Below are 57,671 nucleotides of genomic sequence, written 5' to 3'. Positions count from 1 at the left end.
CTTTGATAAATTGCTTTCTACTTAATAACATAATAACTAATGTCTCCTTTGACTTAATAGTCTGAGTTCTTTTTCAATTTGCTCAGTCCTTCTGAACAACTGTACGTATCTTACCATGTCTTAGAGCCTAGTAAAGCGTATTACACGTTTTGTTACTTCCTTTTAGTTAGTTCGTATTATTTGACAGGCTTTCTTACGGTAACATGTCAAAGATTCCATACATTTCACCTTTTTGACACAAAAAAGCCCTCAAAATCAATAGAATCAATGATTTTGAAGGTCTCTTTTTAAGGGACTTATAGTCTAAATAATAATTATTCTAAATAATCAATTGCTTGCGTTCATTATAAAACTGTTTATAAGCCATATAACTTGCAATGAAACTGGCTATACTCGTTACGCCAATTAGCATAAACATGACGACGATTTGATATCTGATGGCTTCTGTCGGATCCACTCCTGCAAAAATCAACCCGGACATCATGCCTGGTAAACTAACTAAGCCAACCGTTTTGGTTTGATCGATGGAAGGACTCATCCCTGTTTTTACACTAGATCGAATAATACTCATAGACGCCTGCTTCTCATTAGCTCCTAAAGCCAGTTTCTCTAAAACGTGTTGCCTTTGGTCTTTGAATTTATTATTCAACGCCTGGTAGGTTAAGCCCAATGCAACCATCGCATTGCTGGCAATCATTCCTGTTATCGGTACAATTTGAGAAGGTGTCCATTCAATGACCCCAGTTAGAACAAGAAGTCCCAATGTGATGGCTGTCCCAAACCCAATAGACGATAAGGAAATAATCAACGAGTTTGGAATGCCGTCACTTCGCTTATGGGCATTGTAGCTGGCATTATATACAATAAACAAAACCATAGCTAACGTGACCAATACATTATCGAGTTGGATGACATAACTCAGCACATAACCAATAATAAAGAGCTGCACAACCGCTCTTAAGCCTGAAATAAATATATCGTTTCCCAAACCCAATTTTTCTTTATAATCAATAAAAATAGCAATAAACAGCAAAGATGTTGATAATAATAAGGATAGGTTACTAATGTCGAGTGAGTTAGTCATTTAGAGTCCTCCAATCTACCTTCTATAATTGTCAATACACGGTCAGCCATTTTAAATTCTCTCTCATCATGTGTCACGGCTAAGACGGTCACTGATTCTTTTGTATTCATTTCATCGATAATGGAATAAATGATTTCTTTGTTTTCCGCATCCAATGAACTTGTCACTTCATCTAAAAGTAAAACATCCGGTTGATAAAGCAAATTTCTCACTAGAGCCACTCGCTGCTTTTCCCCTCCGGATAAGTCAATGATGGGTTTATTTAAATACTCAGCACTCATCTTTACTCTATCAAGCATCTGTACGGCTTTGCCTTCATCAAAAGCTTCCTCTCGTATATTATAGGGGAAAGAAAGATTATCTCTAACTGTTTCATCAAATAATGTGGCATTTTGGAAGAAATAAGACACCTTTTTTCTGTAAGCAATAGGGTCTAATTGAGCGATATCTTCCCCTTTAAAATAAATTTGCCCATCTATGGGGTTAATAATACTGGCAATGAGTTTTAATAACGTGCTTTTCCCTCCCCCTGAAGGGCCGGTCACAATAACCCTCTCCCCTTCTTTGATTGAAAAAGAGATATCTTTAAGGATCTGTTGCTGTTCCGTTTTAAATCCTATATTGTCTAATCTAATTAAATCCGTCATACACGTTTCTCCTTATTTTTATTTCTTAGCTTGTTAGCTATCTATCCAGGTTTTCTCTGCCTCTGTTATTCGTTCTGCTTGGACTTCCTGGGACAAGTAGGTAAAGCCTTCTCCCGTTACTTCCTGAACTTGGGACACTGTCATGAAGGCATTTGGGTCTATAGCTTCAACTATTCGTTTGATTGGTAGCACTTCTCGTCTACTGATGATGATGTATAAGATATCCTTTTTCTCTTTGGTGTAATAACCTCGCCCATCTAAAATAGTGATGCCTCTTCCTATCTGCTTTTCAATGGCATCCGCAATGTCCATATAGTGATTAGAAACGATAAAAAAGGATTTTCTTGGATTGAGACCCGATAGAAAGAAATCGATCATCTTATTGGAAATGTATAAGTTAATTAATGTCAAAAAGGCATTTTCAGCACCTATAATAAAGGCACTTGGAACAAGAATACAGATATCAATCAATAACAAGCCGGCGGGTATATTTAGGCCTATATACTTTTGCATTAATTTAGCTATAATATCACTACCTGCAGTTGTGCCGTGTCCCAACATAATAATGCCTATCCCGGCTCCCATAAAAATTCCAGAGCCTATGGGTGCGAGCACTTTGGATTCCGGAATAAATTCCCACCCTTGTATGACTATAAGGAATACAGATATAAAAGCGTTAGCTATCAGTGTATAGTATAAGGTTCGTTTATCTAAAAATTTGTAGCCAATGGCTAGGATCACAATATTTAAAATAAAGATCGTATAGGACGGCGGGATACTAGCGATATAAAATAGAATCAGCGAAAAACCAGTCAGTCCACCCTCTCCAAGGTCGTTGGGTACAGTAAACATATTGACGCTTATGGCATATAAAATGGACCCAAGACAGATCAAGCCAATATTTCGAATACGGTGTCTAGTCATGGTTTGTTTAAACATTGTCTTGCTCCTTTTTGTAAACGACTTTCCCACCTGCTACCGTCGCTAACACATCAATATCTTTTATGCGTTGTGGTGAGCACGTAAATATATCTTCATCTAAAACAATAAAGTCAGCAAAATAACCAGCTTTTAATCTTCCTTTTTCATTTTCATCAAAACTGGCATAGGCACTTTCATAGGTATAGGCATCAATAGCAGAGGCTACATCCATTGCCTCTTCAGGTAAATAAGGCGTCTCATGCGGGGTAGTCAAACGATTACGAGTGATGGCACATTGAATGTTCTCAAACGGATTAAAGGACACAATTGGTGCATCGCTACTAAAGGACTGATGGATGCCTTTATCTTTCATCGTTTTAAACAAATAAGACGTACGTGCGCGTTCTTCCCCAATACGTTCAACAATGATAGGTAGATCATCATCAATGAATATCGGTTGAACATAAGTCAGATACCCTTTATCAGCCACACGATTAATTAAATCCATTCCTGTAATTTGCATATGATTCACACCTAAACGCAAGGTGTTTTCTCTGTCACCAAGAGCCGCGTCATAGGCGTTCAAGATTGTTTCAATCCCTTTATCCCCTATACCGTGAATGATGACTTGATAGTCATATTCCACAGCCATAGCCACTTCTTTATTTAATGTCTCTTGAGATTTCGTTAATATGCCTGTGTTTTCGGGATCATCCGAATAACCACTTCTCATTGCCGCTGTTCGCGATCCCAATGTTCCATCAATAAACAATTTGACTGGTCCTATCTTATTCCACTTGCTTCCTTGTTGAAAACGATAATGGCTAGACAAGAAGTCCGGCATGTATTTACCATTATTAAACCAAATCTGCTGGTAAAAACGAATGGTCAATTGGTTTTCTGCGTCCAACGCTTCATACAAAGCTAACGTCTCCATTATGGATTCATCCTTTGCATCGTTTGTATGCATGGAGGTGATTCCCATACTGTTAGCTAACTTCATTGTTCGTATGAGACTGTCTTTTTTCTCGTCAGCTGTCTTTACGGGAAGTTGAGAACGAACAAGATCGACAGCTCCTTCTTTTAAAACACCTGTCAGTTGATTAGCTTCATCTTTTTCTATTTCTCCCCCAACCTCTAATTCCGTTTCATTTGATATATTAAAGTATGCCAAGGCAGCTGTATTTAAACTTGCTACATGACGATCCACTCGTACCATGACAATTGGTACCTCTGTGGATATTTTATCTAAATCGTGCTTCGTCGGAATACGCTTCTCATCTGTAAATTGAGTATGATTCCAACCCTCTGTATACAATATATCGTCTTCAGTTAATGTCTTTTCTTCTATATAAGAAATCCCTCGTTGAATCAATTCTTTCATTGACGTGACATCGGTTATAGGAAGCATGTCTAAGTATTCAGCAGTCATTAAAAAGTGAAGATGTGAATCATTAAAGCCTGGGATAACTGTCTTCCCTTTTAAGTCGATTATCTCTGACCCTTTAAAAACGCGTCTGCACTCCTCTTCAGTACCTACTTTTATGATTCGGTCGTCTTTTACTACCATGCTCGTCGCAAAGGTATCTTTATCCACATACAATTTGCCATTTATATATAGTGTCATCGTCTCATCCTTCTCTTTTTATCTCATCGTCTATGTTTCCTTTTTTCATTATACCTGAAGTGTCTCTTTATGGTAAGTTGTTCTGATAGTCCTTCATTGGATAAGAATCGTTGAACTAAAAAAGTGCCCTAACCTATTCGGTCGGACACTGTTTTTTTATAACCAACTACCTGAGAACTGATGGATAGCATGAGTGTGGCGAGTCGCATTGACTTCCCTTGTCCAATAATCTTTAGGAGAGAAATATTCTTTTGGAAAAATCGTGCATCCCTTCACTTCTTGGAGACTATTATCGGGTTTAAGTCCATTTTCTATCATAATTTCCGTTATACGAATCACATTTGTCTTATCGTCTCTTGATCCATCCGGTAATATAAACTCTCTTCCGTCATAATCATTGTAAAGCTCTTCTATAAAAGGATGATGGGGTTGGGCTCCAATAATTCCTGTTGATATCTCAGTATCGATTTCAAAACTGAAAAAGGCAGGGAATTTTCGGAACTTATCAATAGGCTTAATGAGCTCAGCATCCGTATCGCAATACACGCCTCCATATTCTTTTAAAGCATATAAGCGAGCGACATCTGATACAAAAGCCCAGTCTTCATTTTCAAATGCTTGCTGGGCGTAAACGCCATGGTCTTTCGGATTAAAATTCGATTCATCCCATCTCATAATAGTCCAATCTGGACAATATTTTTGCCAACTTTCTAAACAGCGATTTTCCAATGGTCCCAGTTCATTCCCACCAAACCAAGCGTAGTGAATTATTTTAGGTATCATATCCTTCTTCCTTTCTAAATAATGACTATTTAAAGAGTATTCAATGAGTACTTTCTTATATAGTGTAACAAATCTATAGACAGAAAATCGATTAGAAGCCTTTTTGGACTTTTTAAACGAAAGAAAAAGCACCCCGATAACGGGATGCTTTCTTTACTTATCAGCAACTAATGACTGTTTACTATGACGATGCAATTCATGCGATTTATCATCGGCTAGTGGTGCGATTTTCTTGTTATAGACATATCTCAAGGCTATTAGCGCAAGGACAACTGTCACACTTTCAGATATTAGTTTTGACCACCATACCGCATTCACATCTCCTGTTAATGACAGCAAGTAAGCGACTGGAACCAATACGACCAGTTGGCGGACAACTTGAATCCACAAACTAAACATGGCGTTTCCTAAAGCTTGAAACAGTGATGCTAGCATAATACTAATACCAGCAAATACGAAACTGATACTAATAATGCGTAGAGCTGCTCGACCGATGTCTAGCATGTCTCCGGTAGCATTAAATAAGCTCAAGAGTTGATCTGGGAAGAGCTGAAAAACAATGGTTCCAATAAACATAATGGTTGCACCGTAACGGATACTTGTTTTAATTGCTTGAGTCACTCGTTCTTTATTTTTAGCCCCATAGTTATAAGACACAATGGGTATCATCCCATTATTTAGACCAAATACAGGCATAAAGGCAAAACCTTGTAGACGAGTATAGACGCCATAAACAGCAATGGCAGTGGATGAGAATTGTAGTAAAATATTATTGAAAATGATGGTGACCAATGATGTAATCGAGGTCATCGCCATTGAGGGAACACCAACAGAGTAAATACGTTTAATCATCTGAAGGTCGGGTCTAAACCCTCTATACTGCATGTCGACATCTGTATTTGCCTTTGCATTAATGTACCAAGCCATAATAGCAGAAATAATTTGAGAGATGACCGTCGCAATTGCGGCACCTAAAACACCAAGAGCCGGTATACCGAACCAACCAAAAATCAAAATAGGATCCAGTATAATATTTAATACGGCTCCAGTCCCTTGTGTAATCATGGTATGAAAGGTCCGGCCGGTTGACTGTAAAATACGTTCATACATGATTTGCATAAATTTCCCTATAGATACGGTGGTAATAACAGTGGTGTACTGTACGCCATATTGAATAATCGCTTGATTATCTGTTTGTAATTCGAAATATGGTCGAATGAACAAAAGTCCAACGATTAAAAAGATACAATAATGGACCAAAGCTAAAAATACGCCATGATTAGCAGCTGAACTGGCTAAATCCCGTCTTCCTTCTCCCAATCGTCTGGACAGCTCAGCGTTCATGCCTACTGCTGCTCCGATTTGTATAGCAATCATCAACATCTGAATGGGGAAAGCTAGAGATAAAGCAGCGAGAGCATCTTCACTAATACGGGCTACAAACATACTGTCTACGGCACTATAGAGTGATTGGACAAACATTGATAGCATCATAGGAAGTGATAAAGTCAATACAAGCTTATTAACCGGCATTGTTCCCATTTTTTCTGAATTCATTCTTTTCATATTTTTCACCTAATATTATTTTTTGATGTTCTAAAATAGTCTATATGAAATCACTCAAATAGACAAGGAGCGACTCTCATTTCTTAACTCGTTTAGACATTTGATTCAACTTCTTCTTTTTATATTCATGTCTATTTGCTACAATACGGTTATGAATGAAAGGATGGACCTAAATGAAATTTATTAGAAAATTATTGGTTCTATGCCTAACCTTATTACTTGGTTTTTGGTTGGGTACAACGAGGCTACTCGATGGAACGACTCTCGGGTCATGGATGAACACCATTGTTAGTTATTTACCTGATACCGAGCAACTTAACCACATCAGTATGAACGTTGGTGAGTCACCTTTGTTTAATGGCTCCATGCAGTTAGATTCAGAGCGATTATCTCCTCAAATTCTTTCTCCTGATTCTTTTAGAACCCAAGAAACCGAAGTAAACTATGATCTTGTTGAACAAACGATTATTGATCGCGTCAACGAGTTAAGACTCGATTTGTCACTCTCTCCTCTTCAATCAAATGACATGTTAAAGGCTGGAGCGATTATTCGTGCGCAAGAAACGGAAGAAGTCTTTTCTCACACACGCCCAGACGGTACAGAGCCCTTTACCGTATTGGAAGAAGAAGGTATTCATTATCCCTATCAAATGGTTGGAGAAAACTTAGGGATGGCGACTTATTATATGGAAGAAGTTGAAATGGCTGAGCTTATTTTTAATGGCTGGGTAGAAAGTGAAGGCCATTATGAAAACATGGTTCGCCCTGAATATGAAGAAATCGGTGTCGGCGTTCACTATGACGGGGAGTTTTTATATGCCACTCAATTGTTTGGCACACCATTATAGTCTCGTGTAACAAGTCATGAATAGAAGTGACAAAAAAGCAGGCACTACCCGTTAAGGGTAAATGCCTGCTTTAGTCGTTTAGTATTTAAAGTATTACATCATACCGCCCATTGCGTTAGGATCCATTCCTCCGCCAGCGTTGTTTTCTTCTGGGTGTTCAGCTACAGCAGCTTCTGTTGTTAATAACAAAGCAGCTACAGATGCAGCGTTTTGAAGTGCAGAACGGGTAACTTTAGTTGGATCAATAATACCTGCTTCAACCATGTTAACCATTTCGCCAGTTGCAGCATTAAAGCCTGTTCCATACTCAACATGCTTCAAACGTTCCACTACAATGCTACCTTCTAGGCCAGCATTACTTGCGATTTGACGAACAGGTTCTTCCAATGCACGAAGGACGATTCGGATTCCAGTTGCTACGTCGCCTTCAGCTTCCATTTCTTCCAATTTGCTTAGGATGTTAATATAAGCCGTACCACCACCAGCGATGACACCTTCTTCAACAGCTGCACGAGCAGCGTTTAATGCATCTTCGATACGTAGTTTACGCTCTTTAATTTCAGTTTCAGTAGCCGCACCAACTTTAATCACAGCTACTCCGCCAGCTAGTTTAGCGATACGTTCCAATAGTTTTTCACGGTCAAATTCAGAACTTGTTTCTTCAGCTTGTGCACGTAACATCGCCACACGTTGGTCAATTTGAGCTTTATCGCCTGCTCCTTCAACAACTGTTGTGTTATCTTTAGAAACAACTACTTTACCAGCCGTTCCTAATTGATCAATGGTGACATCTTTCAATTCAAGTCCTAAATCGCTGGAAATAACTGTTCCGTTTGTCAAGATAGCAATATCTTCCAATATTCCTCTTCGACGGTCACCAAAGCCTGGTGCTTTTACAGCGACAACGTTTAGTGTACCACGGATTTTATTTAATACTAATGTAGGTAAAGCTTCACCTTCAATGTCATCTGCAATAATTAATAGCGGACGGCTTTGTTGCATAATGTTTTCAAGTACTGGTAAAATTTCTTGAACAGAAGAAATTTTCTTGTCAGTAATCAAGATATATGGATTGTCCAAGTTAGCTTCCATTTTCTCATTGTCAGTGACCATGTACTGTGATAAGTAACCACGATCAAATTGCATGCCTTCAACAACATCCAATTCTGTTTCAATTCCTTGAGATTCTTCAATGGTAATGACGCCGTCACTTCCAACACGTTCCATTGCATCTGCAACTAATTGACCGACCTCTTCATCTCCTGAAGAAATAGATGCTATTTGGGCAATGCTTTCTTTGCCTTCAACGTTGATTGAAATATCACGCAACGCTTCAACAGCTCTCTTAGTAGCCAATTCGATTCCACGACGAAGTCCCACTGGGTTAGCACCAGCTGTCACGTTTTTCATACCTTCATTAACGATTGCTTGAGCCAGAACTGTAGCTGTCGTTGTTCCGTCACCAGCAATATCGTTCGTTTTGCTTGCCACTTCTACAACCAATTGAGCTCCCATGTTTTCGAATTTGTCTTCTAATTCGATTTCTTTCGCAATGGTTACTCCATCGTTAGTGATTTGAGGTGCACCAAAAGATTTGTCTAAAATAACGTTTCTTCCTTTTGGTCCTAATGTCACTTTAACTGTATCTGCTAATTTATTTACCCCACGAAGCATTGCTGCACGCGCGTCTTCTGAAAATTTAATATCTTTAGCCATATGTTGTCCTCTCCTTACTGTTTTCAAATCATATTATTTCTGTGTATCGTATTTTCTTAAGGTGATTAATTCATAATAGCAACAATATCTGTGTCTTTAACCACTAAATACTCTTTACCATCATATTTCAATTCTGAACCAGCATACTTTTCAAACACAACAGTGTCCCCAACAGATACTTCCATTGCTGCGCGCTGTCCGTTATCTAACACTCTTCCTTCACCTACTGCAACAACAGTAGCCGTTTGAGGTTTTTCTTTGGCTGAATCTGGAAGAACCAATCCACTAGCTGTTTTTTCTTCTTCCTTCTTTACTTCAAGAAGTACTCGATTTCCTAAAGGCTTTAACATAAAGTAATCCCTCCACATAATATAAGTTAGTTGTTCACTCATTTTATAGTGAGTGCTGTGTGTTAGCACTCTCGACCTACGAGTGCTAACTCCACTTATTAGTATAACAAATCTACCGGTTCTTGCAAGCCCAAACTTTGAAATGGAGAAATTTTATCCAAAGTGGTAACTGTTTAGTATTTATGGTAAATTACTATTATTATGTAAGTGTATAAATCGATTAAAGGATGACGATAATGAATGTAAGTGAAATGAATAAAAAAGCCGGCATACGAATGATTTTGTTATATCTTGTCGTTCAGCTGTTGTCAGGAATCATTCCTGCCTTCTTCCCAGAAGGTACAGGACCAGGAGTTTATTTAGCTGTTCCTATGATTATGTTTACTTTAGGTGCTGCTGGGATGATTATTTTGGAGCGAAGATACCGCATGGTACACACCTTTGAAGAACCTTTTTCACCGAATGCGAGAGACATCATACTTTGGGGGATTGTTGGCGTGTTTGTCGCTTTATTTGTACAAAATATAGCGGGTATTATCGAAGCTACCTTCTTGGGATCCAATTTAAGTTCCGTAAACACAACACAAATCATGGAGATCGTTGTTCGCTACCCTGCCTTCTTACTCTTAGCTGGTATAGCTGGTCCAATTATGGAAGAATTTGTCTTTAGGAAAGTGATGTTTGGCTTACTATTGGATAAAATTGGTGGCGTAGGAGCCGCTGTTATCAGTTCCTTGTTTTTTGCTTTTGTCCACTTAGACGGTTTGCTTCTTGTGTACTCATCAATGGGCTTCGTTTTTTCTTGGCTTTATTACAAGACAAAAAACATATGGACACCTATCATTGCTCATTGTATGATGAATGTACTAGCAGTGCTTCTTAATCTCTTTGTTATGTGATGTCAAAATGATTCATTCAATCTCTCTTTTGTTATAGAAAGGATTCAATATGACTGAAAAACAAATTAAATTTCAAATTGGTTTTAAATATGTATTCTTCTTACTCTTCCTATATTTCACGATAAATTCTGTCGGAAGTGAAGGGTGGACCTTGTTTTCTTTATTATTCGCTGTATTTGCAACAAAAGATTTCGTACAAGGGACACGTTTAGCAGAGGCCTATTACCGAATTAAACAAAAACAGAAAAAATAATAGTTGAGAGTCAACTTCTTACCAATTAAAAAAGCGGAAACCTCCTCTTAACTGAGTAAGGTTTCCGCTTTTTTATTAATCATTGTAAAATAAGTCGTTCAAAGGGTCATCTTCCGTTGCACTTTCTTTTTCATTTTCAAAGTCCTGATAATAATTAATAAAATAAATGAGTGTTTGAAGTTCATTCGTTAAGTCAACATTATGAACTCTAATGTGACTTGGAACAGTCACACGAATGGGAGTGAAGTTCATAATACCTTTTACGCCACCTTCAACCAGTCGATCTGTCATCTCTTGAGCAATTTCAGAAGGGACGGTTAAAATAGCTACGTCAATTTGTTGCATCTTAAGCTGTTCAACCATATCGTCTACATGATAAATAGGAACACTTTGATGGATAGTCCCTATCAACTTTTCGTTGACATCAAATCCCGCACTAATACGAATGTTATTATTTCTACGAAAGTTATAATTTAGTAAAGCCTGACCTAAGTTACCGACTCCAATCAAAGCCACATTAGTCAATCGATCTTGATTCAGTTTTTTACTGAAAAAATTCATGAGGGATTCAACATCGTAACCATACCCTCTTTTACCGAGAGCGCCAAAGTATGAAAAGTCACGACGAATCGTAGCACTATCGACTTTAACTGCTTCACTTAATTTTGCCGATGATACTCTCTCTCTGCCCGCTTCATATAAAAAGCGTAGGTAGCGATAGTACAAAGGCAATCTTCTTGCTGTTGCTTTAGGTATTTTCTTTTCTGCCATGGTCATTCTCCTTGTTTAATTTATACGGTATCAGAGCAAATTGTTAAGATTTACATTGATTCAATTTACGGCAATTTAAAGAGGTGCCATTCTTGCTTGTGCATTCACAAACTATTGAGTTTGTAACAACTATCATTATACCACTCTTGGGTTTCATTTAAAGCATTATACGTGAATTAAACTTGTTTTTTCATAACTGTATAGCCTTTTTCTTTGTTTGCTCGTGAACGACCACTTTATAAATGCACATACTTTTTACATTTTGTTACCAAATCTAATCCATTCGTTTCATCCTTATTTAGTGTTCAACAAATTAATGGAAGGCTGGTTGTTATCTCAATTCTTTGTGCTAAACTATTAGAGAGAACGGCTATAGGCCTTAGAAAAAGAGGAAAGAATATGATTGTATTACAAACTCAAAAAATATCTCGCTATTTCGGAGCTGAAAAACTATTTGATGACGTGACAATTGAAATAAAGGAACGGTCACGTATTGGATTGGTTGGCCGAAACGGAGCGGGAAAAACCACTTTACTGGATATAATTTCTGGAAAATCTGAACCCGACTCGGGGGTGATTCATAAAAAGAAAGACAGCACTATCGGCTACCTCAATCAACATACGGGTCTAGAATCGTCCCTGACTATTTGGGAAGAAATGTATAAGTTAGCTGAGCCTGTACTAGCTATGGAAAGGGAAATGACGGATATAGAAGCTCAACTGGGCGAGATGGATATTGCTAAAGATGACGCTCTTTATAGAGACCTTCTTACTCGCTATGATGCCTTACAACATACCTTTCAAGAGAATAATGGCTACGGCATTGAAAGTGAAATAAAATCGGTTCTCCATGGGTTTCGTTTTTATGAGGAAGATTACGACAGACCCATTTCTCAATTGTCAGGCGGTCAAAAGACACGCTTGGCTCTTGCTCGCTTACTACTGGAGAAGAAAGACTTGCTTATACTCGATGAGCCTACTAACCACTTAGATATTGATACCTTGTCTTGGCTAGAATCATACTTGCAAAACTATTCGAAAGCTTTGTTAATTGTGTCCCACGACCGGTACTTTTTAGATAAAGTGGTTCAGGACATATATGAAATAAGTAGAGGGACGGTGACACGCTTCCCTGGTAATTATTCAAACTATTTGGATTTGAAAGCCGAAAAACTTAAACAAGAATGGAAAGTATTCGAAAAACAGCAGAAGAAAGTGGCGAAGTTGGAAGACTTCGTTGATCGCAATATTGTTCGAGCCTCCACTACTAAGCGTGCTCAAGCTAGACGAAAACAACTTGAAAAGATGGACCCTTTAACAAAACCTCAAGGCGATGAAAAAAGTGCTCATTTTCAATTTCAAATTGAACGCGAATCTGGACAAGTCGTGCTGCAGACGGAAGACTTATCTATTGGATACGGCGATACCATACTTTCTAATGATATAGAATTAGATGTGAGAAAAAGAGAAGCCATTGCTATCGTCGGTCCCAACGGAGTCGGTAAAACAACTCTATTAAAAACGATTATAGGCATGATTCCTCCTGTCAAAGGAACCGTTAAAGCAGGCACAAAAGTTGATTTCGGTTACTACGACCAAGAACAAACACTATTAAATGGGAATAAATCAGTTTTAAATGAAGTCTGGGATGACCACCCAACGATGCCAGAACAAGCCGTTCGCACCTTACTTGGCTCTTTTCTATTCAGTGGAGATGATGTAGAAAAAGCGATCAGTTCTTTAAGCGGTGGTGAAAAAGCTCGTGTGGCTTTAGCTAAACTGTCACTTGAGAAAAATAACTGTCTTTTATTAGATGAACCGACAAACCACTTGGACATCGATTCCAAAGAAGTACTGGAAAATGCTCTCATTGATTATGAAGGCACCCTTTTGTTCGTGTCTCACGACCGGTATTTCATTAATCGATTGGCAACTAAAGTGATTGAAATTAACGAGTTTGGCGCAATTGTTTATCTTGGAGATTATGACTATTACATCCAAAAGAAAGCTGAACTCGAAGAATTGGATTTGTTAGAAACTAGTGATTCAACGACGAATAGCTCCGAGTCTGAAGAAACATCCTCAGCGAAACACTCCTTCATGGAACAAAAAGAATACCAAAAAAATAAAAGAAAAGTCATGCGGGCGATTGAAACGATTGAAGAAGATCTAGAAGAATTGGATGGAGAGATTCAATCTATACAAATTGAGCTGAGTTTGCCGGAGACGTTTGAAGACTTTAGCCACTACGATAAGTTAGTGAAGAAAAATGAAGTGCTGACTAAAAAGCAAGACAAGTTGATGTCAGACTGGGAACACTACCAAGAAGAACTTGAAGACATGATTCAGGAATTTGAACAAGGCTAACAGCCGTGCACACCACTGCTCACTACCATCCTTAATTAACGACTAAAAGACAAGCCATGATATCGGCTTGTCTTTTAGTGTAGTCATGTTAGTTAAGAGACCGCAAGCCCCGGGGTACCATTTAAAGCCATTGTTGCAAAATCTTGATTGTCTAACTTAACAAATGCTGCTGCCCCAATCATTGCAGCATTATCTCCGCAAAGTGATAAAGGTGGAATCAGTAAGTCAAGATCCGGCAACTCTTCAGCTACTTTAGTCGTCAAGGCTTCTCTTAATCCTTTATTGGCCGCCACTCCGCCAGCTAATACAAGTTGCTTAACCCCTTTTTCTTTCACAGCTCGTATGGTTTTTGTAACCAACACATCAACCACGGCTGTTTGAAAACTTGTTGCTAAATTTAACTCATTGATATCTTCGCCCTTTTGTTTTGCATTGTGAACAGTGTTAATAAACGAACTCTTTAGACCACTAAAACTAAAATCGTAATGATCCTCGTTTATCATAGCCCGCGGGAAATGATACGTGTCTTCCCCTTTATGAGCCATTTCGTCGATATGTTTGCCTCCTGGATAAGGTACACCCAGCACACGGCCAATTTTATCATACGCTTCACCAGCTGCATCATCGCGTGTTTCTCCAATGATTTCAAAGGTTTCTTCAGACTCCATATAAATGAGTTCCGTATGCCCGCCGCTAACCACTAAGGCTAGTAAGGGGAAGGCCATCTTATTTACTAGCTGATTGGCAAATATATGGCCAGTTATATGGTTTACAGATATGAGTGGTAAGCCATGAGCAAAAGCAACGGCCTTAGCTGCGTTTACACCAATAAGTAAGGCGCCTACTAAACCAGGACCTTCTGTAACCGCAACAGCATCTAAATCATCATAAGTGACATTGGCTTCTTGCATAGCTTCTTCAATAATTAAAGTAATTTGTTCGACATGGTGTCGACTGGCTATTTCAGGAACAACGCCTCCAAATCGTTGGTGACTTTTAATCTGTGACGCCACTATATTCGATAAGATAGTGTCCCCATTTTCAATAACGGCTGCACTGGTCTCATCACAGCTCGTTTCTATCGCCAAGATTCGCTTGTTCTTCATTTTCTTCCTTCTTTCTAAGTTCACACTTCATCATGATGGCATCTTCTTTAGGGAAGGTATAATACCCCCCCCGAATGCCGATGATGTCAAATCCATTTTTTTCATAAAATCGTCTAGCTGGTGTATTCGATTGTCGTACTTCTAAAAATAAAACATCAGCCTGGTTTATTCTGCATGCTTCTTTAAATGCCTCCAATAATTGACGAGCAATGGAATGCTTTTGATTTTCTCTTCTGACAGCAATTGTATAGATCTCTGCTTCATCAAGGACAACTTTCCCTCCGATGTAACCGACAATCTCATGGTCTTGTTCCGCAACATAAAACAGCATATCCGGATCGACTAATAAGTCCTCATACTGTTGAAAGGTCCAAGGAGAGCCATACTGAAAAGACTTTTCAGCTATGGTGTAAAACTGTTTTGCTTGATTTTCAGTTGTAACATAAGGGCGAATCTGTCCTTCAAACATATCACTCACTCAAATCCGTTCTATCGTCTACCTCTTTTAACTGTGGTGATTTGAGGTCAAGGCGCATTTCCAATGCATCTTCGTGGTCATTCGCATAATAAGCAGTCTTGATTCTTCCTTCTTTAAAGCCGATTGTCTTATATAAACTCTGAGCAGTGTTATTTGACACTCTGACTTCCAGTGTCAATTCTTTCATCTGTTCTGCTTTTGCCATTTGAATCACTTCTTTCAGCATATAAGAAGCAATTCCTTTATTTTGGTAATCTGGTACTGTGGCAATGTTAGTAATATGAGCTTCTTCGCCTACAAACCATGCACCTACAAATGCGACTGGCCTGGCACTATCATAAACAATGATATAAAAAGCATTTTTGTTGAAGCGTATTTCATGTAAGATAGCTGATCGATTCCAAGGAGTCTGACCATCATAGCATAAGCGTTCTATGGTCAAAATACCATCCACATCTTCTTCTTCTGCAATTTTGCTTTTTAAAAACCATTCGTCTGACAAACTGTAAAAGGGCTGGCTTAAATGAACCCGAACGTGCAAAGGGACCCAGACTTTTGTTGTCGTTTTAGTGACTCTATCAGTAAACCAGTCTTTAATATTTTTCAATCCACCCGCCCCCTTGTTGTCTGTTCGGATGAGCCTCCATCCATTTTTGCTCTGCTTCAGCCAATTTGATGTATTCCGGTTCAAATAAATGTCTGTCATCTGGTTCTTCATTCATGCCGAGCATCACCAATGTACTTGCTCTAGGTAGGTGACGGTCCAGAGGCAACTGAATGAGTCGATCTTTTCCAATTTTTTTAATAGTTTCACTATGAAGCAATCTGTCTTCACCAATAAATTGAATAGGTGCTTGTAAGTCATTTAAATAATCAACAACTGTTTCAATTGGTAAATGAGTATCTTCCTCTACTTGTACCAGAACACCTTCCTCGTAACGGTATAGCCCTGTAAAAACGTTACTTCTTCTAGCATCGAACAAAGGAACAATGTAAGAGCCAGGCAGTCGTTCTCCATTGGCAGCAAGTACTTTTAAACTTGAGATCCCAACTAAATCAATATTTAAACTAAAAGCGAGTGTTTTCGCTACAGTTACTCCAATTCGTACACCCGTATAAGATCCCGGACCTTTAGCCACTACAATCCTACTTAATTCATTGGGAGTCCAATTCACTTCTTTAAACAACGTTTCTATAGCAGGCATTAATTGAATACTGTGATTCCGCTTGATGTTGATCGTCTTTTCAGCTATCAAACTGTTATTTTCGACTAACGCAACGGTCATCGTTTGATTAGATGTATCGATACCCAATATTTTCATATTTAAACTCCTCTATGGTTCACTCGTTACAATAATTTTAGCATACTTTCATGGCTTGAGAAACTAAACCACTACTCTAAAAGCGTATCTTTTGATTTTAACTCACACTAAACTTAATATTAAGCATAGAGTACGAATCTTATCCTATCCAAATCACATACTTTGTAAATAAATGGACATGGATAGGTACATTTATAATAGGAAAGCAGGATGATGAATATGACTAGCATACTGATTACAGGAGCGACAGGAACCATAGGTACAAACTTAACCCGACATTTAAAAGACCGATATGATTTAGTTCTTGCAGATATTGACTTTTCCTCTTTTCCCGAAGAGTTAATGGATCGTGTCACATTGGTTGAGAAAGACTTAACTAAACTAGAATCTTGGGAAGGCCTTCTTGACGGTGTGGACTATGTCATTCAATTGGCTGGTAACCCTGATGCAGAAGCCGATTTCTATGAAGAACTGGTTGCTATGAATTACTTCTTGCCACAAAACCTTTATAAATATACCACAGAATCAACGACTCTGAAGCGCATCATTTTTGCTAGCTCCATTCACGCAAGCGATGCTTATCCAAAAAATGTGCAAGTTAAAACAACAGATCAAAACCGACCTGCAGACTTATATGGTGTGTCAAAAGTCTATTTAGAAGCTCTAGCTAGTTACTATGCTTTCACAAAGGGTGTCGAATCCATTGGTATCCGTATAGGTGATTACAAAGCAGATGATTCAGAATTGGATCCTGACAGTGACTCTTATGGCATGTCCATGTATTTCTCAGCAAGAGACATGAACCATTTGATCGACTGTTGTTTAGAGGCTGAACTGGAAGAACCTTATTTGTTAGTTAACGGTCTCTCCAATAACACGTTCCCTCGATTAGACATTGACTCTGCTCGTGTGAAACTGGGTTATCAACCTCAAGACAATGCCTTTGAAAAGCTCGGCAAGTTATAAAAATTAAACATAATTAAAACTCCCTATACAGTGATGAGAGAAACTTATTGTCTCTCATATGCTGTGTAGGGAGTTTTTTGGGATCAGTCAATCCACTATCTATAAATAATCCTTATATCAGCTACATGATTTCCTTTGCTAGCTGCTCTCTCTTTCAACCAGCTTAGTGGATACTATAACTGTTTTCGAACCTTCTCGATTTTCTTCAATTCGTTCATTTAACAAACGTATGCCAGTCTTTCCCATTTCCTCAGTATAGACTTTAACAGTTGTCAGGGCTGGTGTGATATATTTCGCCATTAAACTATCGTTAAACCCTATGATACTCATATCTTCGGGTACTTTAATGCCTCTTTCGTAGAGTGCTTTCAAGCAACCAATAGCAATCGCATCATTAGCGGCTATAAATACTGTCGGACGACGATCTTTCTCAATCGTATCTAAGGCTTTCAGCATATTCTTTTTACCATCTTCTACTCTGAAAGCTCCAGTAAAGAAATAGCTTGGCTGATATAAGTTTTTTTGTCTGAGAAAATCTTTAACGATTTGTTCTCGAGGATCCGTCCAAGATCCTGAGCCGTCCGTGTAAGATTCTTCACCTCCAATAAAACCAATACGAGTATGGCCTCTTCTCAACATGTAAGATATGGTCCGTTTCATCGCTGATTGAAAATCGACAACAACAGAATCAACTTCACTTTTTGGATGGCTATCGACAAAGCACAGTGGAACCTGTTTACTTTTTAACCCCTCGATTTGTTGCTCGCTATACTTGCCAATAGCTAGTATACCTGAGAGAGAAGCTCCGAATGAAAGATCATCCTGTTGGTAGAATCGTTTAAAGGCGTATCCTAAGGCTTCTGCTTCCTTTTCCGCACTCATTCGAATGGATAAATAGTAACTATCGTTTAATTCTTCTTGTTCAGTGTACCAATTGACAATAGCAATCGTTCCTTTGGCTTTTTTACCACGATTTTTCTGAGACGTATACGCTAGCTCTTCTGCTGCTTCTAATATATTTTTTTTTGTTTTTTCCCCCACAGAAAGTGTCGGGTCATCGTTTAATACACGGGAGACTGTTGTTACAGATACATTTGCTTTTTCTGCAATGTCTTTTAATGTTGCCATTCCCTCACTCCTCTTAGTGGGATTGTTAGCTGTTTACTCTTTAATTCCGAACGTATAGGTTGTTGTTGAACGGAAAGTTTCCCCTGGCTGTAAGACGATATTTCCAAAACCAGGTTGATTCACTGCATCAGGAAGAGTCTGCGTTTCCAAAGTAATGCCTGCATGCTCTCGAATAGATTCCCCATCAATTTCCATTGAATCCACTTCACCATTATGCGTAAATATGACCACGCTATTGCAATCTGTGTCAAAGAATACTTCTCTGCCACTTTCAGGATCATAGACACTACCTTTAACACCTTCGTCTTGTTCTAAGACAAATGGATGGTCTAACCCATTCAATCGTTTGATTTCTGAATCATCTGAATGAATCGCTTCACTCAATGATTTGTATGTTGAGAAATCAAATGGTGTGCCTTCTGATTTAACTAAATCGCCTGTTGGTAAGTTATCATCTAAAAGCGTGGCATAATACTTGCTTTTTAACTTCATACGGTGATTAGCAATCGATTGTTTTACATCTCCTGTTAAATTGAAGTAGACATGATTCGTAGGGTTGTATAAAGTTGTTTGATCTGTTGTTGCCTCATAATCGATAATCCATTCATTATCTTCTGTTAAAGTAAACGTTGTTTTCAAAGATAAGTTTCCTGGGAAATTATTTTCCCCGTCTGGGCTCAAATAAGTAAAGACTAACTTTCCCTCATTTTTAGCTGTCTCGACATCAACAGTCCATAATTTGGTATCTAGGCCTTCTGGACCACCATGAAGCATATTATCTCCTTCATTGATATCCACTTGGTAGTCTTTGCCACTTAAACTGAATTGTCCTTTGGCTATGCGACCTGCTACTCTTCCAATAGTCGCCCCGTAAAATGGACGATTAGCTACGATATCATCTAAATTATCTGCATTCACAGTAATAGTCGCTTTGTTCCCATTTTTGTCTGGTGTGACTAATTTAGTCAAAGTTGCTCCATAAGGAATAGCGCTCAGAGATACCCCTTTGCTATTGGTTAACGTATATTCATTAACCTCTACACCATTAACTTTCCCAAATACGCTTGTTGTCAATTCCATCGTATTGCCTCCTGTTTGTGTTTTTTATAGTTTACTCACATAGATAATCAATAAAACGTTCAAAGGCTTCTTTGCCCTCCTCGTTTCGCTTAAATACCCCTGCATCCTTTAAGACCTGCAAGAATACGTCACCTACTGCTTTATCGACGATCTCACATACATTATCTTCATTGATTAGCTGATTTGCTTTTAATTCATGAGCCCAGTCTTTATGCATGGTAGGAACATGATCTTCTTTTCCTGTTAGATACCTTCTTACACCTTCCAATTCTTCTTTTAACCTTGGAGGCAAAATAGCTAACCCCATCACTTCAATTAAACCAATGTTCTCTTTTTTAATATGCTGAACATTGGGGTGAGGATGAAATATACCGTCTGGCCATTCTGATGACGTTCGGTTGTTTCTAAGAACCATGTCAAGAACGAAGGCTTCCCCTTTCCGTCTGGCTATTGGGGTGATGGCATTATGAGGTGTCCCTTTTGTTTCTGAATGAATATTAGCTGCTTTATCATTATAACTAGACCATCTTGTCATTATTAAATCAGCCGCTTTGATTAGTTCTTCTTTGTTTGTGCTTTCTATTCTAACAACTGACATCGGCCATTTGACAATCCCAGCTTTTACATTCCTTACGCCTGGCAAGTCAAAGGCAAACTCTATGTCGGACACTTCTAATGGGAACCTATGACGTCCTCCCTGATAGTGGTCATGCGATAAAATAGATCCTCCTACAATGGGTAAACCAGCATTCGAACCAACAAAATAATGAGGTAGGGTCGTCAATATATCCAATAAGTTTTTAATTGCTGGTAAGCCCACATCCATTTTACGGTGTTCACTGGATAGAAAAATCGCATGTTCATTATAGTAAGCGTAAGGTGAATACTGAAATCCCCATTCCTCACCGCTGACAGTCATTCGAATGATTCGGTGATTCGCTCTACCTGGGTGGGTTACATGACCCTTATACCCTTCATTTTCCATACATAATAAACAAGAGGGATAATGAACCTTTGTACCTTGGTCCTTAGCTAACATGATTTCTTTGGGGTCTTTCTCAGGCTTGGACAAATTAATGGTGATTTCCAATTCTCCATACTCAGTTAAGTGCTTGTATCCAATGTTTTTGCTGATTTCCCTTGTCTTAATATAATTATTTTTCTGACTCATAGTAAAAAAAGTATCGGTAGCATCTTTAGGAGACTGCTCATATTTTTTCCAAAAACGGGCATTTATTTCTGAAGGCCTAGGGGTAACCACATCCATTAGTTGAGCCTCTAGTTGATCTCGTTGAGAGATTAAATCCTCAATAACCCCTTCCTCAACAGCATAATTGATTAACTGATCTAATAATTGAAGCCCCTTTTTCTTTCCTGTTGTCGGAATACCGCCATTGATACTATCTTTTTTTAATAGCATTAACAGTCGATTTAATGTGTACATACGGTCCAGTGAATCAACTAGCTTTTCTTCTATGCTCCATTCGACAAAATCGATGATGATTTGATCGATAGTCAAGTGTGCAGTTATATCATTAGTCATTATTTACCCATTCCTTTGTTCCGTCAGCTGTCTCAACAATGTAAAACTCTGCATTATATCCCATTTTCTCTTTAAATCCTGTTGCAATGTAATCAATGACTGGTTCTACTGCATCCTGCTCAACAATAGCGATACAGCATCCACCAAAACCACCGCCTGTCATGCGAGCCCCCACTACTCCATCTTGTTCCCATGCTAAACGAGGCAGTAAATCGGTTGCTTCAATCGTTACCTCATAGTCATCATGCAAAGACACATGAGATTCATTCATATATCGGCCAAACTGCTCTAATTCTCCTTGCTTCAAAGCTTCAGCTGCCCGTTCCGTGCGGTCTGACTCATAAACAGCATGTCTCGCCCGACGGATGAGAACCTTATCCTCAATGACCGCTTTATGTTCTTCAAAATCTTCGATTGACACTTCGCCTAGAGAGGTAACATTCAAAGTGGTTTGCAGTCTTTCTAAAGCTTCTTCACACTGTCTTCGTCTAGTATTGTATTCTGAATCCACTAGTTCACGACGAGTCATGGAGTTCATTATAAGAATCTTATGATTAGGCAATACAAGTGGAACATATTCATATATCAATGTATTGGTATCCAGTAAAACTGCATAGCTTTTTTTAGCCATGCCAATAGCAAATTGATCTAAAATACCTGAATTTAAACCTAAAAATTCATTTTCTGTTTTCATTCCTAATTTTACAATGTCCAGTTGAGGCAAATCAAGATTAAACAGCTCACGGATAATTACTCCAATCAACAACTCTAGGGATGCTGACGACGATAAAGAAGCCCCATTGGGAATGGTTCCGTAGATGTATACATCAAAACCGTTGGGTAAAATCCCGTATTCGTCTTGAATATACTTAATCATCCCCTTTAAATAATTGCTCCAACTATCCGCCTTATCGTATTCAATACTCTCGATGCTAAAACTTAACGTGCCTACTTCTGGAAAATTACCAGAGAAAGCATGTACCTCTTTATCCTGACGCTTTTTCACCACGCCGTAGGTTCCTTTATCAATCGCACAAGGAAATACTTTCCCTCCATTATAGTCCGTGTGTTCACCTATCAGATTAATTCTTCCTGGAGAGAAAAAAACTCTCTCCCCTTTATAACCAAAGCACGTTTCGAATTCTTTCATCAATTGGTGCCTATCCATTTTATCCACTCCTCAAACCATCTTCACTATCATTGTAAACCCTTTAATAAAAAGAGACAAGTAAAAGTTTAGTGAATATATAGTAAAACGAGTTCTCATAAGTAGCAATCTTTAAAATAATAGATTACAGTTATGACACATACTTGAATTAGAATGAGGAGATTAGGATGATTTATTGGAAGACCCTAGTAGATTTATCTTTAGGGATGGTGGGCATGCTTATTCTTTTAAGAGCAACAGGGAAGAAAACTCTGTCGGATTTGACTCCCTTTGATTTAGTCTTCATTATGGTGATTGGAGGTATCCTAGAACAAGTTATCTATGAACCCTATCGCCCTATTACCTACGCTCTGTGGGGATTTTTAGTCTGGGGCCTCTTAATCTTTTTTATAGAAAAGTTAACTGTGAAAGGCGACCATTTCAGACATTTGTTAAAAGGAAGACCCGCTCTTCTTATAAACGATGGTAAGCTTAACCGCTTTGAATTAGAAAGAAATAATATTGAATTAGAGCAATTACGTACATTAATACGAAAAAACGACTGTTTTTCAATGAAAAGAGTAAAACAGCTTATCCTTGAAGTTGACGGGCAAGCAACTCTATTAACTCATCGAGACGTTGATGATTCCTTAACCTATTTTTTAATTGATGAAGGAATTATTGAAGATAAAGTATTAGAAACCTTAAAAAAAGACGAAAAATTGCTCTTTCAATCTTTAAATGAACTTGGTTTCACTAATGTGAAAGATATCTATTATGGGGAGTGGAGTCCAGAATTTGGTTTTTATATTCAAACATATGATGAAACGAAAGGACACTTTATCTGCGTTGATGGCTAGTACCTCTTTAACGTCATCTAGACTCGTCACTTCCTCAATGACTAGCTTTTTCTTAGCTTTTTCTTAGCTTGTTCATAAAGTACTCACATTAATTTTAAACTCGAAACAGAAAAAGCGTTCGCCTTTGTGTTATAATTAATAGTAGTTAGATAATTAATCTACTATTATATTCTGAAAAACTAGGAGGTCTTCTTTATGCCTTTCATGCCTTTTTATTGGGATCCAACCATCATTTTAATTTTCATTGGTTTAGCGATTTCCGGCTTTGCGAGCATGTATGTGCAATCAACTTATAGTAAATACAGTGGTGTTAAAAGTAAACGAGGCTACACTGCATCTGATGTTTGTCGTGAAATATTAAATGTATCACAACTTCAAAATGTTCGATTAGAGGGTATTCGTGGTAACTTAACAGACCATTACAATTCTCAAGACAATGTCTTGCGTTTATCAGATACGACACGTAATTCAACTTCAGTAGCTGCAATCGGTGTAGCGGCACACGAAGCTGGCCATGCCATGCAAGACCGAGACAATTACGGGCCTTTACGCTTAAGATCCGCTCTAGTTCCTGTGACTAATTTCGGGCAGACCGCTGCTTTCCCTATCTTGCTATTAGGGTTATTCATGGGCGGAAGCGACATATTAATAAACATTGGTTTACTGTTATTCTCATTAACTTTACTGTTTCAACTGGTTACATTACCGGTTGAATTCGATGCATCAAGACGAGCGATTCGTGTTTTAGAAGAGCAAAACTTGCTAACCCAAGAGGAATTGCCTCAAGCTAAAAAGGTGTTGAATGCTGCAGCCTTAACGTATGTGACTGCTGCTATCGCGTCGTTCTTGAGTGTCTTACGTCTGTTCCTCCTCTTTGGTGGCGGTAGACGTAGAAGATAATGAATGAACCCAAAAACTCCCTTCATAGCCTAAGAGAAAGATTTTCTCTTATAGCTCTGAAGGGAGTTTTCTCATTCGTTTTCTTTACGCTTCTTCAGCAAATACAATATGCCATTCATCTCGTTTAGATAAAAATCTTTGAGCAACTTCTTTAGCGCCTTCTAATGTATGATGGGCTGCCCATCCACATTGTTTTTCATTACTTGCTGGTACTTCATCTGCTTCAAGGACATCCTCCATGGTTCGTTCTAGTACAGTTAATATTTCATCGTAATTGTCATGATTAATAACCGTTAAATAAAAACCAGTTTGGCAGCCCATTGGTCCAAAATCCACAATATAATCTGCATGATTCCGAATGTGTTCTGCTGTTAAATGCTCTAAAGAATGAATCGCCATAGTATCCATATGTTCTTTGTTTGGTTGAGAAAAACGCACATCATATTTAACAATGATGTCTCCATTGATTCCTTCTTTTCGATCAGCTACTCTAACGTAGGGTGCTTTAACTTTAGTGTGGTCTAAATTAAAACTTTCAACGTTCATTTTTTTACTTGCCATCAAATAACATCTCCTTTATAGGGTTCGACTTGTCGCTTGTCTCTACTTTCGTTCCTTCAAACACCCATAAAAACTCATTCATTTGTGTAAAGGATAAATGTGAAAAGCCGGCTCTGTTTAACGCTTCGTGCACTGTATCGAGTAAGGGGTAATGCTCTGTTTTTAAATCTTCAGCTAATTCGTGATAACCTTTAATCTCAGCCTCTTTAATCACATTATCATAAACCTGTTGGGAAACGAAAATCGTATCTGCGAAAACAATTTTCCCTCCTGTTGGAAGTTGGTCAGCGTAGAATTGCATAGCTTCGCTTTTTTCTTCATCATTTAAGTGGTGGAAAACGTAAGAGCTGACAATTGTATCTACTGGCTTGGAAGGGACTGGAAAATCTTCTATCTCGCCATCGTGTATTCTAAAATTACCTGGCAATTTTTTTCTAGACAATTTACGACTGTCTTCAGAAGGTTCAACTGCAAAAACATCTTTCCCTGCTGCAAGCAATTTTTCTGTCAAATTCCCTGCACCTATTCCAAACTCCAAAATAGATTGCCCGCTTCTATTAACAATTTCAGTCAAAATTTCTTCATAACCTGCAAATACTTCTATATACTCTTCTTCGTTTCTCTTAACTGACGCGTCATAATTCTTTGCCCAGCCAGTAAAGGCCTCTATAAATTCTCGTCCCATACTTTACTCCTTTAGATTACATAGTGATCTGCTGTCCACTGCCTCATATTCTCTTCTTTTGATTTGACTACTTTTGCAGGTATGCCTACAGCTGTGACGCCCTCAGGAATATCCTGTAACACAACCGCACTAGCACCAATTTTTGCGCGCTTTCCAATTCTAATATTCCCTATGACTTGCACATGGGCTGATAGCAAAACACCGTCTTCAATTGTCGGATGCCGCTTCCCTTCTTCATCCCCTCGCCCTCCAAGGGTAACCCCATGAAAGATAAGCACGTCATTTCCGATTTCTGCGGTTTCACCAATAACAATACCCATACCATGATCAATAAATAATCGTTGACCGATAGTCGCTCCTGGATGAATTTCAATTCCTGTAAGCCATCTTGCAAACATCGAAAGCATGCGCGCAATGAGTTTGATATTCTTATTATATAAAAAATGGGACACTCGATGAAAGAATAACGCCCAAATTCCTGGTGATGTTAAGATTATTTCAGCCGAGCTGCCGACTGACGGGTCATTTTTCTTATAGGTCTCCATCAACGTCTTAAAGGCCTTCATGTCTATCTCCTTTACCCTCTTCATTACAACTGATCAAAACCTCTGTTAAGATCCTCAATTAAATCGTCTATATCTTCTATTCCTACAGATAAGCGTACTAATTCATCTTTGATTCCCGTTTTCAACCGATCTTCGGGAGTGATTGAACCGTGCGTCATTAGTGCTGGTATTTCAATTAGACTCTCAACTGCACCTAAGCTTTCAGCTAATGTAATTAATTCCAAGCTCTCAACAAAGGCTTTTCCCGACAAGCCTTCCTTCAACTCAAATGATACCATTCCACCAAAGCCTGTCATTTGTTCTTTTGCAATCTCGTGTCCAGGGTGATCTATAAGACCAGGGTAATACACTTTTTCAATCAATTCGTGATTGACTAAATAATCCACAATTTGCTTGGCATTTCTTTCATGAGCGTCCATACGTATCCCCAGAGTTTTTATCCCGCGTTGGACGAGCCAGCTATCCATTGGTCCAAGAACCCCACCAATTGCATTTTGTAAGAAAGCTAAGTCGTCTGCCACAGTTTCGCTAGTTGTCGTGACCAAACCGGCTACGACATCACTATGACCGCCTAAGTACTTGGACGCACTGTGTAAAACGATATCTGCCCCCAAGTGTAATGGTTGTTGATGATGGGGTGTTGCAAAGGTATTATCAACAATAGTCAGTATCTCTCTTTCTTTAACTAATGCCGCCACTGTCTTTATATCTGTAATCTTTAATAATGGATTTGTGGGTGTTTCTAAAAATAGTGCCTTTGTTTCAGGACGAATTGCTTTTTTGACATCATTGGCTACACTTGTATCTACAACTGTGAATGTTAATCCCAATCGTTTTAATACTTTATTGATTAATCGGTACGTTCCACCATATACATCATCCCCAACAATAACGTGATCTCCTTTAGAAAACAAAGAGAAAATAGTGTGAGTTCCCGCTGATCCAGATGCAAAAGCAAAGCCACGTACACCACCTTCCATATCGGCAATCAATTGCTCTAATGCCGCACGGGTTGGGTTTCCTGTACGTGAATACTCATAGCCTTTATGTACCCCAACTTTGTCTTGTTTATAAGTGGTTGTGTGGTGAATCGGTACATTAACAGAACCGGTCGCTTCGTCATGACTGATTCCACCGTGAATGTAAGTTGTTTGTTTTTTCATTAATCTTTTTCTCCTCTGTAAATATGTTTAGATAAGTACCGTTCACTTCCATCTGGAAAAATGGTGACAATCGTGCTTCCTGGTGGCAATACTTCAGCCTCTTTCACTGCTCCGGCAAAAGCCGCACCACTGGAACTTCCAACAAATAAGCCGTTACGTCTGGCAAGTTCTTTTGTATAGTAAAATGCTTCCTCATCGCTGATCGTATACACAGCATCCATCACTTCATTTTTCATAAAATCTGGGATGAATTCCATTCCAATTCCTTCTGTTTCATGTGGACCCGGTTTTCCGCCACCAATAATCGAACCAACTGGTTCAACAACTGCCATTCTAATATTTTTGGACTGCTCTTTGAAATAGCGTGACAGGCCACTAAAGGTTCCACCGCTACCTGCACCTACAACGACAGCTGAAGGGTTAACCCCTTCTAAATCAGACAAGATTTCTGGTCCCATCGTCTCATAGTATGTTAGAGGGTTGGCTGGGTTCTCAAACTGTAATGGTACGTAAGCATTATCCATATCCGCTTGAAGGCTCTTCGCTTTTTCTATTGCTCCTGTTATACCCTCATCAGTTTTAGTATGAATGATTTGAGCCCCAAGCGCTCTCATTAGCTCTTGTTTTTCAACACTAAATTTTTCCGGTACCACAAATAGAGTAGGCATCCCATAGGTTAAGGCCGCTAGTCCAAGCCCTATCCCTGTATTTCCTGCCGTTGGTTCTATAATTGTTGTCTGGTGATTTATTTTACCTTCTTTCAAGGCACTTTCTAACAACTTTATACCTAACCGGTCTTTGATACTACCGCCTGGATTAAACTGTTCAAGTTTTGCTAGGATACGAGTTCCTTTAGGTAAAGCGTAACCATGAATCTCCATCATAGGCGTGTGCCCAATTAATTCTGAGACAGAATGTATAATCATGTGGTTCTCCTTTAAGTATGGACTATCAGCTCTTTTAGTTAAAAAAAGCACATGAGGATAACTCCTCATGCGCTTGTTCTCATCTTTGCTTAGTTAGGCCTCCAAGTGAAGGGCAATGCTAAAGAAAAGATTTAATCGTTAAGAACAATTTGAGAGCATGGGAAATAAGCTATACACGGTGTACAGCAACAGTCAATCTGCTCCTCAAACGTCATTTTATACACGATTATAACACTCCTCTTTCGTTCTTCTCTGCGCAATAAATTAGGTTGAGTTTAGCATGATATTAAGACATTGTCAAACTACGAATTGAAGATAGCCCTATTTGAACTACTTACATACTACAGACCACTGTTTATTATTTAGATTGCCTATTCTTTGTAAAAGTAAATCTGTCTCTAGTATACTGAATGAAGAAAGGTTAGATTGGAATGGGAGGATATAATATGGATATACTATGGTGGATTGTAGTTATTGCTTTATTCATCACCAGTTTTGTAGCTTTAATTTACCCTGTGTTGCCTTCTGTACTGGCAGTATGGGGCGGCTTTTTAATTTATCACTTTTTAATTAATTCAACTGAATTGTCAACCTTTTTTTGGGTCTCTATGGGCCTTATCACCATTGTTTTACTTCTAGCGGATTTATTCACTGGATCTTTAGCAGTCAAGCAATTTGGAGGAAGTAAGTGGGGCGAGAGAGCAGCTACCCTCTCTATTATTGTCGGTACGTTTGTGTACCCCCCTTTCGGTATATTGCTCTTACCATTTGTCGTGGTTATCATCGTCGAATATTGGCAACAGAAATCATTTCCTGATGCGTTGAAAGCTGCCATTGGCACCTTAATCGGTTTCTTAAGCGGTCGACTAGCTGAAGGATTATTGCAATTCATCATGATTGCCTGGTTCTTTTTGACTATTTGGTTTTAATTTAATTTAACAGACTAAAAGGTCTCTCTTTTTTTACGAAAGAGAGACCTTTTTAAGTTTAGAAATCAGCAAACTCGTCGTCATCTTCTGCCTCTAACTCAGATTCTAAGTAAGAAGAATACTGATTGAAGGTCTTTTTCATGCTCTCTCTTTCATTAAATGGTTGGTTATTAGCAATTAAATTATCATAAAATACTGCTTCTGCCGTAGCAATATATGGTCTGACGAAGATAGACGCTACCCCAAACGTAACCACTTCAAGAAGGTACCAGCCAATAAAACTCAAATGTAATTGGAATAATCTAAATTTATGACCATCCATTAACTGCCTACTTTCTGTAATACAGTCCACAGCACTCAAGTACTCGCTTGGGTTTCTTTCCAGATTATCTTTATATATATAGAAAGCTTGAGAATAGGCGTAACCCTTAATAATACCTGGAATCAATAACAGTAAGGACCATAAGAAAATAAATAATCCTTGAACGAGTTGAATAATGAGTATGGGGATAAAATACGTCTTCGTAAAAATCTGAAAAGCGTCTTTTAATGGACGTATCTCATATGAGGGGTAACGAATCATATCAAGTAGTGCAAAAGCAACACCAATGGTCAGGTAATTATTAAAAAAATCAACAATGAGATTCACTTGTGTGCCATTTTCAGCTGGTCTCATCAGTGTTGTCCAGCCAAACCCTACAGCTGTGCCTGTAATCAGGACAGATATTAAAACAGGTACAAAATATAGGATAACAACCTTTAGCTCTCTCCCTTTCATCTGCAAACTGGCTTCTCTTCTAATCTCCGCGCTAGAGGGATAATAGTGTGGTGAGTACATGCTTTTCCTCCGTTCTAAAGAAAAAGCTACAAACATCCATTTTATGATATTTGTAGCTTTTAACTGTTATTCTTCTATTTTTTACTGTTTATGTTATTCAGAACCCAATTCTTCACGTACTACTGAAGCAATGCGTTCCACGTATTCGTTGACTTCTTGATGCGTAGGAGCCTCTGCCATAATACGTAACAAGGACTCTGTTCCACTAGGTCTAACTAATACTCGACCATTATCGCCCATTTCATTTTCAACTTCTCTAATTACTTGGCTGATCGCATCGTTAGACATGACATTATGCTTATCAGTCACTGGAATATTGACCAATTTTTGTGGGAAGGTTGTTACTTCTTCAGCTAGTTCAGATAATTTTTTACCTGTTTGTTTCATTACATTTAATAGCTGAATACCTGTTAATAGGCCATCTCCAGTTGTATGATAATCTAAAAAGATAACATGTCCAGATTGTTCTCCACCTAAATTGTAACCATTTTTAACCATTTCTTCCATCACGTAACGGTCTCCGACAGCTGTCTTCACAGAATCTAAGCCATGTTTTTCCAGCGCTTTATAAAACCCAATATTACTCATAACAGTTGACACAATCGTATTCTTCTTCAAGCGGCCTTCATCATGCATATACTTACCGCAAATATAAAGAATCTTATCGCCATCTACAATATTTCCTAATTCGTCTACAGCAATGAGGCGGTCTCCGTCACCATCAAAAGACAAACCGACGTCTGCTCCTTTTTCTTTTACGAATTTAGCAAGATGTTCTGGGTGTGTACTTCCTACCCCATCATTAATATTTAATCCATTCGGTGAAGCGCCTGTCACATCAAATTCCGTATCTAAATCTGCAAACAATCGGTTAATAATCGGACTAGCTGCGCCGTTTGCTCCATCAAGTGCTACTTGCAAACCTGACAAGTCCCCTGAAATGGTTTGAGTTAAGAATTGGATATATTTAAGTATACCTTCTTTGTATTCTTCTGATGTACCTAATCCAGTCGAACTTGGGCGTGGAAGATTATCTTCTTTTGCATCCAATAGTTCTTCTATCTCAGCTTCTTGATCATCAGATAATTTAAACCCATCTGAACCGAAAAATTTAATCCCGTTATCTTCAACCGGGTTATGAGAAGCAGAAATCATAATGCCTGCTGTCGCATTTTGCTGGCGAGTCAAGAAGGAAACTCCTGGAGTAGTAATGACTCCGAGTCTTAACACTTCTACTCCTGCTGATAATAAGCCGGCAATAAGAGCATACTCTAACATACCACCCGATATACGTGTGTCTTTTCCTACCAATACTCTTGGATGGTCAGTTTCTGCATGACTTGCCAGAACATACCCTCCAAAACGGCCTAATTTAAATGCTAACTCGGGTGTAAGTTCTTTGTTGGCTACGCCTCTTACCCCATCTGTCCCAAAATAATTTCCCATATTAACTGTCCCTCGTTTCTTAGTTTTGGTCACTCATGTTGTTAACCACTTCATCATCTTCGTCTTTATCTTCATTTGCACTGCCATCGCCTGGATCCAATAAATCTTCTTCTCCATTACTTAATTGACGAACCCTTATTAGAACATCTATCTCTTCCGGATCACTTTCTGACACACCGTCTGGTAACACAATTGGTACTGTACGAATCGTTGACTCGGTTATCCCAGATATATCTACTTGAACAGAGAAATTGGTAAATGCTTCTATGGCATCCGATTCTCCAGTAATGATAACATTCTCTGGTTCACCTTGGGCCAACTCAAGTGTGTATTCGTACCCTTCCCTTGGCGTACCTACTTGCTCTAATACAATTGGCAGAGTGCGCTGTGTTCCCTCGACAGGTATAAGGACATCAATTTGCTGAGGGGAAATATTTACATTTAATGGTTCTCCTGCCTCATCAACGACTAACACATTTAAGGTCATTTCAATATCACTTACTATGTCGCTACTCTCAGGCATAACAATAACCATTACATCACTGATCATGTCCATCGTTGAGGCTGCTCCAGATATAGTAACAACTTCGTTAGATAACAGAGGCTCTCCGGCAGTATAGCCATCTTCTAAATGAGCTGACTCATTAAATTCTACGCGAACGTCATGCTCTTCTACTATTTTTTCTTCAATGTCGACCGTTACTTCCGCTGGCATAATACTATAACTCAACTGACTACTCAACCCCTCCGCTTCAAGCGGTATGGTATGCCTACCAGGTCCAAGTTCGTTTAAATCCGGTGTGACAATATTATAACTTTGAGTAGCTAATGTTTGTGTTAATACGGCTTGTGGTCCTTCCAAACGTATAGTGGCTGTTTCAGGAATACCTGATACAAAATAATTGTCTCGGTCAATATTAATATCAATTGGTAAATTAGTGACAACTTCCGAGCTGGTAATGCTCGCCCCATCGGTTGGGTTAGTCGAACGGATGCGCGACTGATTTTCAAGCGACACAAAAGAAAACAATATGACAGATAATAGCAGAGCAATCAGTCTGATAATCCATGGATTATCCATATTGAATTTCACTTGTTCGACACTCCTTTCCGGATAGCTTCAGAAACGTGTTGAAAGAATGTTTGTTTTTCTTTTTCCTTAGTTGTTTCTACCAATTCTTTATTCAGATACTCAACCACTTCTTCATTGGACATATCGGTAATTAGATTTCCACGACGCGAAATACTGATTTCGCCCGTTTCTTCAGATACTACAAGGGTAATAGCGTCTGAAGCTTCAGACAACCCAATAGCTGCTCTGTGTCTGGTCCCTAACTTTTTAGGTATAGCTGGACTTTCTGAAAGAGGAAGGTAGCTTGCTGCAGAGGCTACTTCGAAATCTTTAATGATAACTGCGCCATCATGTAAAGGCGTGTTAGGAATAAAAATGTTGATTAACAATTCAGAAGATAGATTTCCATTTATGGGTATGCCTGTTTGGATGTATTCATCCAAACCTGTATCCATTTCTATAGAAATCAACGCCCCAATCCGTCGTTTACTCATGTACTGCAGTGCATGAGATAAATGATCGACAATAAGTTCACTAGGGTTAGATTTGCGTTTTCTTCCAAAGAGATACCCTCTCCCAAGGTGTTCTAATCCTCTTCTCAATTCGGGTTGGAAGATGATGATTAAAGCCAAAGCTGACCATTGAATAACGAAGTCAACGACAAATTCAGTCGTATGTAATTCGAACAGCATACTGATCGTTTTTAGTATCAGAATGACCCCAATACCCTTTAACAGTTCAACAGCCCGGGTGCCTCGAACAATCCTCATCAACTGATACATGAAAAATGCAACAATTAAAACATCGATAATATTAATGGCCGTTCTCCAGGCCCAAAGCCTTGACCAATCAAAATTGGTAAGGAAATCTAATGGCATGCTGCCACCTCCACAATCTACAAATACTCCTTGTAGTATAACACATAAGACGGTTCCAATAACCCTGGAATTAAAAATGTAAAGAAATATACATGGTTTTTTTACATGTTACTGACTCCATGACAAAGCTCGCTAACCTGGCATAAGCCTTTTAAGTTCTCATCTTTCATCAACTCACTAGCTAATTTCCCCTCTTTAATACATACGAAAAAAGCTGCACAACAGAACTTAACTGTTGTGCAGCTTTTTTAATACTGGGCTACTAGGATTCGAACCTAGGAATGACGAGACCAAAACCCGTTGCCTTACCGCTTGGCTATAGCCCAATGAAGTGGAGGGAGCAGGATTCGAACCTGCGAACCCGAAGGAACGGATTTACAGTCCGGCGCGTTTGGCCACTTCGCTATCCCTCCATATTAAAGACTTAACCGGTTGAACTCTATTACTCTATTTAAGTTATAGATTTTAATCTATTTACTAAACATGTCAACTGGTGTAACAGTCATGACCCCTACGGGATTCGAACCCGTGTTACCGCCGTGAAAGGGCGGTGTCTTAACCGCTTGACCAAGGGGCCTTACCTTGCGCTTTTTAAGCACAAGATATATTCTATAATGAAATTCAGTTAAAGTCAACCACTTTTCTGTTTTTCATTAGTTAATTATTATCCGCATGAATATGCCCATATTTATCGGCTTTTCTATCGAATAAAGTAACAACATACGGGCACACAGGTACAATTTTTTTGTTCTCTTTTTCCATCTCTTCAACCACTCGGTCAACCAGTTTCTCAGCAATCCCTTGCCCTCTAAGTGAAGGATCAACGAAGGTGTGATCGATGGCAACAACGTCTCCTTGGTCAACAAATGTCACTTCAGCTAGCAGTTTCCCGTCTTCTTCTTTGTAAAAACGATTTGTTCCTTTTACAAATTCCATTTCCATCATCCCTTCTTCTTTAGATTCTTATCTCATCATAGCACGACCTGTTCATTTTTTCTTTAACAGTGATTTCAATGACCACTTTATTTTCTAATCTAATGTAGGTTGACTATTTAACGTTTCGGTCAAATGAAAATCACCTGTACCGGCTTCTTCTCCTAATTCTTCAACGGCATCCAAGTCGTTAAAATGCCACCATTCGGAGGCGATAGGCGTGAGCCCAGCTTCCGTTGCATAGCCTTGCAGTCGTATGGAGCCTTCCGTCATTTCATCAACTAATTCATGCTCCAACCAAGCCGTTTGGGAGCTTGAGGAAAACGGACTTTGATAGATGACGGAATCTACACTCAATTCGTGCATGGGTGTCTGCATATCGTACTCAACGTATTCACTTACATTTAGTGTAATATAGTCACCGATTACTTTATGCTCCATTGTCTCAACCTTGACTAGGCTCATGTCAATGGCAGCTCCTCTTTGGTGATTGGATACATCATTTACGACGATAAACCAAGCTAACGTCCACGGTGCGCTATTTAAGTTTTTTTCAATCTCCTCATCTTCTTCTGCAAGGGCTGTTAGGGACTCACCTACCAGAACTTGGACATCAAATGGCCGGTATGTTTCATAAAGCTTTAAGGCCTCTCCATTGGTTAATGCGAGTCTTTGAGCCACACTAATCTTCTTGGCTGTTGAATACAACACTGGCATGATAAATGCTTCTTCTTCCAACCTTTCATTATAGTCAACCGCTTCATATAAAGCCTCGCCTGTCAACTCTGGTATATCTTGAGACGATGACTTAAATAATGAGGAGTAGCTGTTGGTATTGTCATAGATAATTGACGGCATGATATCCGGCAAATTGATAAAGGCACTTTTGTGTTCAATCCATCCCCTTGCATTTGCTGTTCGAACTTCCCACCAGTTACCATCTTCAGACAGTATTTCAAAAGGCGTTCCAGATATCAGTACTGCTTCAACAGGTGCTTGTTCATAGGGGTGGGTATGTAGTTTCTGGCTTACAGAACTGTATCCTGCTGCACCTTCAATCGGTAATTCGAACTCTCCCTCATTTAAAAAGGGCCCGCTCCCTTGCCTCGCCTGGTCTTGTCTATCGGTTTCATCCGATTGTTCATCAGCATTCTCGTTCCTGTTAGATATCATCTCATCTAAAGTGTCTTCCCAATCGTCCCCCGTCTCACTTCCACTGTCATCGCTGGAGAGATTCCACCAAATGAGTCCCCCTAATAAGAGTAAAATGGGCAGTATGATTAAACTTAGTTTTTTTACATTCATGTCATTCTCCTTTTAAATAAAGCCATTAAAAACCCATATTTTCAGTAAATATAATACAATTAAATGCAATGGATAGAATATATAAAATGACCACTTAGATAATTTTGTTTTTGTTCCTAGTTTACCATTGTGAAAGTAAAATAAGACTATAGGCAATAGAAAGCCAAATCTATAGGTAACATGGGGGCCTACCCTTATTAGTCCTTGACCAACATAAAGGATTAGCCCAATAAGGGTATATCCAGTCATTTGAAGACGGAAGTTATGTCTAGTTAAACCGAACCATACGATCCATAACACCCCAAGATAATTCCAGTTAGCATTGTAGGCTAACAGGCAACAAAATAAGACCCAGCCGATTTTTACCCATAGAGGCAGACGCTTTGAACTGGCTCCCATCAACGCTACCAATCCCATTGATAGAGACCAAATGATACTTGTCGCTCCGAAAAATGGCAAATCAAAATAAATGACATACGGCGCATGGGATATTAAGGCAAACAGTAATAAACGACCTAAGTATCTCTTTTTATTTGATGTATGGTGATGTCCTTCGGCTATTAAGTAACACATCACGGGTGCCGCAATTCTTCCGATAAAATGAACCCCCCAATTCATAGGCGTATCAGAGGGGATAAGCAAATAAGAGATATGATCCAGAAACATCGCAGTAATAGCTATCATTTTCAGTGCATGGACACTTATTCCGGCTCTTTCGTAAGACAACTGTTTTTCCTTAATCATTATTCTTCCTCATTCCTTCAATTCAAGTCACATGTTTAAGTTACCTATTTGAAACTCCCAGCTAATCTAAGTTAGATTCTAATATCAATTACCGATAAAAACAAGGGCCCATGAAGTAGTGCCATAGGTTGACAATCTATTAATAGTTATCAAGTTGCAAATTGTTTGTTTTTATTATACGTTATACACGTGTGGATTAGATAGTATTTACTTTGTTGTCTGACTGACGTCTCTAATCATCATTTACAATAACCCAATAAGGAGTCTAAAACATGTCAACTAAAACTGAACCTTCTTTTTTGCCAGTTATTATAGGCACCGATTTAAATGCCTATACCATGGCCAGTTCTTTTTATGAAAGGTACGGTGTGAAATCTGTTTTAATAGGAAAAATTCCTATGCGCTTCACTGAAGGAAGTACGCTTATTCAGCGCATTCACTATAATGATAACCTGGCTGACCCTACACTCTTCAAACGCGTTTTAGCAGATACTGCCAAGCTTTACTCTAACACATATGACCATTTGCTTTTAATCGGAACGAACGATATTTATGTTAATTTAATTATTGATCACCAAGACTTTTTGAGTGATTATTACCTTCATAATTATATCTCTCCAGACCTTAGAGATACTCTTTTCTTTAAAAAGAATTTTTATGAATTTTGCGAGCAGCACGACATCGACATTCCAAAAACGACATTCTACAATTGTAAACATGCTCAACCTATACCGACAGATTTTACTTTTCCAATGGTGGTTAAGCCAAGTAATGTCGTGGAGTACCAAGAAAAAGGATTACATGCTGTTCACAAGCTGTATTTTCTGAATAATCAACACGAATTGGAAAAAGCGATTCGAGATATTGTGGACGGTGGGTATGAAGATGAGCTAATTCTTCAAGAGTATATTCCTGGTGATGATTCCAATATGTGGGATGCTGTTTATTACGGAAACCAAAAAGGAAAAGGCCAGTTAATCACACTCGCGCAGGTTCTCCTTCAGGAGCGCGAATCTCATTTAGTCGGAGCTTACACCGCTCTAATGGTTCGCTATGATAAAGTAGTAATGACAAAGTTAGCTCGATTCCTTGAACAAGCTGGTTATACTGGTTATGCGAACTTTGATATAAAATTAGACCCAAGAGATAATACATTGAAAGTCTTTGAAGTTAACATCCGTCAGGGGCGGTCGAGTTCTTATATCTCTTACCTTGGACACCACCTATCAGAATACATTGTTGATGATCTAATCTACCAAAAAGAGAAACCATTGACCTTGCTCAATGCAGACTTCCTTTACTCCGTTCTGCCTAATTTTGCTGTCAAAAAATTCGTTGATGATGAACAGTTAAAACAAGAGATTAAGGATTTAATCAAACGAAAAAGAACGGGTAATCCGTTAATCTCTAAAGAAGACAAAGGTCATAAAAGGAATTTGAAAATGCACTTGCGCCGATTAAACTACTACAATAAGTATAAAAACTAAAATAACACCTCTTTGATACCTAAAGGCTCAAAGAGGTGTTGTTTTAATTACGTCTAAATTTTTTCTTCATTTTTCTAATGTTCGGTACTAATTTTTCGAACAAGGTATAAACAGTTTTGTTGAAAACATAATCAATTTCACCAATGTATTCTGTGACGTCATCTTCATAGCAAAATGTTTTTTTGAACTTGTATAAGCCGTCGTCTTCACTCATATCAATGACTCCGCCAAAATCATATTGCTCAGCCCCTTCTTCAATTCCCCAGCTGATCATATCGTACTGCATCTTTTGATTCGGGTTTTTATTCCTTTTTGTATTATTGCTTCCACCGTATAAATAATAGACTTTTCCGTAATAATTAATGGTTACCGCTCCCGCTAACACATCATCTTCGTGATGAGCTAAATAAATTCTCAATCGGTCCCCGTACGCATCTCGCAAACGATAGAAGTAGTCAATGTTTCTATAGGTAATTTCATTTCGACCAGCCATAAATTTATAACCCTCAAAGAACTGTTTTACATAGTCATCTGTACGGTCCCATGTCGTGTAAACGCCTTTACGACCTGCACTCCTTACTTTGTTTCGATTTCTAGGCTGAAATTTACTCATTATGCTCTCTTCGTCGTGATCTTCAAGGTAAAGAATCATATTGTTTCTAGGTTGAATTAAGTCATTGAAGTCTACGTTTCGATTTTTGACTGTAAAGCCACCGTTCACGTACAAATCATTTAATTCTTTTGAGTACCTTATTTCAGGATCCATTCTTAAAGCAAAGGCATGATACTTCTTAGCTAACGGACGAACTTCTTCTATCAATGCCTTCACAACATCCAGGTCATCTATATCACAAAGAGGGCCTCTAGGAGCGTAAAACAAGGATAATCCACCCTTGATTTTTCTAATCAATATTGAGATTGCAGCGTAAATTTCTCCATTCTCATTTTCTAAATAAACATATTCCGAACCCCAGTCATTTTTTATATGGGACCAAGCCGGATCTTGCATAATAGACTTATTGGGATGATTCCTAACGAAAGACTCGTACTTTCCAACTTGAGCTTCGTTGTCTCGGTCTAGTATAGGCATGTTAAGTTAAATTCCTCCATCACTTGATTTTATTCTCTATTGTTCTTAATAAATGCTTCAACAATCGCAGGGTCCCCAATATAGGCTTCCTTTTTATTGTTAAGAATCATATACTCATCGTTACCCTTTCCAGCGATAACGACCGTGCCTTTATTTCCTGCCTGAGAGAGAGCCCATTCTATTGCTTCTTGTCTATCATCAATCATTCTTACAGACATATTCCCCGTTATATGTTGAGCAATTTCTCTAGATATGTCTCGAGGATCCTCAGTGTTTGGATCATCTGCCGTCAAGACAACAGTGCCCTCGTAAAGTGACAATAACTCACCAAAGTTTTGGCGTCTAGAGTGGCCCTTTCCTCCAGGGGCTCCAAGTACAACGGTTAAATGATGATTTGGATGTTCACCTTGAGCAAAATCAAGTACACTTTTTAAGCTAATATAATTGTGAGCAAAATCAACATAAATATGTGTGTCCTCATTCATAGCAAAATATTCCATTCTTCCCGGGACAACAGCTGATTCTAATCCTCTTTTTATATTGTCCTTTGACGCTCCTAACATTCGGCTGATAATCATAGCGCATAGAGCATTTTCTTTATTGAAGTTTCCTGGAATCATAATCGTATAATCATCTTCTATGTCCAATTCGTCTTCTACTCTTGATACAACGCTAAATGCATGTGGATTATCAACTAAGCGTTTAACCGTGTAGTCGGATTCTAGTCCGTCCATACTGTACGTGACAAGGCTGTCGCTGTAATAGTCAGCTTGTTTTAATAAAAGCGACGAGTGTTCTGATGTATCATTCACAACAGCTATTTTACACACGCTAATCAATTGACGCTTACAGTAAAAGTAGTCTTCCATATGGGGGTGTTCATTAGGTCCGATATGATCAGGAGATATATTAAGAAAAACTCCAATATCAAACGTCAGCCCATACACCCGGTCCAATCTGAAGGCTTGGCTAGAAACTTCCATTACCAAATACTCCATTTGGTTTTCAACTGCTTGTGCTATCAGTTGAAATAAATCGAGTGATTCAGGCGTTGTTAATGTTGACTTCAGCCAGTGTTGACCATCTAATTTGTTTCCTATAGTTGAAATCACAGCCGTTTTTTCAGGGCTCTTTTGGTTCATAATATAATGAGTTAAAAAAGTTGTTGTCGTCTTTCCTTTTGTTCCAGTGATCCCTATCATTTTGATTTTCTTTTCAGGAAAATCATAAAATGCTCGGGCCACTAAAGCCATCGCTTTGCGTATATCTGAGACGATAATACCAACTGTATTGGGAATATCATATAATTCTTCAGAAATATAATAGGTCACACCTCTGTTGACAGCTTCTTCCAGGTAGGTTCTCTCAAAAGCCTGTCCCTTACAAAAAAAGAGAGTAGACGCGTTCGTCTCTTTTGAATTATAAGTCAAGGTAGTGAATGACTGGTCCAATACGTTAGGATCTTCCAAACGAAAATACCACTCATTGCCTTCAACCACTTCTCTAAGTAGATTATGGTTAAAAACAATCTCCTGAACTTCTTTAACTGACAGTGAATACATAGCTTTCCCTCATTCCATAGTTCACAACTTATTCCATTCGTCTTACACGTATACTTTAACATATCTATTTTATCATAATCACTGGTGACAACTCCACCTCATTTGTCACAGTCTTTCGACACCTTTGTTGCCATTGAAACGAAAGGGATACTTTATACTTCTTAAGACCTATTTATAGTATAGTTTACTATTCCAATATGTATCTTTAGGTGACTTCCTGTATAATTAAACTATCATAATTAAGAAAAGGATGTTGACGATGGACACTTTGCGATTATATTTAGATCAATTTAATCTGTCTTTGCAAGATGTTGAAGAAAAGGATAAACACACTCTTTCTCAAAAATCCGTCATTCACTACTCTAACGACTTTTTGAAAAGCTTGTCTAAAGCGATTAACAAAGAGAGAAGTCTTATCTTGTTGGACCTTTTAACTCTAGAAGAGCGTCAAACAGTGGTTAAAGTCTCAAATGACCAAGAGTTCATCGATGCCATCAATGATTACGCCACTTATATCTTCATTGACCCTCTATACAAAGAAAAACGCAAAAAACTGGTTCAATCCGTTTTAACAGAACAGGATTTACTAGGATTCGAACTTGGATCCAGAGGTGGTATTCATATAATGGATTCTCTATTTTACTGGATTATGGGCCACTTTGGAACGGATTCAAAGGAATATAAAGTCTTGGAAAACAAACTAAGACGTTACCGTATGAAAGCAAATGATTCAGAAGGTGCACTCATTTACGAACAAGAAGAGACGTATTAATCTGAAAAAAGACCATCATAACCTATTTAGAAAATGGTCATATCTTCATGGTGTTAGAAAGGACGAAAACCTTGTATGAAAAGTTTATCTATTAACGACCAACGCCAGTTTTTTAATACAGGAACAACACGCGATTATGCTTTTCGCCGATTTCAATTGTTGCAACTGCGTCACATGATTAAACGTAATGAAGACCGGATTTACAAAGCCTTAGAAGCTGACTTCAAGAAGCCACCATTTGAAACGTACTTATCTGAAATTCAAATGACCTATGATGAAATCGACTACTTGCTGAAAAATTTGAAACAGTTGATGAAGCCTAAACGTGTCCGAACGCCTTTGACCCATTTTTATGCTAAAAGCCATGTGTTTAGCGAACCTTTGGGAAGTGTGCTGATTATATCGCCATGGAATTACCCAGTTGTGTTGGCATTGAGTCCGTTAGCTGGTGCTATTGCAGCAGGAAATTGTGTGGTGTTGAAACCTTCCGAAGTCAGTTCTCACACGTCTCGCTTATTGAATGACTTGCTTTCTAATACGTTTAGATCTGACTATGTCCGAGTCGTTGAAGGTGAAGCAGATGTCACTCAAGAATTAATTTCTCTAGGATTCGACCACTGTTTCTTTACTGGGAGTACCGAAGTCGGACGCCAAGTCATGAAAACAGCTAGCGAGACTTTAACGCCAGTTACGTTAGAGCTTGGAGGTAAAAGCCCGTGTATTGTCGCAGAAGACGCTGACTTGGTTAAGGCAGCCGCTCGCATTGTCTGGGGGAAATTTTTGAATGCTGGTCAAACGTGTATCGCCCCCGACTATGTTCTTGTTCACGAATCCGTTAAGCCAACGCTTATCCGACTAATTAAAGAAGTCTTACACCGATTTTACGGGTTGTCAGTGTTGACGAATACGGATTACCCGAGTATCATCAATGACAAACATTTTAACAGACTCAATGAATTAATGACTAATCAGTTTATTATTCACGGTGGCCAATCTGATTCTGATTTGAGAAAGATTGCTCCCACTCTTGTCGACGAACCGTCTATGGACAGCGACATCATGCAAGAAGAAATATTTGGTCCTTTACTCCCTATCATCAGCTATGAGTCCATGGAAAAAGTTGTTTCATATTTACAAGAGAAACCGAAGCCTTTAGCACTGTATTTGTTTACCGAATCAGAAGACTATAAACATTTCGTCTTGAAGAACGTGTCCTTTGGCGGTGGTTCAATTAACGATACGATGATTCATTTCGCTAATGTGAATATGCCATTCGGTGGAGTAGGCGCCAGCGGTACAGGCAGCTATCATGGAAAAGCCAGTTTCGACACGTTTTCTCACTATAAGAGCGTCTCTGAAAAAACGACGCGCTTTGACTTGCCGATTCGATATGCCCCGTATAAAGACAGATTGCTGAACGTGATTAAAGCTATTTTGTGATTAAAGACAAACAGGAAAGCCTTTTGACTAAGGCCTTCCTGTTTTTTAATAGTATGACATGTTGGTGGCGTTGGATACAACTTAATTAGTAAATTACATTTTAAGTTGTATCCAAATCCGTTTTAGTACAAGTTGCTGGGAAAATTACTTTTTAAGTTGTATCCAAATGCGTTTTAATACAAGTTAATGGTGAAATTCGATTTTAACTTGTATCCAAATCCTGGGGTGACCCCAATAAGTTAGAGTTTTTGCTTTATTTATTCCTAGTAGCCGACGGCTAATCAAGCAGCGTGTGAATGTCCTTTATTTATTCTAAAGGTTACTGGCGACTGACGGTCGAGTTTTCTTTTCAATCGAACGTGATTATAGTCGTCGATGTAGTCTTCAATATCTTTTTTCAATTCTTCAAATGATTTTAAAGGTTCACCGTAGTACATTTCCTGTTTCATAATACCGAAGAAACTTTCCATTGGTGCATTATCAAGACAGTTTCCTTTTCGGGACATGCTTTGAAAGACTTTATTCTCTTTCAAACTCTTCACCCACTTTTTATTCTGATAATGAAAACCTTGGTCTGAGTGTATTGTCGTACGGTAACTGGCATGCTTATTTATAATCGTCATAGCGTCATCAAGAGATTCCATTACAAAGCTAACTGTTGGAGAAGCAGAGATACTGAACGATATAATTTCTTTATTGTACAAATCCAATATTGGACTAAGATATAGTTTCTTACCATTCTTGCATTTCATCTCAGTAATATCGGTCAATAGTTTCTGAAGAGGTATAGAGGTCGTGAACCTACGGTTTATAAGGTTCTTGGCTACCTTACCAACAGTGCCTTTGTAGGAACTATATTTCCTAGTTTTTCGTGAAAATTTGACACATTTCAATCCTAATTCCTGCATGATCCGCTGTACTTTTTTATGATTAATTTTATGGCTCATAGCGGTTAATATATCATGAATGCTTCTATAGCCTACTCTTTCTTTTCTATCTTCAAAAATCTGAGTAATTATTTCTTTCCAGAATAAATCAGGGTCTTCCTGATTCAATTTCTTAACATGATAGTGATAAGTGGCTTCGGGTAATTTCAAGACAAGGAATATGTCTTTCAATTTAAATCCTTCCTGGACAAGTTTGTACGCCGCTTTTGTTTGTTCTTTTCTGGAAGGCGCTTGTCCTGAAAAGTCTCTAGCTTTTTTAAATAAGAGTTCTCCAAACGGAGAAGTTCATTTTCACGCTCTAGTTCCGCTAAACGCTTGGCATCAAATTCTTTGATCTTTCGTTTTTTTAACTTTTCTTTTTCTTTTTTTCGACGTTCGATCTCAGCCATAGGGGGACGTCCTCTCGTTTCCTTCAGGGCCTCCACACCATCTCTCTGGACTGTTTTGTACCAGCCACTAACCGTAGTACCAAATCGAATGCCAAAGGCATCGGCCGTTTTTTGATAAGAGAGCCCTGTTCTTTCTTTATATCTTATTACATCTAGCTTGAATTGAACAGGGAAGACAGATTGTTTCTCTGCTTCTTTGAGGCCTTCTTTCCCGAATTGCTTATACAAGCGAACCCAGGTTACGACGTTGGTTGGCGTAGAAAGTTGGTATTTCTCAGCTAAGCTTTCATACGTTTCATTGCCATTTAAATACTCATTAACCACTTTAAGCTTGTATTCAAAAGTGTATTTTTTCATTGATTCTTCCTCCAAATAATTTGAGTTTTTAGCTCTAACTTTTGGGGGTCAGACCATCCGTTTTAGTACAAGTTAATATTTAATCCCCTTCTTAACTTGTCTCAATAGTGGTTTGGTAACTAGTTAATTTACATTTTCCACCATATGGCGAGTTGAAAACTGCTCAAGTTGTTAAATTGGTATTCTTCTCTTATTCTGCTAAGCTTAATAGACACCACTGTACAGACGACTTAATAATGGTTGTTCTTGTGCAATGAAATGGAGGAGATTATTTTGCGTTTAAAGAATTACAAAGTTATATCGTTGGTCGATCATGATTTTGATGATTTAGAACTGTGGTATCCTGTTCTCCGTTTACGAGAAGAAGGTGCTCAAGTCGATTTTGTCGGACCAGAAGCTAAGCAAACGTATACTGGAAAAGATGGCGTTCCTGCTGAATCTGATTATGCTTTTGAAGATGTTAACCCAGAAGACTATGATGCCGTTATCGTTCCAGGAGGATGGGCTCCTGATAAACTTCGTCGTTACCCAGAGGTTATTAATATAGTCAAGCATATGAACGATCATAACAAAGTCATGGGACAAATCTGCCATGCTGGTTGGGTATTGATTTCTGCTAATGTTTTAGAAGGAAAAACAGTCACCAGTACGCCAGGTATCAAAGATGATATGCGGAATGCTGGCGCAACTTGGGTGGATGAACCGGTTGTGACAGATGGTCAGCTTGTTTCAAGTAGAAGGCCACCAGATTTACCTGACTATTTACCTGAGCTTATTAAAACGATGGAAAAATATCGTCGATAAGAACGTGAATGGTTCATAAAATGACGTAGCCTAACGTATCCTTAAATTAAGAGTAAAGCACGGATTCTGTTTAAATAGAATCCGTGCTTTTCATTAAATGATAGTATACTATCTGATCCACTTCTCCTTGAGTTAAAACAGATGAAAAGAAGGGAAGGTTGTGTTGATATGGAAGTTATTTTAGTCAGACACGGCATTGCGGAAGATAAAGATTTAAGGGATGACGATCTCAAAAGACAGTTAACTGATAAAGGAAAAGAAGAAGTTGAACAACTCATGCCAGAATTAATGGGGAAGTTTGAAGACAAAGATAAAGACTCCATTCTCATTTGGTCCAGCCCAGCAAATAGAGCCTTAGAAACAGCTCATATTATTTCTAGTGAATTTGAAATCGAACAGAGTACAGTTCATGATTTTATTTATGATGGCGATTTTCATTCTTTTTCAAAAGAATTATCGAAAGAACTGAGTAACAATACTAAGGAAACCACTATATTCGTGGTTGGTCACCAACCGTCTTTAGGACAGTGGTATACTCAATTAACAGGTGATATAGTGAAAATTAAAAAGGGCATGTTTCTAAGTGTTGACGTGCAAAGTGTTACACCCATTGTGGCGAATCCTAAATGGACACTCCGTCCTTAATAAGCAAAAAAGAAGGAACAACATTGAGACATCTTCTCTCAATGGGCTGATCCTTCTTTTTCTATCTAGTCTCCATTATGTGAACAGTAAAAGAAGAAGCAAGATAAATGACTCGGTTTATTAAACATAACCACTGAACTCTTCATAGAATGCCTCTATCCGGTAGACATTCTTTCTACTGATAATACTGCGCTTGTGCGCTCCACAAATCTTTGTATTTGCCATCTTCTTTAACCAGCTCTTTGTGAGTCCCTCTTTGTATGACTTCACCTTTATCAAAAACAAGTATGTCGTCACAAAACTTGGAGCTGGAGAGTCTGTGGGAAATATAAAAAGCCGTCTTATCTTCTACTAAGTTATCAAAATTCTGATAGATTTCAAATTCAGTAATAGGATCCAATGCAGCAGTTGGTTCGTCCAGTATCATAACTGGTGCGTCTTTGTATAAGGAGCGGGCAATAGCTAACTTTTGTTCCTGTCCTCCAGAGACGCTTTGACCTGAGTCATCAAATTCAGTTCCGAGGTACGTATCCAACTGATTAGGCAGTTTTCTGACAAAGTCTCCCAAGCCCACCTTATCAAGGGTGGTCATGACTTTATTATGATCAAAAGTCGGATGGACTGAAACGTTTTGTCCTAAAGAAAAACCGACTAAATGATAGTCTTGAAAGACAACCCCAAATAAATTGAAGTATTCTCTTAAATCATACTTTTTTGCATCGATTTTATTCATTTTAATTGTGCCCTCTGTCGGTTCGTATAAACGAGTCAGTAATTTGATAAAGGTCGTTTTACCTGAACCATTTTCTCCTACGATGGCGTACTTCTTCCCTACCTCAAAACTCTCCGTGATGTTTTTCAAAACAGCTTCTTCAGAGCCTGGGTATGCAAAACTCATATTTTTGATAGCGAAGTGGTACTCGTTATCCAATCGTTTTTCTACAGGTAGACTGCCGACGACCTCTTCATCTGGCAAGTCCATAAATCGATAGTACTCCTCCAACTCATTGGGAGAAGAGATCATCATCATCCCGTGTTGGATGACATCTGGCAAGGCAGAAACCATTTGACTGAGTGCACTCGACAATTGAATGATTAAAGCTACAGGCAATGCTCCAAACAAGACGAGCAATCCAACGTAAGCATAAGTAAGATACGTCATGATTTGAAACAACCCAGTCATTGGGACCATCATTGCTCTAAAGCGCTTGTAGTTTTCCGTTAATAATTTTCTGGTATAGTCTGAATCAGCTTGTTTATTTTTAATCATTTTATCGGTTAACTTATAAAGCCGTATTTCTTTTCCAGATTGGGTATCATTTAAAATGCCATATTCATAGAAAAAAGTAGCATTAGACTGTTTTAACTCTGCTAACATAGCCGTCAATCTTTTACCTGACTTTTTAGAAATAGTTACTTGGATGACGACGCTGATTGCTATTAGAATTAGAAATACTAAGATAATGAACCCAGGATGCATCCACCAAAAACCATCTGGTAATGAAGTTGTGTTAATAGAAAACAACGGAGATAACAGAATAATACCCCATATAATACTAATCAGCTTCGGTGTCATTTCATGTACCCTAACGTTAATCATTGGTAGAGAAGACTGGCTACTCATCATATTTCGGTTAATCAGTTCCAGTTGCTCCCTCACTTCTGAACTTTCGGCGTAATGGTAATGCATTGTTAGCATCTTCTTATTGGGTTCCGCAAAGAGCTTTCTTAATAGCAGTGACTCCTCATTAGTAACTAAGGGTTCTAACCACCCCGCGATTAACTGTAAGACAAACAGAATACTTAAAAATTGAACAATCAAGCTCGGTATGGCAGTTAAGTCGTTTCTCGTCAACGCATCCACAATTAGAGTCATGTAGATGAATCCAATAAAAGGCAAGCTAGAACGTGCGATGGATTGGATAAAGAATAAGGTATAATACCTCTTCCCTATGTTGAATAAGTCTTTGAATGCACGTTTAAATATGGCTAATCTCTTCATTAAATTACACCTCCTGTCGCAATTTGCTCGTCTTCAGTTTCGACTTCTTCTTTATCATGCTTATAATAATAGGCTTGTGCCTCATATAAATTATAGTAATTCTGTTGATTCGACATCAACTCATCATGTGTCCCTACTTCTGTTATTTCACCATGTTTCAAATAAATAATTCGGTCACAAAAACGAGTAGACGATAGTCGGTGCGAGATAAAAATAGATAGCTTGTCTTTAGAAAAGTGGAAATAATCTTGGTATATTTGGTGTTCTGCAATCGGATCGAGTGCAGCGGTAGGCTCATCAAGTAAAAGCACAGGCGCATCTTTATATAAAGCTTGAGCCAACTTCAACTTCTGTAACTGCCCTCCTGATAAATTAACCCCATCTGGATACACGGCACGGACAATTTTCGTTTCATCTTTAGTCTTAAATCGCGAAATAATATCGGTCATCCCGCTTAGTTTCAGAACCCGTTTGTATTTCATTTCATCAAAAAGTAACCCTTGTATAATGGTCTCTTTAATCGAATACGTCAGCAAAAACTTCTCCTGGAATACAGGTGCAAACAAGGAATAATACTCAGAAATATTGAACTCACTTTGTGGGATACCATTTATATAAATCTCTCCACTATCCGGCTTGAGTAAACCAGCTATTAAATTCGTCAAAGTAGATTTTCCCGCTCCATTTTCTCCTACTATTGCTAAGTTTTCATATGGGGAAATGGTCAAAGAGACATTTTTTATCGTTGGTTGATCAGTATTGGGATAGGTGTATGACACATTCCTAAGTTCGATTGAAATAGCTTTATCAGGTAATGCCTTTCCTTCTTTATGATTAAACACCTCGCCTTGCGACATAAAGTGATCATATTTTTTCGTTTCGTTTAAACTGGTATTCATTTTTCCCAAAGCGTTAATAAACGTAATAATCGTTTGAGCTAATATTGTTACCGACCCCGCAAATACAACAAAGCTTGATACAGGAATCACTCCTGTCGCTATTAGTTGTACACTTCTAATATAAGATAGTGCGGATAAACCAATTATCCCCATATTGACCAAGCTGCTCTCAGTCCATGTCAATTTGACTTTAGATTTATGAATAGCATGGTAGTCGTCAATTGTTTGATCCTCGACTTGCTTAAACCAACTTTGCATTTGAAATATTCGTACATCTTTTGTGATGCGCGATTCGCCATAAACATTTCTCAAATATCTCAACTTTTGAGTATTAGCTGCTTTAGCTGAGAAAAGTGACTTATCCATCTTGACTTGCCATACATTAAAGACGACAACAATAAGCAAAAAGACAGCAACTAATATAAGAAATAGAGATTCCAACTGACTTAAGATGTTGATATATAGAAGAACCCCGACAAATGAGCTGAATAATTCGATGGTCTCCATAACCAGTCGGCCAAAAAGTGTCTCGTTATTATCCGTTAATTGGCTAGCATTATTGTATCTTTCCTGTGCTTCTTTGCCAATAATTAAAGGGTAGTCCAAGGTTAGGTATTTCTTTTGAATCTTATTTCTCATAAAGTCTCTGAAATGGTTCTTATTTTCTTCTACATAAATCATAAAATAATGCTGACCCATCTGAGCAATACCAATAAGCACAATGAAACCCAACAAGTTTATCAAGTAATCTTGAATGGCAATACCTTCCAGTAACCACTGAATGACAAAAGCTGACAGCAACAATTGCAGCAAGGGTAAAGCTGCTCCAGTAATTGTCGCTAATAAAATAGCAATAAACACCGTTGGTTTAAATTCGTATAATTCCTTTGACAATAGTTTTGTGTACTTTACTTTTTCCTTCATCTCTCTCACCTCAATCGTATCTTATCAAATAAAATACACTCCTGTTTCAGAAGTGTACGAATGGTTCATATTTGGTTACGAACGGTTTTAAAGAGGTAACGTCACCTCTGTTGCAAACACGCCCTCTTCCCATTTACGGTTGACCATCCCTTGGTATTTTTCCACTGCCTGATCGACTCGGTACAAACCGTAACCTTGTTTATTCAGGCGCTTGAGTGATAAAAATGAAGGTTTTGGATTTTCTGTCATCGTATTGGTCACACTAATGTATAACGTGTCTTTCATCGGTGCAATATATAACCGAATAAAACGATCTTCGCTTTCTTTTGCGCCTTTTACCGTTGCTTCAATGGCATTATTTAAAAGATTACCTAAGATAACCGCTAAATCAACGTGTTCAATGCTTAACTCTTTTGGAGCAATAGCGGTCGCAAACAGTTCAATCCCTTGATGTTTAGCGGTCGTTAATTTAGTATTCACTATTGCATCAATCATCGTGTTACCCGTTTGAATAATCGTGTCAACTTGATTAAGTTCGTTGGTTAGTTGTTTAATATAAGCATTTAACTCATCGTAACGCTTATCATGCATTAAGGTGTGCATGACTTGTAAATGATTTCTGTAGTCATGCCGAATGCCTCGCATCTGGGTATAAATCGTTTCTACCTCAACACTGTACTGGTCGAGCTCCTGCTCTTGTATTTTGTAGTAATCCACCGTTTGCCTTTGTTTCATTAGGATAATCAGAAAAATTACTGTTATTATAAGTAAGACGCTTAGCCATATCCCGTTAGTCATTATAGAACACCGATCCTTTGTTATATGCTATAAAGGTTTCTTGGACATCTTTTGCCATACGTCTGGAAACCGGAACGATTTGTCCATTTGATAATTCGACATCCGTTTTCAGCAATCGATTGATGTGAGCCACGTTGACTAGATAACTGCGATGAGTCTGGATAAACTGATCACTTAATTGGTCAGTTAACTCTTTTAATGAACGCGTCACTGTTACGACCTGATTAGTTAAGTGAATCTCGCATTCACGTTTAATCACTTCGACGTAAAGGATCTCTTCAAGAAATAGTTTAACCAGCTCTCCTTCAGATTCAACGGTGATGGATTTTTTGATAACAGGTTGCTTAGTTAAATGCCTCTGAATAACCTGTTTAATCTTATCCACTTTAATCGGCTTGAGCAAATAATCCTTTGCTTGTACTTCATAACCTTGAACGGCATATTCAGCAAAAGCTGTTGCGAATACGATCGTCATTTCCTTGTCTGTTTCCCGAATCTTTTTGGCCACATCTAGTCCGTCGACTTGTTCCATCTCAATGTCTAAGAAGACGATATCCAATGGCATAAGGTCCTCTAATTCAAATAAAAAGGCTTCTCCACTGGGAAAGTGATTTAATCGGACTGATACGCCCAATTCGTTTGCTGCCTGATTAATTAAAGTTTTCATTGAGCCTATTTGAATCGCTTCATCATCCACAATTACGATATGTAATTCATTTAACATAAGGGTCCTCCTTAATCGAGACGTAGTGTTTCTTTTAGTTTATCATATGTTTAACCAAGTCATTGTAGGCGCTTTTTGCTTTCAGCTATAATAGACTTGTAAATGTACAGTCCACTACATTAATACAAAAAGGATGGAGAATATGACCGAATCAATTTTAGCTATTACCGGGCCAACCTCCGGCATTGGAATGGGTGCAGTAAAAGCTTTGGCTTCTGAGTTCGACAGGATGATCTTGTTGTGTCGTAATCTAGAAAAAGGTGACCGCTTAAAGCATGAGTTGGTCGAATCTAATAAAAAACTAGAGGTTACGATTATTAAATGCGACTTGAGCGAATTAGACTCTGTTGAAAAAGCATCTCAAACCATTATTAATCAATTTAGTCACATCGACTGCTTGATAAATAATGCTGGAATGATCTCATTAACTAATAAAGAAAGTGTCGACGGCTATGAGTTGATGATGGCGACTAATTACTTAGGACCATTCTTGCTGACACATCACTTATTGCCTCTTGTCATGAACAGCGAACGTAAACAAGTCGTTATCGTATCATCTGGTGCTTATAAATTTGTTCCGATGAAGCGTCCTTTTTTCCAACCTAAACAGTTTAATGCAATCACTGGTTACGGACGCTCCAAACTCGGCACTTTATACTTAGCACAAGAACTTCACGAACACTATTCACGGAATGGACTCAAGACAACCGCTGTACACCCCGGCATGGTTTCCACCAATATTGGAAAAAACAATGTCAGCCAAAAAGTAGGCGATACCGTTTTTAACCTTTTGAACCCCTTTTTTGTCACTATTGAAGAAGGAGCAAACTCTGTCGTTTCAGCTGTGTTACACCCTGACATTTATGCTGGCGTTTATTCGCACGAGGGTACCGTAGCTCCGGTGAAAAAACATGGCGGTGATTTTAACATGCGGCGAGCTTTCATCGACGCAACACTTAAGGAATTAGGTCTTGCACAACTTTAAGTCAAGCGAGTTAAATGACTTCATTCACTAATTCTTTTAAGACAGGAATGACGTCTTCATCAAACCACGGATTGCGTTTAAGCCAGCCTATATTCAACGGCGATGGGTGAACCAATGGAAAATAATCTGGTAAATACTGTTGATAGCATTTCACTGTTTCAGTTAGATTTTTCTTGCGACTCTTTCCTAAATAATATTTTTGAGCATAACTTCCAATTAATATAGTGGTTTCAATTTCTGGCATCTCTTTTAACAATAAGGGATGCCATTTTTCTGCAAAACCCTTCCTTGGAGGCATATCGCCCGTCTTAGCTTTACCAGGAAAATAAAAATCCATCGGCAAATGAGCAATTTTATCGGTTGAATAGAACGTTTCTCTTGAAATCCCCATCCACTCTCTCAAGCGGTCTCCACTTAAATCATTCCAAAACAACTGTGTTTCTTCTGCTTTCCGGCCAGGTGCTTGCCCAACGATAGCAATCCGTGCCTGTTTCGATACTTTAAATAGTGGCGGGATACCCTTTTTCGTAAATGCCTCATTCAGTGGATCGATCATGATTTGATGGTTGATTTCTTCAAAAGTAGCCAACTTTTTATCCCCCCCCTCTTAACCCAATTTATTTTCCCATTCTTCTCTTAACATACCCATTCTGATTGAATCATAGTAATGATTATTGTAATAGCGTACTTTACGGATACGAGCTTCCATTTGCATGCCGACTTTTTCAGCTACACGAATCATTCGTTGGTTTCCGGACCATGTTGTTAACCCTACTCGAACCAAAGGGAGCGTTTCAAACAAGTGATTGATCCATAATGCTAACGCACGAGTGCCTATCCCTTGTCCCCAACGTTCAGATTCATAAAGCAATATACCTATCTCTAACCATTTTGACGGTTCATGCTCCCAATAGTAAGTCACGGCTCCCATCACTTTTCCATCCACTTCAATTGCCCAACGATCCGCTTGATTCACCCAGGAATCAGACTGCTTCATAAATTCCTCGTACGTCTTTGAGTGATGAGGGTAATAAGGTGCATCCCATTTTTTCCACTCAGGTGAGTCCTCTTTAAATACTAATGTCCAAATCGTTTTTAAATCTTTTTTTTCAAAGGGTCGAATGACCACATGATTGTCTCTATACATCGTGTCCTCATTTCATTTAGTTTGACTTTGTCAGGTACTCACTCTCAATATATATTGCATTAGCCGTACATCTTCTCCTAAATAATTTTCGGTTCCCATTTTACTTACGTGTTCAAAACCAATTCTCTCAAGCATTTTTCTGGAACGCAAATTCGTTTCGTGAGTTTCTGCTATGAACGTATTTATCCCTAAATGATTATTGCCGTATTCAATCATTAATTTAACCGCTTGATAGCCTAGACTTTTACCCCACAAATCAGTCTCTCCGATAGCAATACCTAATTCAGCTGTTTTTTTAGACATCACAGTTAAGTCAGTATAACCTATCAATTTCCCTTGCCGTTCAATCCCTAAACGTATGAGATTATTGGGGAGTTTTTCTACTAACCCTTCCCACCATGAGTACAGCTCATTTCTATCTCTATCCAATTCCCATCCATTAGTTCTACAAAACGTCTCATTTTGACTCCAAATTAAAATTGTTTCAAAGTCTTTTAAAGTTATAGGCCTTAATATGAGTTCATTATGTTTAATAGTAATCATTCCCATCAGTGTTTCGTTTGATTAGCTCACTGTAATCTGTAGTGCAATACATATTCATTCCATTCTTCATTAAATGAATGGTCTACAAAGCCTAATAATCTTAATAATTCTCCCATAACCTCATTACCCTTAACGTAATCTGCAATTAAGGTCGTGTATCCTTCTTCGTTTTTAGCCATCTCAATCACCTTTTGGATAGTCTGTTTGCCGTACCCTTTCCTTTGATGGTGTCTGTCAATCATCATCCGCCAAATCATATACTCCTTTTCTGCTGCATCTAAGTCGAGAAGGATAAAGCCGACTACCTCATCTCCATCTTGAATGGCATAAGGAAAAACGTCACCTTCGTTACGGTAATAATAGCAATCTGCAAGCGACCTAACATTTGGCGCAACAAATTGACCCTGATTGTCAGCCACCTCTAATTTTAATACGTTTTCATAATTATCTTTATTTATCGATACAAAACTTATCACTATAATCTCTTCCATTTCTAATTATACATTTTTTATAGTATACCATTAGAATTCGCTGTTCGCTGATAGACTATTAAAAAAGGTTGCATCTCCATTTAAGTAGATGCAACCTTTTTTCTTAATTCCATTGTAGCATATAATAAAATGCATTATTAGACTTTTTTTTCATGCTTTTGTGACATACAATAAATGAACATCACTATGAAGGAGAGATTAAATGCAACTAGGATTGGGGCGGAATGAAGTCAGATTGGTACCACATCATTATACTTGGAACGAAGCGTTCGATAAGGTAAAGAGGGATTTAATCAATCAAACGTCTTTAGAAGAACATCAAATAGAACATATTGGAAGTACTGCAATTAAAGGTATTCAAGCTAAACCCATAATAGATAGTTTAGTCGGTATTCAGTCCATTGAAGGCGACATATCCCTATTGGAGAAAGAATTGAGATCTTGCGGGTTTTACCGACTTCATGTAGAGAGACCAGGAGAGATTGTCTTTGCCCGTTTCACGGATAAGACGTTCACTGTGAAAACTCATTATATTCATTTAACAACTATGAATGGCGATTTATGGAATGAGCTACTCTTTTTCAGGAATTATTTAAATGCTCACTCGAGTAGCCGAGAGGAATATGAATCAATTAAGGTCTATTATGCACAAAAGTACAAGGATGACATAGAAAAGTATACGGATGCCAAACAAGATTTTGTAAAGTCTATTCTATCTAAAAGAAGCTAATAACCCCCCTCACCATTTGGTGATTGTAATAGTTTACGGTAGCTTTTCTCAATGGCAAATGCTCCGATTGGTGCAGTAAGTAAGATGGCGACTACTGCCACAGTCAGTATAAGTTCCCCGCTTGCTAAACCTACTGCCAAAGGTATACCACCAATTGCTGCCTGAACGGTCGCTTTCGGGATATAACTGAAGCTGACAAAAAGCTTTTCTTTTCCATTTAGCTCCGATGGAAGCAAGCTTAAACACACCCCCAACATACGGAATATGAGAGCTAAACCGATAAGTAAGACGACTGCTAGTCCAGCCTCAAGGGCGTATGGTATATTGACGGTTGCTCCTACTAAAACAAATAACAGAATCTGAGCCCCTAGCCATAATTTATTGTATTTGATAGATAATCGATCTGCTAATTCTGAATAGACATGCTTGAGTGTTAATCCCATAGCCATAATTGCCAATAGGCTTGAAGTTGGTAAAATACCTGTCAGTAGTCCTTCTAATTCCAATAGGAAAAATGACACGCTAAGTAAGATAAGGACTTTTAAGGTATCACGCATGTGAAAATGACTGAAAAACAAGTGCATTCCTTTACCCACAGCGTAACCAATTAAAATGCCAGATACAATACTAATGGGCAGACTCATTAAGGTTGATATAGAGATGGCTTCTCCCCCGGCTAACGATAAGAATGAAGTGAATAAAACGATCACGAAGGCATCATCAAGAGACGCTCCTGCTAAAACCAGTTGAGGGACTTTTTTATCCTGCCCATACCCATGGTCCATCACCATCAACATAGAGGGAACGACCACTGCGGGTGAAACAGCTGCTAAAACAGTTCCAAGCAAGGCTGCATCAATTAGCGGCAATCCAAATAGAAGAGGCGCTAAAATAATGACCGCAATTATTTCAAAACTTGCTGGCACACAGCTCATCAATAAAGCCGGTAAACCAACTTTCTTTAAATCTTTAACGTTCAATGATAATCCTGCACGGAACAAGATAATCACTAGGGCCATTTGCCTTAAGTCATTGGAAATAAGAAGGATAGAACTGTCTAAGGCGTTTAATACATATGGCCCTAAAAGTATGCCCGTTAGAATCATTCCTATAAGACTTGGCAAGCCTAGTCGCTTCAAGAACCACCCTAGAGCCAATCCTACAATTAAAATTAAAGCCACACTTGTTAACATTGATTGACTCCTTTTATCCAACTAATGGAATGTATAATATTCAACTCTTTAAAATGATTATAACATACCCACTTGTTCTACTTACCTGTGGTTGAAGACTATCATTGTAATATTAAGGTGTTTAACTTATAATTAGTAAGCAATCGCTTATTATAGTTACAAGGAGTGTTTAGATGAAAGTCGAATTTTTCCATGACGTTATTTGTAGTTTTTGTTTTCCAATGTCTTATCGAATGAGAAAAGTTGCTGAAAAGTATTCTCGATTAGATATTACCCACCGTTCATTTGCACTAGGATGGGAAAAAGATCAATTTATTCAAATGTTTGGGTCTCACGAAGCAGTTAAGCCAGAAGTGATGAATCACTGGAAACACGCAAATGAAAATGATGAGTTGAGCCGATTTAACATCGATGGTATGAAGGACAAGGACTTCTTATTCCCTACCTCTAAAAATGCCTTGAAAGCAGCTAAAGCAGCCGGATTATTAAATGGTCAGCATGCTTATTGGGAAATATTTGATGTCCTTCAGCATGCCCTATTTGTAGATAATAAAGATATCTCTAATCTAGATATCATTGAAAAAATTATTGAACAATCATCGATTGACAGTTCTTCTTGGAAAGAACAGTTTGAAAGCCCTGAAACAGAACAAGCAGTGCTTGAAGATCTAAGACTTGTGGAGAATTACGGTATAAAAGGCGCTCCAGCGTTGGTTATTGAAGGTAAATATTTAATCAGTGGCGCACAACCACAAGAAGTCATTGAAGAAACGATTGAACAGATCGCAGAAAAAGAAGGCTTACAGTTAACCGGCCTTCAATTAATGGGAAGCAATGCAGATGCCTGTCAAATAGTAGACGGTAATTGGCAGTGTGATTAAATTATATAAAAAAAGCCCTCAATTCAAAGAGGGCTTTTTTGTGATTATTAAGTAAGTATGTCATATTTTATTTAACTTATGTAATAGGCGACCCCATAGCGATAATAAAGAAATAACTATATAGAGTTTTTCTATGAAAAGACAGAAAAAAAGACAACGTCTTTTGAACGTTGCCTTACTTAGGAAGCCACTTGCCGGGCTTGAACCGGCGACCTCATCCTTACCATGGATGCGCTCTACCTGCTGAGCTAAAGCGGCGTCTAATTATTTCCAACAAAAAACTCCGCAAGCAGGGCTCGAACCTGCGACAACACGATTAACAGTCGTGCGCTCTACCAACTGAGCTATTGCGGAATAAGGTTTTTTATAAAAAAAAAGAGCTGCACGGCAACGTCCTGCTTTCACAAGGGGAAACCCCTCACTATCCTCGGCGCTGGGAAGCTTAACGGCTGT

58 protein-coding genes, 5 tRNA genes and 1 pseudogene (1 of these 64 running past the window's edge) are annotated in these 57,671 nt (G+C 38.4%); 16 read left to right on the top strand and 48 right to left on the bottom strand.

All coding sequences use genetic code 11. The annotated features are described in order from the left end of the window. From C3945_RS07280 to C3945_RS07250, 7 genes are all read right to left on the bottom strand, one after another. A protein-coding gene (locus tag C3945_RS07280; RefSeq protein ID WP_161879033.1) for a 3D domain-containing protein crosses the window boundary here: on the bottom strand, positions 1–31 show its beginning. 845 nt of this gene lie to the left of the window's left edge; only the first 31 of its 876 coding nucleotides appear in the window; the start codon lies at positions 29–31; its stop codon lies beyond the left edge, outside the window. A gap of 288 nt (positions 32–319) precedes the next feature. Then, positions 320–1,084 (bottom strand): ABC transporter permease, encoded by a 765-nt coding sequence (locus C3945_RS07275; protein WP_161879032.1) that lies wholly within the window; start codon positions 1,082–1,084, stop codon positions 320–322. Continuing rightward, positions 1,081–1,731 carry an ABC transporter ATP-binding protein gene (locus C3945_RS07270; RefSeq protein ID WP_161879031.1) on the bottom strand — a complete coding sequence of 217 codons (651 nt, stop codon included), beginning with the start codon at positions 1,729–1,731 and terminating at the stop codon, positions 1,081–1,083. The genes C3945_RS07275 and C3945_RS07270 overlap by 4 nt, the downstream gene beginning before the upstream one ends. 33 nt (positions 1,732–1,764) lie before the next feature. Continuing rightward, entirely contained in the window at positions 1,765–2,670 is a 906-nt protein-coding gene (locus tag C3945_RS07265; protein ID WP_161879030.1) for a YitT family protein, read from the bottom strand. Beyond that, positions 2,663–4,279 (bottom strand): amidohydrolase, encoded by a 1,617-nt coding sequence (locus tag C3945_RS07260; protein WP_161879029.1) that lies wholly within the window; start codon positions 4,277–4,279, stop codon positions 2,663–2,665. The genes C3945_RS07265 and C3945_RS07260 overlap by 8 nt, the downstream gene beginning before the upstream one ends. A 156-nt stretch (positions 4,280–4,435) precedes the next feature. Continuing rightward, positions 4,436–5,194 (bottom strand): glycosyltransferase family 32 protein, encoded by a 759-nt coding sequence (locus C3945_RS07255; protein WP_272928084.1) that lies wholly within the window; start codon positions 5,192–5,194, stop codon positions 4,436–4,438. Positions 5,195–5,215: 21 nt separating this feature from the next. Next, positions 5,216–6,628, bottom strand: a complete 1,413-nt coding sequence (locus C3945_RS07250; protein ID WP_237585509.1) for an MATE family efflux transporter — start codon at positions 6,626–6,628, stop codon at positions 5,216–5,218. Positions 6,629–6,801: 173 nt separating this feature from the next. Here C3945_RS07250 and C3945_RS07245 point away from each other — a divergent pair, with 173 nt between their 5' ends. Then, positions 6,802–7,476 (top strand): CAP domain-containing protein, encoded by a 675-nt coding sequence (locus C3945_RS07245; protein WP_161879028.1) that lies wholly within the window; start codon positions 6,802–6,804, stop codon positions 7,474–7,476. Between the two features lie 93 nt (positions 7,477–7,569). Here C3945_RS07245 and groL read toward each other — a convergent pair whose 3' ends face one another. Together groL and groES are read right to left on the bottom strand one after the other, a co-directional pair. Beyond that, positions 7,570–9,192, bottom strand: coding sequence for a chaperonin GroEL (gene groL, locus C3945_RS07240; RefSeq protein ID WP_161879027.1), 1,623 nt, complete (start codon positions 9,190–9,192; stop codon positions 7,570–7,572). A gap of 65 nt (positions 9,193–9,257) precedes the next feature. After that, complete coding sequence (gene groES, locus C3945_RS07235; RefSeq protein WP_161879026.1) at positions 9,258–9,542, bottom strand: co-chaperone GroES; 285 nt, start codon at positions 9,540–9,542, stop codon at positions 9,258–9,260. 236 nt (positions 9,543–9,778) lie between these two features. Here groES and C3945_RS07230 point away from each other — a divergent pair, with 236 nt between their 5' ends. Both C3945_RS07230 and C3945_RS07225 read left to right on the top strand, forming a co-directional pair. Next, a complete protein-coding gene (locus C3945_RS07230; RefSeq protein ID WP_161879025.1) occupies positions 9,779–10,441 on the top strand; it encodes a CPBP family intramembrane glutamic endopeptidase in 663 nt (220 codons plus the stop codon). A 49-nt stretch (positions 10,442–10,490) separates the two neighbouring features. Then, positions 10,491–10,694 (top strand): DUF4305 domain-containing protein, encoded by a 204-nt coding sequence (locus C3945_RS07225; RefSeq protein WP_161879024.1) that lies wholly within the window; start codon positions 10,491–10,493, stop codon positions 10,692–10,694. Between the two features lie 75 nt (positions 10,695–10,769). Here C3945_RS07225 and C3945_RS07220 read toward each other — a convergent pair whose 3' ends face one another. After that, on the bottom strand, positions 10,770–11,465 hold the full coding sequence (locus C3945_RS07220; RefSeq protein ID WP_161879023.1) for a redox-sensing transcriptional repressor Rex: 696 nt from the start codon (positions 11,463–11,465) through the stop codon (positions 10,770–10,772). A 399-nt stretch (positions 11,466–11,864) separates the two neighbouring features. Here C3945_RS07220 and C3945_RS07215 point away from each other — a divergent pair, with 399 nt between their 5' ends. After that, the gene (locus C3945_RS07215; RefSeq protein WP_161879022.1) at positions 11,865–13,832 is read left to right on the top strand and encodes an ABC-F family ATP-binding cassette domain-containing protein; all 1,968 of its coding nucleotides are present in this window, start codon (positions 11,865–11,867) and stop codon (positions 13,830–13,832) included. A gap of 92 nt (positions 13,833–13,924) precedes the next feature. On the opposite strand, the gene tsaD is transcribed toward C3945_RS07215, so the two are convergent. From tsaD to tsaB, 4 genes are read right to left on the bottom strand one after another with little or no spacing between them, the layout of a single operon-like run. After that, a complete protein-coding gene (tsaD, locus tag C3945_RS07210) occupies positions 13,925–14,938 on the bottom strand; it encodes a tRNA (adenosine(37)-N6)-threonylcarbamoyltransferase complex transferase subunit TsaD (RefSeq protein ID WP_161879021.1) in 1,014 nt (337 codons plus the stop codon). Further along, complete coding sequence (rimI, locus tag C3945_RS07205) at positions 14,898–15,407, bottom strand: ribosomal protein S18-alanine N-acetyltransferase (protein ID WP_237585511.1); 510 nt, start codon at positions 15,405–15,407, stop codon at positions 14,898–14,900. The genes tsaD and rimI (C3945_RS07205) overlap by 41 nt, the downstream gene beginning before the upstream one ends. 1 nt (position 15,408) lies before the next feature. After that, the gene (gene rimI / locus C3945_RS07200; RefSeq protein ID WP_161879019.1) at positions 15,409–16,023 is read right to left on the bottom strand and encodes a ribosomal protein S18-alanine N-acetyltransferase; all 615 of its coding nucleotides are present in this window, start codon (positions 16,021–16,023) and stop codon (positions 15,409–15,411) included. Continuing rightward, positions 16,010–16,738: a tRNA (adenosine(37)-N6)-threonylcarbamoyltransferase complex dimerization subunit type 1 TsaB gene (gene tsaB, locus C3945_RS07195; protein ID WP_161879018.1), complete on the bottom strand. Its 729-nt coding sequence runs from the start codon at positions 16,736–16,738 to the stop codon at positions 16,010–16,012. Before tsaB ends, rimI (C3945_RS07200) begins: the two co-directional genes overlap by 14 nt. 219 nt (positions 16,739–16,957) lie before the next feature. On the opposite strand from tsaB, the gene C3945_RS07190 reads away from it, so the two are divergent. Beyond that, the gene (locus tag C3945_RS07190) at positions 16,958–17,704 is read left to right on the top strand and encodes an NAD-dependent epimerase/dehydratase family protein (RefSeq protein WP_161879017.1); all 747 of its coding nucleotides are present in this window, start codon (positions 16,958–16,960) and stop codon (positions 17,702–17,704) included. Positions 17,705–17,842: 138 nt separating this feature from the next. Here the strand turns inward: C3945_RS07190 and C3945_RS07185 are convergent, their stop codons facing one another. The 4 genes from C3945_RS07185 to C3945_RS07170 are packed head-to-tail and all read right to left on the bottom strand — an operon-like array spanning position 17,843 to position 22,623. Next, a complete protein-coding gene (locus C3945_RS07185; protein ID WP_161879016.1) occupies positions 17,843–18,832 on the bottom strand; it encodes a LacI family DNA-binding transcriptional regulator in 990 nt (329 codons plus the stop codon). Positions 18,833–18,865: 33 nt separating this feature from the next. Then, positions 18,866–19,912: an aldose epimerase family protein gene (locus tag C3945_RS07180; protein WP_161879015.1), complete on the bottom strand. Its 1,047-nt coding sequence runs from the start codon at positions 19,910–19,912 to the stop codon at positions 18,866–18,868. A gap of 31 nt (positions 19,913–19,943) precedes the next feature. Beyond that, the gene (galT, locus tag C3945_RS07175; protein WP_161879036.1) at positions 19,944–21,431 is read right to left on the bottom strand and encodes a UDP-glucose--hexose-1-phosphate uridylyltransferase; all 1,488 of its coding nucleotides are present in this window, start codon (positions 21,429–21,431) and stop codon (positions 19,944–19,946) included. Between the two features lie 16 nt (positions 21,432–21,447). Continuing rightward, complete coding sequence (locus C3945_RS07170; RefSeq protein WP_161879014.1) at positions 21,448–22,623, bottom strand: galactokinase; 1,176 nt, start codon at positions 22,621–22,623, stop codon at positions 21,448–21,450. Positions 22,624–22,790: 167 nt separating this feature from the next. On the opposite strand from C3945_RS07170, the gene C3945_RS07165 reads away from it, so the two are divergent. Together C3945_RS07165 and C3945_RS07160 are read left to right on the top strand one after the other, a co-directional pair. Continuing rightward, on the top strand, positions 22,791–23,462 hold the full coding sequence (locus C3945_RS07165) for a DUF421 domain-containing protein (RefSeq protein ID WP_161879013.1): 672 nt from the start codon (positions 22,791–22,793) through the stop codon (positions 23,460–23,462). Between the two features lie 204 nt (positions 23,463–23,666). Continuing rightward, positions 23,667–24,362: a zinc metallopeptidase gene (locus C3945_RS07160; RefSeq protein ID WP_161879035.1), complete on the top strand. Its 696-nt coding sequence runs from the start codon at positions 23,667–23,669 to the stop codon at positions 24,360–24,362. An 84-nt stretch (positions 24,363–24,446) separates the two neighbouring features. Here the strand turns inward: C3945_RS07160 and C3945_RS07155 are convergent, their stop codons facing one another. Genes C3945_RS07155 through C3945_RS07135 form a run of 5 tightly spaced genes read right to left on the bottom strand, consistent with a single transcriptional unit; the run spans position 24,447 to position 28,263 of the window. Next, positions 24,447–24,923, bottom strand: a complete 477-nt coding sequence (locus C3945_RS07155) for an S-ribosylhomocysteine lyase (RefSeq protein ID WP_161879012.1) — start codon at positions 24,921–24,923, stop codon at positions 24,447–24,449. Beyond that, positions 24,913–25,608 (bottom strand): class I SAM-dependent methyltransferase, encoded by a 696-nt coding sequence (locus C3945_RS07150; RefSeq protein WP_161879011.1) that lies wholly within the window; start codon positions 25,606–25,608, stop codon positions 24,913–24,915. The genes C3945_RS07155 and C3945_RS07150 overlap by 11 nt, the downstream gene beginning before the upstream one ends. An 11-nt stretch (positions 25,609–25,619) precedes the next feature. Beyond that, positions 25,620–26,174: a serine O-acetyltransferase EpsC gene (gene epsC / locus C3945_RS07145; RefSeq protein ID WP_161879010.1), complete on the bottom strand. Its 555-nt coding sequence runs from the start codon at positions 26,172–26,174 to the stop codon at positions 25,620–25,622. Positions 26,175–26,197: 23 nt separating this feature from the next. Next, positions 26,198–27,337 carry a trans-sulfuration enzyme family protein gene (locus C3945_RS07140; protein ID WP_161879009.1) on the bottom strand — a complete coding sequence of 380 codons (1,140 nt, stop codon included), beginning with the start codon at positions 27,335–27,337 and terminating at the stop codon, positions 26,198–26,200. Next, a complete protein-coding gene (locus C3945_RS07135; RefSeq protein WP_161879008.1) occupies positions 27,337–28,263 on the bottom strand; it encodes a PLP-dependent cysteine synthase family protein in 927 nt (308 codons plus the stop codon). The genes C3945_RS07140 and C3945_RS07135 overlap by 1 nt, the downstream gene beginning before the upstream one ends. 446 nt (positions 28,264–28,709) lie before the next feature. On the opposite strand from C3945_RS07135, the gene C3945_RS07130 reads away from it, so the two are divergent. After that, positions 28,710–29,192 (top strand): DUF456 domain-containing protein, encoded by a 483-nt coding sequence (locus C3945_RS07130; protein ID WP_161879007.1) that lies wholly within the window; start codon positions 28,710–28,712, stop codon positions 29,190–29,192. A 58-nt stretch (positions 29,193–29,250) separates the two neighbouring features. Here C3945_RS07130 and C3945_RS07125 read toward each other — a convergent pair whose 3' ends face one another. The 10 genes from C3945_RS07125 to C3945_RS07080 all read right to left on the bottom strand — a co-directional run bounded on the left by C3945_RS07125 (position 29,251) and on the right by C3945_RS07080 (position 36,408). Continuing rightward, the gene (locus tag C3945_RS07125) at positions 29,251–30,030 is read right to left on the bottom strand and encodes a DUF975 family protein (RefSeq protein ID WP_161879006.1); all 780 of its coding nucleotides are present in this window, start codon (positions 30,028–30,030) and stop codon (positions 29,251–29,253) included. 93 nt (positions 30,031–30,123) lie between these two features. Next, the gene (gene glmM / locus C3945_RS07120) at positions 30,124–31,476 is read right to left on the bottom strand and encodes a phosphoglucosamine mutase (RefSeq protein WP_161879005.1); all 1,353 of its coding nucleotides are present in this window, start codon (positions 31,474–31,476) and stop codon (positions 30,124–30,126) included. 19 nt (positions 31,477–31,495) lie between these two features. Then, positions 31,496–32,569, bottom strand: a complete 1,074-nt coding sequence (locus tag C3945_RS07115; RefSeq protein WP_161879004.1) for a CdaR family protein — start codon at positions 32,567–32,569, stop codon at positions 31,496–31,498. Then, positions 32,566–33,426, bottom strand: a complete 861-nt coding sequence (gene cdaA, locus C3945_RS07110; RefSeq protein ID WP_161879003.1) for a diadenylate cyclase CdaA — start codon at positions 33,424–33,426, stop codon at positions 32,566–32,568. The genes C3945_RS07115 and cdaA overlap by 4 nt, the downstream gene beginning before the upstream one ends. Before the next feature lie 254 nt (positions 33,427–33,680). Then, positions 33,681–33,752 (bottom strand) — tRNA-Gln (locus tag C3945_RS07105). A gap of 6 nt (positions 33,753–33,758) precedes the next feature. Next, positions 33,759–33,839 (bottom strand) — tRNA-Tyr (locus C3945_RS07100). 92 nt (positions 33,840–33,931) lie between these two features. Next, positions 33,932–34,003: transfer RNA gene (locus C3945_RS07095), tRNA-Glu, on the bottom strand. 80 nt (positions 34,004–34,083) lie between these two features. Continuing rightward, on the bottom strand, positions 34,084–34,362 hold the full coding sequence (locus C3945_RS07090) for a GNAT family N-acetyltransferase (RefSeq protein WP_161879002.1): 279 nt from the start codon (positions 34,360–34,362) through the stop codon (positions 34,084–34,086). A gap of 93 nt (positions 34,363–34,455) precedes the next feature. Further along, positions 34,456–35,664 (bottom strand): M15 family metallopeptidase, encoded by a 1,209-nt coding sequence (locus C3945_RS07085; RefSeq protein WP_161879001.1) that lies wholly within the window; start codon positions 35,662–35,664, stop codon positions 34,456–34,458. A gap of 12 nt (positions 35,665–35,676) precedes the next feature. After that, positions 35,677–36,408, bottom strand: a complete 732-nt coding sequence (locus C3945_RS07080; protein ID WP_161879000.1) for a TraX family protein — start codon at positions 36,406–36,408, stop codon at positions 35,677–35,679. A 272-nt stretch (positions 36,409–36,680) separates the two neighbouring features. Between C3945_RS07080 and C3945_RS07075 the strand changes: the two genes are divergently transcribed. After that, positions 36,681–37,895 carry a carboxylate--amine ligase gene (locus C3945_RS07075; RefSeq protein ID WP_161878999.1) on the top strand — a complete coding sequence of 405 codons (1,215 nt, stop codon included), beginning with the start codon at positions 36,681–36,683 and terminating at the stop codon, positions 37,893–37,895. A 43-nt stretch (positions 37,896–37,938) separates the two neighbouring features. Here the strand turns inward: C3945_RS07075 and C3945_RS07070 are convergent, their stop codons facing one another. Beyond that, the gene (locus C3945_RS07070; protein ID WP_161878998.1) at positions 37,939–38,985 is read right to left on the bottom strand and encodes a lipid II:glycine glycyltransferase FemX; all 1,047 of its coding nucleotides are present in this window, start codon (positions 38,983–38,985) and stop codon (positions 37,939–37,941) included. 29 nt (positions 38,986–39,014) lie between these two features. Then, positions 39,015–40,547: a UDP-N-acetylmuramyl-tripeptide synthetase gene (gene murE, locus C3945_RS07065; protein WP_161878997.1), complete on the bottom strand. Its 1,533-nt coding sequence runs from the start codon at positions 40,545–40,547 to the stop codon at positions 39,015–39,017. A 259-nt stretch (positions 40,548–40,806) separates the two neighbouring features. Here murE and C3945_RS07060 point away from each other — a divergent pair, with 259 nt between their 5' ends. Together C3945_RS07060 and C3945_RS07055 are read left to right on the top strand one after the other, a co-directional pair. Then, positions 40,807–41,319 (top strand): hypothetical protein, encoded by a 513-nt coding sequence (locus tag C3945_RS07060; protein ID WP_161878996.1) that lies wholly within the window; start codon positions 40,807–40,809, stop codon positions 41,317–41,319. Positions 41,320–41,394: 75 nt separating this feature from the next. After that, positions 41,395–42,759 carry an aldehyde dehydrogenase gene (locus tag C3945_RS07055; RefSeq protein ID WP_161878995.1) on the top strand — a complete coding sequence of 455 codons (1,365 nt, stop codon included), beginning with the start codon at positions 41,395–41,397 and terminating at the stop codon, positions 42,757–42,759. 281 nt (positions 42,760–43,040) lie between these two features. On the opposite strand, the pseudogene C3945_RS07050 reads toward C3945_RS07055, so the two are convergent. Beyond that, a pseudogene (locus tag C3945_RS07050) lies at positions 43,041–43,910 on the bottom strand (IS3 family transposase); the annotation flags it as partial. Further along, on the bottom strand, positions 43,874–44,452 hold the full coding sequence (locus tag C3945_RS07045; protein ID WP_161878994.1) for a helix-turn-helix domain-containing protein: 579 nt from the start codon (positions 44,450–44,452) through the stop codon (positions 43,874–43,876). The pseudogene C3945_RS07050 and the gene C3945_RS07045, both read right to left, overlap by 37 nt. 273 nt (positions 44,453–44,725) lie before the next feature. Here C3945_RS07045 and C3945_RS07040 point away from each other — a divergent pair, with 273 nt between their 5' ends. Further along, positions 44,726–45,256 carry a type 1 glutamine amidotransferase domain-containing protein gene (locus C3945_RS07040; protein WP_161878993.1) on the top strand — a complete coding sequence of 177 codons (531 nt, stop codon included), beginning with the start codon at positions 44,726–44,728 and terminating at the stop codon, positions 45,254–45,256. Positions 45,257–45,424: 168 nt separating this feature from the next. After that, on the top strand, positions 45,425–45,901 hold the full coding sequence (locus C3945_RS07035) for a SixA phosphatase family protein (protein ID WP_161878992.1): 477 nt from the start codon (positions 45,425–45,427) through the stop codon (positions 45,899–45,901). A gap of 175 nt (positions 45,902–46,076) precedes the next feature. Here C3945_RS07035 and C3945_RS07030 read toward each other — a convergent pair whose 3' ends face one another. The 4 genes from C3945_RS07030 to C3945_RS07015 all read right to left on the bottom strand — a co-directional run bounded on the left by C3945_RS07030 (position 46,077) and on the right by C3945_RS07015 (position 51,248). Continuing rightward, positions 46,077–47,903, bottom strand: a complete 1,827-nt coding sequence (locus C3945_RS07030) for an ABC transporter ATP-binding protein (RefSeq protein WP_161878991.1) — start codon at positions 47,901–47,903, stop codon at positions 46,077–46,079. Beyond that, positions 47,903–49,726 carry an ABC transporter ATP-binding protein gene (locus C3945_RS07025; protein ID WP_161878990.1) on the bottom strand — a complete coding sequence of 608 codons (1,824 nt, stop codon included), beginning with the start codon at positions 49,724–49,726 and terminating at the stop codon, positions 47,903–47,905. Before C3945_RS07025 ends, C3945_RS07030 begins: the two co-directional genes overlap by 1 nt. Positions 49,727–49,813: 87 nt before the next feature. Next, positions 49,814–50,461: a sensor histidine kinase gene (locus C3945_RS07020; RefSeq protein ID WP_161878989.1), complete on the bottom strand. Its 648-nt coding sequence runs from the start codon at positions 50,459–50,461 to the stop codon at positions 49,814–49,816. A gap of 55 nt (positions 50,462–50,516) precedes the next feature. Beyond that, positions 50,517–51,248, bottom strand: a complete 732-nt coding sequence (locus C3945_RS07015) for a LytR/AlgR family response regulator transcription factor (protein ID WP_161878988.1) — start codon at positions 51,246–51,248, stop codon at positions 50,517–50,519. Positions 51,249–51,390: 142 nt separating this feature from the next. Between C3945_RS07015 and C3945_RS07010 the strand changes: the two genes are divergently transcribed. Then, complete coding sequence (locus C3945_RS07010; protein WP_161878987.1) at positions 51,391–52,233, top strand: SDR family NAD(P)-dependent oxidoreductase; 843 nt, start codon at positions 51,391–51,393, stop codon at positions 52,231–52,233. Positions 52,234–52,243: 10 nt separating this feature from the next. On the opposite strand, the gene C3945_RS07005 is transcribed toward C3945_RS07010, so the two are convergent. Genes C3945_RS07005 through C3945_RS06990 form a run of 4 tightly spaced genes read right to left on the bottom strand, consistent with a single transcriptional unit; the run spans position 52,244 to position 54,399 of the window. Further along, positions 52,244–52,822, bottom strand: coding sequence for a uracil-DNA glycosylase family protein (locus C3945_RS07005; protein ID WP_442862166.1), 579 nt, complete (start codon positions 52,820–52,822; stop codon positions 52,244–52,246). Positions 52,823–52,840: 18 nt separating this feature from the next. Then, positions 52,841–53,380 (bottom strand): GNAT family N-acetyltransferase, encoded by a 540-nt coding sequence (locus C3945_RS07000; RefSeq protein WP_161878986.1) that lies wholly within the window; start codon positions 53,378–53,380, stop codon positions 52,841–52,843. A 30-nt stretch (positions 53,381–53,410) separates the two neighbouring features. Beyond that, the gene (locus tag C3945_RS06995; RefSeq protein ID WP_202623314.1) at positions 53,411–53,923 is read right to left on the bottom strand and encodes a GNAT family N-acetyltransferase; all 513 of its coding nucleotides are present in this window, start codon (positions 53,921–53,923) and stop codon (positions 53,411–53,413) included. Between the two features lie 26 nt (positions 53,924–53,949). Further along, positions 53,950–54,399, bottom strand: a complete 450-nt coding sequence (locus C3945_RS06990) for a GNAT family N-acetyltransferase (protein ID WP_161878984.1) — start codon at positions 54,397–54,399, stop codon at positions 53,950–53,952. Between the two features lie 217 nt (positions 54,400–54,616). On the opposite strand from C3945_RS06990, the gene C3945_RS06985 reads away from it, so the two are divergent. Next, the gene (locus C3945_RS06985) at positions 54,617–55,144 is read left to right on the top strand and encodes a GrpB family protein (protein ID WP_161878983.1); all 528 of its coding nucleotides are present in this window, start codon (positions 54,617–54,619) and stop codon (positions 55,142–55,144) included. Here the strand turns inward: C3945_RS06985 and C3945_RS06980 are convergent. After that, the gene (locus C3945_RS06980) at positions 55,141–56,337 is read right to left on the bottom strand and encodes a cation:proton antiporter (protein WP_161878982.1); all 1,197 of its coding nucleotides are present in this window, start codon (positions 56,335–56,337) and stop codon (positions 55,141–55,143) included. The two genes, C3945_RS06985 and C3945_RS06980, sit on opposite strands and share 4 nt — an antisense overlap. A 173-nt stretch (positions 56,338–56,510) precedes the next feature. Here C3945_RS06980 and C3945_RS06975 point away from each other — a divergent pair, with 173 nt between their 5' ends. Then, on the top strand, positions 56,511–57,218 hold the full coding sequence (locus C3945_RS06975) for a DsbA family oxidoreductase (RefSeq protein WP_161878981.1): 708 nt from the start codon (positions 56,511–56,513) through the stop codon (positions 57,216–57,218). 185 nt (positions 57,219–57,403) lie between these two features. Here the strand turns inward: C3945_RS06975 and C3945_RS06970 are convergent. Together C3945_RS06970 and C3945_RS06965 are read right to left on the bottom strand one after the other, a co-directional pair. Further along, positions 57,404–57,476, bottom strand: a tRNA-Thr gene (locus tag C3945_RS06970). 23 nt (positions 57,477–57,499) lie between these two features. Next, positions 57,500–57,572, bottom strand: a tRNA-Asn gene (locus C3945_RS06965). Between the last annotated feature and the right edge of the window lie 99 nt (positions 57,573–57,671).

The organism is Alkalibacterium sp. MB6, assembly GCF_009935905.1.
GTDB lineage: Bacteria > Bacillota > Bacilli > Lactobacillales > Carnobacteriaceae_A > Alkalibacterium.
This window is presented reverse-complemented; position numbering and strand designations above follow the sequence as displayed.

Excerpts from the sequence above, each read along its gene's own strand:
- C3945_RS07270 (WP_161879031.1), bottom strand. The coding sequence starts at position 1,731 with ATGACGGATTTAATTAGATTAGACAATATAGGATTTAAAACGGAACAG.
- C3945_RS07225 (WP_161879024.1), top strand. The coding sequence starts at position 10,491 with ATGACTGAAAAACAAATTAAATTTCAAATTGGTTTTAAATATGTATTC.
- cdaA (WP_161879003.1), bottom strand. The coding sequence starts at position 33,426 with ATGCCATTAGATTTCCTTACCAATTTTGATTGGTCAAGGCTTTGGGCC.
- C3945_RS07185 (WP_161879016.1), bottom strand. The coding sequence starts at position 18,832 with ATGGCAACATTAAAAGACATTGCAGAAAAAGCAAATGTATCTGTAACA.
- C3945_RS07085 (WP_161879001.1), bottom strand. The coding sequence starts at position 35,664 with ATGAATGTAAAAAAACTAAGTTTAATCATACTGCCCATTTTACTCTTA.
- C3945_RS07075 (WP_161878999.1), top strand. The coding sequence starts at position 36,681 with ATGTCAACTAAAACTGAACCTTCTTTTTTGCCAGTTATTATAGGCACC.
- C3945_RS07135 (WP_161879008.1), bottom strand. The coding sequence starts at position 28,263 with ATGATTATACATTCTGTCTCAGAATTAATTGGGCACACGCCTATGATG.
- C3945_RS07025 (WP_161878990.1), bottom strand. The coding sequence starts at position 49,726 with ATGAAGGAAAAAGTAAAGTACACAAAACTATTGTCAAAGGAATTATAC.
- C3945_RS07155 (WP_161879012.1), bottom strand. The coding sequence starts at position 24,923 with ATGGCAAGTAAAAAAATGAACGTTGAAAGTTTTAATTTAGACCACACT.
- groES (WP_161879026.1), bottom strand. The coding sequence starts at position 9,542 with ATGTTAAAGCCTTTAGGAAATCGAGTACTTCTTGAAGTAAAGAAGGAA.
- C3945_RS07260 (WP_161879029.1), bottom strand. The coding sequence starts at position 4,279 with ATGACACTATATATAAATGGCAAATTGTATGTGGATAAAGATACCTTT.
- C3945_RS07060 (WP_161878996.1), top strand. The coding sequence starts at position 40,807 with ATGGACACTTTGCGATTATATTTAGATCAATTTAATCTGTCTTTGCAA.
- C3945_RS07000 (WP_161878986.1), bottom strand. The coding sequence starts at position 53,380 with ATGTATAGAGACAATCATGTGGTCATTCGACCCTTTGAAAAAAAAGAT.
- C3945_RS07015 (WP_161878988.1), bottom strand. The coding sequence starts at position 51,248 with ATGTTAAATGAATTACATATCGTAATTGTGGATGATGAAGCGATTCAA.
- C3945_RS06985 (WP_161878983.1), top strand. The coding sequence starts at position 54,617 with ATGCAACTAGGATTGGGGCGGAATGAAGTCAGATTGGTACCACATCAT.
- C3945_RS06995 (WP_202623314.1), bottom strand. The coding sequence starts at position 53,923 with ATGATTACTATTAAACATAATGAACTCATATTAAGGCCTATAACTTTA.
- tsaD (WP_161879021.1), bottom strand. The coding sequence starts at position 14,938 with ATGAAGAACAAGCGAATCTTGGCGATAGAAACGAGCTGTGATGAGACC.
- C3945_RS06975 (WP_161878981.1), top strand. The coding sequence starts at position 56,511 with ATGAAAGTCGAATTTTTCCATGACGTTATTTGTAGTTTTTGTTTTCCA.
- C3945_RS07035 (WP_161878992.1), top strand. The coding sequence starts at position 45,425 with ATGGAAGTTATTTTAGTCAGACACGGCATTGCGGAAGATAAAGATTTA.
- C3945_RS07070 (WP_161878998.1), bottom strand. The coding sequence starts at position 38,985 with ATGCCTATACTAGACCGAGACAACGAAGCTCAAGTTGGAAAGTACGAG.
- glmM (WP_161879005.1), bottom strand. The coding sequence starts at position 31,476 with ATGGGAAATTATTTTGGGACAGATGGGGTAAGAGGCGTAGCCAACAAA.
- C3945_RS07055 (WP_161878995.1), top strand. The coding sequence starts at position 41,395 with ATGAAAAGTTTATCTATTAACGACCAACGCCAGTTTTTTAATACAGGA.
- C3945_RS07190 (WP_161879017.1), top strand. The coding sequence starts at position 16,958 with ATGACTAGCATACTGATTACAGGAGCGACAGGAACCATAGGTACAAAC.
- groL (WP_161879027.1), bottom strand. The coding sequence starts at position 9,192 with ATGGCTAAAGATATTAAATTTTCAGAAGACGCGCGTGCAGCAATGCTT.
- tsaB (WP_161879018.1), bottom strand. The coding sequence starts at position 16,738 with ATGAAAATATTGGGTATCGATACATCTAATCAAACGATGACCGTTGCG.
- epsC (WP_161879010.1), bottom strand. The coding sequence starts at position 26,174 with ATGAAGGCCTTTAAGACGTTGATGGAGACCTATAAGAAAAATGACCCG.
- C3945_RS07265 (WP_161879030.1), bottom strand. The coding sequence starts at position 2,670 with ATGTTTAAACAAACCATGACTAGACACCGTATTCGAAATATTGGCTTG.
- C3945_RS07250 (WP_237585509.1), bottom strand. The coding sequence starts at position 6,628 with ATGAAAAGAATGAATTCAGAAAAAATGGGAACAATGCCGGTTAATAAG.
- C3945_RS07275 (WP_161879032.1), bottom strand. The coding sequence starts at position 1,084 with ATGACTAACTCACTCGACATTAGTAACCTATCCTTATTATTATCAACA.
- C3945_RS07220 (WP_161879023.1), bottom strand. The coding sequence starts at position 11,465 with ATGGCAGAAAAGAAAATACCTAAAGCAACAGCAAGAAGATTGCCTTTG.
- C3945_RS07080 (WP_161879000.1), bottom strand. The coding sequence starts at position 36,408 with ATGATTAAGGAAAAACAGTTGTCTTACGAAAGAGCCGGAATAAGTGTC.
- C3945_RS07140 (WP_161879009.1), bottom strand. The coding sequence starts at position 27,337 with ATGAAAAAACAAACAACTTACATTCACGGTGGAATCAGTCATGACGAA.
- C3945_RS06980 (WP_161878982.1), bottom strand. The coding sequence starts at position 56,337 with ATGTTAACAAGTGTGGCTTTAATTTTAATTGTAGGATTGGCTCTAGGG.
- C3945_RS07090 (WP_161879002.1), bottom strand. The coding sequence starts at position 34,362 with ATGGAATTTGTAAAAGGAACAAATCGTTTTTACAAAGAAGAAGACGGG.
- C3945_RS07010 (WP_161878987.1), top strand. The coding sequence starts at position 51,391 with ATGACCGAATCAATTTTAGCTATTACCGGGCCAACCTCCGGCATTGGA.
- murE (WP_161878997.1), bottom strand. The coding sequence starts at position 40,547 with ATGTATTCACTGTCAGTTAAAGAAGTTCAGGAGATTGTTTTTAACCAT.
- C3945_RS07180 (WP_161879015.1), bottom strand. The coding sequence starts at position 19,912 with ATGGAATTGACAACAAGCGTATTTGGGAAAGTTAATGGTGTAGAGGTT.
- C3945_RS07160 (WP_161879035.1), top strand. The coding sequence starts at position 23,667 with ATGCCTTTTTATTGGGATCCAACCATCATTTTAATTTTCATTGGTTTA.
- C3945_RS07245 (WP_161879028.1), top strand. The coding sequence starts at position 6,802 with ATGAAATTTATTAGAAAATTATTGGTTCTATGCCTAACCTTATTACTT.
- C3945_RS07150 (WP_161879011.1), bottom strand. The coding sequence starts at position 25,608 with ATGGGACGAGAATTTATAGAGGCCTTTACTGGCTGGGCAAAGAATTAT.
- C3945_RS07020 (WP_161878989.1), bottom strand. The coding sequence starts at position 50,461 with ATGAAACAAAGGCAAACGGTGGATTACTACAAAATACAAGAGCAGGAG.
- C3945_RS07030 (WP_161878991.1), bottom strand. The coding sequence starts at position 47,903 with ATGAAGAGATTAGCCATATTTAAACGTGCATTCAAAGACTTATTCAAC.
- C3945_RS07165 (WP_161879013.1), top strand. The coding sequence starts at position 22,791 with ATGATTTATTGGAAGACCCTAGTAGATTTATCTTTAGGGATGGTGGGC.
- C3945_RS07230 (WP_161879025.1), top strand. The coding sequence starts at position 9,779 with ATGAATGTAAGTGAAATGAATAAAAAAGCCGGCATACGAATGATTTTG.
- C3945_RS07045 (WP_161878994.1), bottom strand. The coding sequence starts at position 44,452 with ATGAAAAAATACACTTTTGAATACAAGCTTAAAGTGGTTAATGAGTAT.
- C3945_RS07130 (WP_161879007.1), top strand. The coding sequence starts at position 28,710 with ATGGATATACTATGGTGGATTGTAGTTATTGCTTTATTCATCACCAGT.
- rimI (WP_237585511.1), bottom strand. The coding sequence starts at position 15,407 with ATGTTTGAAGGACAGATTCGCCCTTATGTTACAACTGAAAATCAAGCA.
- C3945_RS07170 (WP_161879014.1), bottom strand. The coding sequence starts at position 22,623 with ATGGATAGGCACCAATTGATGAAAGAATTCGAAACGTGCTTTGGTTAT.
- C3945_RS07215 (WP_161879022.1), top strand. The coding sequence starts at position 11,865 with ATGATTGTATTACAAACTCAAAAAATATCTCGCTATTTCGGAGCTGAA.
- C3945_RS07125 (WP_161879006.1), bottom strand. The coding sequence starts at position 30,030 with ATGTACTCACCACACTATTATCCCTCTAGCGCGGAGATTAGAAGAGAA.